Origin of the sequence: Blautia segnis (assembly GCF_014287535.1) — a bacterium.
GTDB classification, from domain to species: domain Bacteria; phylum Bacillota; class Clostridia; order Lachnospirales; family Lachnospiraceae; genus Blautia_A; species Blautia_A acetigignens.
Genome location: NZ_JACOOT010000024.1, coordinates 1 through 57,671 on the forward strand (window position 1 = coordinate 1; position 57,671 = coordinate 57,671).

Consider the following 57,671-nt stretch of genomic DNA (forward strand, 5'->3'; position numbering starts at 1 on the left):
TTTACCCCGAAAACGGCATTTGGTCACTGCGGTACCGGCTGTGGTATATGCCGTTAATTATCCTATTATAATACAGGTCATTTCAGAAATTCAAGAGAAATCGTGTGCTTTTGTGGAAACCCAAACAATTACATATTATACAATATGTTGTAAATATCATATTTCAATTTCACAATATATAGGATTTCAAAGTTTTCGTTTTACAATATGTGTTGTATGGTGTTGACTGTTATGTTTAATTCTTCATGCTTACCAGGGCAGATAAGTGCCTGCATCATTATCATAATAATACCATCCATTTCCTTTTCCAACTGGTTCACCAGCTCCTTCCGCCTGTTGGTAAGGGATATAAGACCCGGTCTCCACAGTTTTGCAGTAACATATGTTCGCTTATTGCTTGAAAGCCTTTTGTTTCCTTGCTTTCAGGCTTTTTTATTTTTAAAAATTAGTCATGTTTTACTAGCGTTTTATATCGTTTTGCGTTATAATAAATATTATACGAAACGGAATGCTTGCCATGTACCTCAAAAAAACACCTAACCTGAATGGTCGAATTCGTCTTTCCATTGTTGACACCTATTACGATAAAGCTAAGAAATGCTCCCGTCAGAAAACAATAGAATCTATTGGCTGGCTGGATGAATTGGAAAAAAAGTATAATGACCCTATTGCCCACTTTCAAAAAAGAGTAGAGCAGCTAAAAGCTGAAAAAGCAGCCAGACAGGCTCCCATCCACTTTACTTTTTATGATTCTGACCGGCTTTGCATAGGTGACGATCTGAGAAAAAAACTTCGGCTATGCCGCCCTGAGCCAGATCTATCATGAGCTTGACCTCCATACTTTCCTAACGAACCGGCAGCGCCACTCAAAAGAACAGTATGATGCCAATACCATCATGAAGATGCTGGTCTATTCCAGACTTCTTTTCCCTGCTTCAAAGAAATCTTCCTATGATGACCGGGAACATTTCTTTGAGAAAACAGACTACTCTTTAGACGATGTTTACCGCTGTCTGTCTTTCCTTGACAAACATAAGGAAAACTTGCAGATCTGGCTAAATGACCATATCAAAGAGAATTATGGCAGGGATACCAGCCTCATCTATTATGATGTTACAAACTACTATTTTGAGACAGATGAGCAAACCGATTTTCTCCGTAAAGGAGTTTCAAAAGAACATCGTCCAAATCCAATTGTGCAGATGGGACTTTTCATGGATAATCAGGGAATTCCTATTACTTATGAGCTTTTTCCCGGAAATACCAATGACTGTCTGACCTACAGACCTAACTTTGGACGCATCAAAAAACAGTTTGATCTTGGCAGAGTCATTTCCGTTGCTGACAAAGGAATGACAACAGGTGATAACATCTGGTACACGATCAACACGCCCACTGATGACGGATATGTTTTCAGTATGTCCATCCGGGGCGCAGAAAAAAGCATCAAGGACTATGTTCTGGAACAGGAAGGTTATGAATGGCTTGGTACAGAATACAAGCGGAAATCCCGCAAGTCTCCAAGAACGATCCAGGTATCCTCTGTTTCCGGCAAAAAGATAAAAAAGCAGGTAAATGAGAAACAGGTTGTCTTCTGGAGTGAAAAATATGCCAAACGAGCAAAAGCAGAGCGTGAAGCTGCACTGGCAAAAGCCAGAGACCTGGCAAAAAATCCAGGGAATTATACAAGAGCCATATCTTATGGTGCTGCAAAATACGTCAAAAAAGTTGACTATGATAAAGAAACCGGAAAAATCCTTACCGCCTCTTCTGTTCTGGACATTGATGAAGAAAAAATCCGAGGGGAGGAAGCACTGGATGGTTACTATATGCTCTTAACCAGCGAAATGGAGACATCTGACGACGAGATTATCGATATGTACCGAGGTTTATGGAAAATTGAAGAATCTTTTAAAGTAACCAAAAGTGAACTGGAAGCCAGACCCGTGTATGTCTGGCCAAAAGAACATATCGAAGCACATTTCCTTACCTGTTTTGTAGCTTTGACAATCGCAAGAATACTGGAAAATAAACTGGAGAGAAAATACAGCATCGGAACCATTTTGGAATCTCTGTCAAAAGCCGAATGTAGTTTAATCCAGCAAAACTACTATCTATTTGATTATTACGATGAAGTTCTAAAAGATATCGGAAGAGTTACAGATATTGATTTTGGGAAACGTATCCGTACTCTGGGAGAAATAAAAAAAGTTTTAGCAAAGACCAAAAAGTAGAAAAAACGCCATGAAAATCTGACAAAGCCGAAAAACCGCCAAGCCCTGTATTTACTGGGTTTGACGGGTGTTTTATATCCATTTAGCTGCAAAAGTCAGGATATATGCCTGGTTGTCAAGGGGAAATATCTGTAGTTAGTCCCTACTATACCAAAAACAAGACTGTTCAAAGTTATTCAACAAAATGAATCCTTGTTTCATCAAAACGATTCTGCTGTTCTCGTATTTCTGCCGGATACCCCAGTGCAAACAGAGAAAATACTTCCAGATTTTTCGGAAGATTCAGTATTTCATGAACCAGGTTCATTCTGTCCTGCATCGGTGCAATCCCAATCCACACACCGCCAAGTCCCAGTGCATCCGTTTCCAGCCAGATATTTTCCTGGGCAATAGCCATATCAATCTGAGCCATATCCTGTACAACCAGACCTTTCGTGCGATACACCGGTACAATGACAACCGGGGCTTCTGCTGCACATCCGGAATATGGGGTTGCCTTTGACAATTCCTGTATTTTCTCTTTGTCTGTCACTACATAAAATTCCCATGGCTGCTGATTACATGCACTCAGTGCCTGCATTCCCGCCTTCAATATCTGTATGATTTTTTCTTTCTCTACTGCCTTATCCTCATATTTTCTGATACGCACCCTGTGAAAAACATTCTCCATATTATTTTGCTCCTTCTGTATACATTTTTGAACTTCTAGTTGTATCATACGATATATTTTTTATAAAAACAATCCAGAAATTTGTGCAGTTAATAGACGCTTTATGTTTCCGCGCAATTTTGCGTTGATACTTTCCTTCCAATAACGTATAATTCGGAGACAGCTGGAAAAGCAACCGGCTATTATATTATAAAAACATACGATTGGAGGGCATTGATATATGGAAGAAAACCAAACTCTAAACAGACCATAATAGAACTGCATTGTATAAAGATTTCCTTCGTAAAACGAAACTTCTTTATACAACGCAGCCTTTCCTTTAACTTTGAATCGTATGTAATTTTTCAAACAGGCTCCAACACTTTTATTTAACCGGAACCAGGAATTCCTTCAACAAAGCATAATCCTCTGCATCATAGCATACGATCTCATAGGATTCTATGTCCGGGTTGCTGAATACTCTGGTAAGCCCAATATACTGTGTCAGCTTGGAGGCAAGATTTAACACGTCTTTCACGTCTGTAATCAGTTCCACTCTTCCATGGCATTTCTCAAGTGCTCTGAAAAAGCCGTCAATGTTCTGTATTGATTTTACACGCATGGTTTTCACTCTTTTGAATTTCTTTTTTTCTTCGACATTAGAGCATGTTTACAAAGTACTTCACTGCTTCTTTTCATGCATCTTGTCAATGATATTATTTTAACACTATTTAAAATATTTTTTGCAATTCTATTTTTGTCATCATAGTTTCTATTTGGGAAACTATAATGATCTCACCCCTTCACAGCACCAACCGTAATTCCTTTTACCAGGAATTTCTGGAAAAACGGATATGCAATCAGAATTGGCAAAACTCCCAGAAATGCAATTGCCATACGCACTGATGTAGAAGGAATCTGTGCCATTACGCTGACACCAGACGCGGAAGTCTGTTTGATCATATCAATATTTCTCATAATCTTTGTTAACAATACCTGAATGCTGTAAAGGCTGTCGTCTGACAGATAATACAGACCATTCATCCAGTCATTCCAATATCCGAGACCAACCAGAAGTGCAACAGTTGCAATAATTGGTTTCGCCATAGGAAGTACACATTTCACAAGAATTGTCCCTTCACGCGCCCCATCGATTTTTGCAGCTTCGATAATTTCCATAGGGATACTGGATGTAAAATATGTTCTCATCATAATTACATTGTAAGCATTCAGTAAAAGATTGGGAATCAGCAATGCCCATATTGTGTTCTGAATATGGAAATTTCTTGTCCACATAATATAGGAGGGAATCAGACCACCATTAAACAGCATTGTGAAAAAGAGATAAAAAGCAAATATATTTCTGCCCGGAAGATCTTTTCTGGATAACGGATATGACATCAAAATTGTCATGATCAGATTAAGAACCGTTCCCACAACCGTAACACCAATAGAAACGCTGTATGCTTTTAACAGTGCACCAGTGCTGGAAAATAAATATTTGTATGCAGAAAGATCAAACTCTTTCGGCCAAAAAGTATAACCATATACTGACAGTGCCGATTCAGAACTGAATGACGCGGAAATCATCAAAAGAAACGGAGCCACACAGCATATTGTCAGCAATGCAAGAATTAAATTGGCAAAAAACTGGAATATTTTTTCGTTTTTATACATAGGTGCCTCCTTTTAAAACAACGCGCTTTCCGGATCGACTTTCTTTACGATCAGATTCGCTGTAATAACAAGTATAAATCCGACTACAGATTGATATACTCCTGCTGCTGCAGACATTCCAATGTTATTTGTCTGCATCAAACCACGATATACATAAGTATCAATTGTATTTGTCACATCAAGAAGTGTTCCGGAATTCATCGGAATCTGGTAAAACAGACCAAAGTCAGAATACATGATTCTTCCCACACTCATCAGTGTCAGAATTACAATCGTCGGTTTAATCGCAGGCAAAGTGATATGTAGGATCTGCTGCCATCTTCCTGCCCCGTCAACTCTTGCTGCTTCATAGTAAGTCTTATCAATTGCAATAATCATTGCATAGTACATAATACTGTTGTACCCGATATTTTTCCATAAATTAACGATTACCAGTATCACAGGCCAGTATTTCGGCTCATTGTACCAGGAAATTTTGTTCATTCCCAATTTTGCAAGAATCTGTGTATTAATATAGCCGTTTCCTTCACTGAGGAATGCAAATACCAGATAACTGACAATTACCATCGAAACCAGATACGGAATCAGAATACAGGTCTGATATATTTTTTTCGAAATCTTTGATCTTATTTCGCAAAGAAGGATTGCTACCGCAATTGCACACACAGTTCCTAAGACAATAAAAATAAGATTATAGCCAATTGTATTTCTCATAATGATCCATGCGTCTTTGCTGGCAAAAAGAAATTTGAAGTTTTTCAGTCCGATAAATGGGCTTCCATAAATTCCTTTCTGGAAATTATACTGACGAAATGCCAGTGACACGCCAGGCAGCGGCACATAATTATTAATAAAAATATATATGCAAGCCGGAAGCATCATCAGATACAAAGGCCAATAGCGTCTGATTTTTCTCATTTTACTTTTCATGAACAAACCTCCTCGTTTTTCTATTCAAACACATGCACTGCTAAGTGCATTTAAAAAGGACAGGACGAAACCGGCCTGTCCTTTTTATTCCCTTTACTTATTTCTGTTTTGCCAGATATTCATCCAGCTGTCTCTGTGCCTCTTCATGAATGGTTCTAAGACCAGCAGCTTCCAGTTCTTCAATGAATTCCGGAATTGCTTCTTCAGGATCTAATGCGCCCCACTGTAAAGGAGTTTCATACTTCTGCTTTACGTTATTACATGCAGTAATTTCGTTCATAATTGTAGAAGTATCCAGAACAAAACCAAGAGAAGTTGCACGTGCTGCACTATCATTGAACTCTTCAAGTTCCTGACGGACAGCTGGATCTTTTCCTTCGAATACTGGAAGAATATTTAAGTTCGGCCATGCCCACTCATATGTAGTATAAGTGTCTTTCACACCATCCGGAATCTTTACAACAGATCCTTCTTCTACCCATTCATAATTAACGCCTTCAATACCATATGCAGCCATTGTAGCTACTTCCTTATCGGAATAAAGCAGGTTCCACAATTCCATTGCTTTTTCCGGATATTCACAGCCTGCAGGAATACACCAGATACCTTTATTACGCTCTGTATCTTTAAGAGGCTCTACAAACTGGGCTGAAACAAATTCATGTCCATTGCCTTTTGAGAAATCTGCTTCTTTACCAGGAATCAGGTTTTCATAATCAGCAAATCCAACTGTGCTCATCGGACTGTTATCTGTGGAAGTAGCAGCATCTGGCATCAGAAGTCCTTCCTGGTTCCACTGGTACATATAATTACAGAAATCCTTCCATTCCTGTGTCTCATACTGGCTTGTGATAGTGGTATCACTTGGATCAAATCCATTTTCAAGTACAACTAGTCCATTATAAATATCATCAATGTGGAAGGTTTTCTGCATTCCGCCACCAACCCATGATGGAACAAGCGGATATAAATCCGGATAATTCTCTTTTACTTTTACAAGTACATCATGAAAATCGTCCATTCCTTTGATATCATCTGCATTGATTCCCAACTCATCCAGAATATCTTTTCTCATCATGACACCTGAAGCTCTTGCTTTGTCTCCATTGCTTGGAAGGAAATACATCTGGTCATCGAAATACAATGCTTTGGTATCTTCTTCTTTTACCATGGCAGCTGCGTCTGGTGCATATTCTGTATACAGATCATCCAGCGGAAGAAGCATTCCAGAGGATACCAGTCCGCTACGGTCAAGATTATGTGCACACACCAGGTCAAGTTTTTCGCCACTTGTCATTGCAAGATTCAGTTTTTCCGTATCAATTGTCTGATAGATTTCTACTTCTGCTCCAATTTTCTCTCTGGTGATTTCGCTAAGAGCCTCAGATACTTTTTCGCACTCTTCTGTTGAGCCTTCGCCAAACACCCAGATTTTAAGTTTTACAACATCATCATCTGCTTTTACTGCTACTGCCGGTGTAAATGCAGAGCATGTCATTAGTGCTGCAAGAACTGCTGCCATCATCTTTTTTCTTTTCATTTTTTCCTCTCTTCTGCACAGAAATAGATTTTATGTTCGCAGGCTTCCATGCATTGTCTGTGCTCATATGCTTTTGCCTCTTTCTGTTCTTTATTTTATCGCCCTGCCATATTTAAATCTATCAAAGAAGCATCCAGTATTGTTCTGTTTACGTTTACTTATTTTTTATTGATTATTTTTTGTTCTTTTTCCGCACATTTTTGTTCTTTTTCCGTTCTACGCGTTCCGTTCCGAGGATGGTGTCGTACCCATAACCTTTTTATAAACTTTACTGAAATGAGAAAAATTGTCATAACCAACTTTAGCTGCGATCAGACTGACAGGCAAAGATGTGGTAATCAACAGATTTTTTGCAGCCTTCATTTTGGTTAATGTAATATACTCCTTCAAAGGCATTCCTTTTTCTTTGTGAAACAGTCTCGAAATATAGTCCGGGCTTAGATAGACAGCTTTTGCAATCTGTGCACACTGTAAAGGAGAGTCCAGATTTTCACGGATATATTTTTCGATTATAGCCAGGCTGTTATCGGATGTTTCAGTTTCTGAACATGCCGAAACAAAAAAAGAAGTAATTTTTTTCAAATAAGCGGCAGCTGATTCCAGTGTAACAGCACTGCTGATTCCAGCCACATCTTCAAAAGCCGGTAAGGAATGTGCCGGAAGTTCCAGTTTCCGCGCGGCACTGTAAGCGCAGTGATAATAATTTTTGCAAAATTCAACCAGAGTATCGTGATTCAGTTTATTATTTATGTTTAAGGATTGAAGATACAACAATGCTTCCTGCTCTGCTTTGCCCGCCTGATTGCCAGAAAGATACATTTCGAATTGCGACAATAACTCCGGTTCACAGTATGTAATAGTTTGTGGAACACTTGCCGAATCAGAAAAAAAGATACCAGAACTTTGACAGATATTATTTTTCCTTTCTTCCTGCAAAGCGGCAGCTGTCCTGGACAACTCGCTTACCTGGAAAGAGGGACGTGTATAAAACGCGCAGGAACAGGAAAATTGCCTGGTAATTCTGGAATAGATCATATTTAACCGAGCATAATACACGTCTGCATCCATTAACTTATTTTCCAGGCTGTAAATAAGTATTCCAATAGACGTTTTATCTGGAAAATAAGACAATATCTGATGTTGAAACGGAGAGAAAAAATCTCTGAATATTTCTTCTGTACTTTGGCGCCATTCTTCAAAAGCTACTGGAAAGGAATGCCATTGTTGTATCTGAACCCACAAGAGATAAACGTCTGAACCAGCTGAAACCGGAATCTTCATTTCCTGAAGAAAGTGAAGCACCTGGTCAAGATCCGTTTCCTTTCCCATAAACCAGTCATTTAAAAGACCTTTCAACAAAGCATTTTTCTGGGGTAAAGCTGCTTTTCCAAAATTCAGCCAGGTCTGCTGCTGTTCTTTTTCCTGAATTCTTTTTATGCTCCGTTTAATAGCAGATTCAATGTCTTCATATCTTGCCGGCTGAAGAATATAATCAAAGCTTTCTAATTGAATTGCTTCCTGCGCATAGAAAAAATCAGCATGGGAAGTCAGAAAAATACATTCAAACTGGTAATGATTCTCCCTGCACCAGCGAAGAAGGGATAATCCACTTTCCTTTGGCATCTCAATATCTGTTAACAGAATATCAATAGGGTGGGAAAGAATAATTTCCCTGGCTTCGGATGCATTTAACGCCGTATAAACATTATGTACCAAAAGAGCACTCCAATTCAGACCTGATTTTAATGAAGAGAGTACACTTGGCTGATCATCTACTAATAAAATATTCATGATTCTATCTTCCTTTCCCGAAAAGGTATCAGAAGTTCCACACATCCCTGGTTTTCTATGTTATAAAATGCCAGAGTGCTTTGATTTTCGTAAATCATCTTCATGCGATAATATATGTTATAAATTCCTACATTGTAGTCTTTATACAAAAAATCATGTTCTTCCAGATGGTTCAGTGTATTCAGAGCCTCTAAAGGAAAACCTCCGCAATTGTCTGAAATTGTAATATTCAGATAATCCTGCTGCTCTATAGATACATGAGCAGTCTTCAATTGTATCTTAATATGAGATCGATCCTGACAATGCTTGATACTATTTTCTACAAAAGTAAGAATTGACAGAGGAGGAACCAAAACATCTGTTGTATCTGCCGAGATATCAATTCCAAGCTCCGGCCAACAAGAAAAATATAGCTGTTGCAATTTAATATAGCTGGATACAGAGTGAATTTCTTCTTCCAGACTGACCAGTTCAATGTTATTTCGAAAGATATAACGGAAATATTCTGAAAGAGCCAGAATGCTTTCCTGGATCTCGCCGTATTGTTTCTTTTCTGCCATGCCATACAGGCTTTTCAGACAGTTGAGATAAAAATGAGGACGGATCTGCAACTGAAGATACTGCAGCTGTGCCTGCTTTAAATCCAGTTTCTTTTCATATGCTTCCAGTTTTAAATCATTGATTTTAGTCAACATTTCATTAAAGGTCTGACCAAAGCGCTGCAGTTCCAGCAGATCATAATTGTCATTTACACGCAGCGATAAGTTTCCGTTTCCAACTTTTTGCATAGTTTCCATAAGCGTATTAATTGGATAAATCAATTTTCTGTACAGATACATTCCAATCAGGGATATTGAAAAAAGCAATGCGATCATACAAGAAATCAATACTTTCTGGAATAAATTCATATGTGACCAGATTCCCTTGTATGGAAAAATGCAGCAAAGCTGTAGATTATATTCTCCCACTGGTGAACTGATAAACTGATATGTTTTTTTATCAAGGGTTATTTTTCTGACAGGATTATCTTCATATGGAAATAGCAGTTTCCTGGTGACAAATTCTGAGGTATAAGGTGTTCCTTCCAAAGATGCATAAAAAAGATGCATATCCGAATCAGACATACCCGCGAACAATGAGAAATTATCCAGAGACGGATCCACCATAACAGCACAAATAGTAGTGTCATACCCGATCATCCGGATCAGTACCACCCGGTCTGAAAGCATAAATGGAATCCAGCGATTGCGTTCTTCTGACAGATGAATCGGCTGCATAAAGTAATCCTTGAGCAGTTTCTGGTCTTCATAGGAATAATGTTGCTGGAAGGAAGGATAATAACAATTATCACTTTTTTCTTTGCTGTACAGAAAAAATCCTCCAAGGCAGGAATCCTGCGTCAGAATCGGACGCAGGATCTGTAAGATTGTATAGGCATTCTGGTACTTTTCCAGTTGCGTGTTACTATAATGGAACGAATGAAAAGGAGAGCCGGGTACAACAAGATTATTAAGCTGAGTTTCCGATCGTTTCAAAACTTCTTCCATATGAGTTGTAACCTGCGACAGCTGGATTTCCGTATCTGACTGATCCGCATGAATCTGCCTGCTGATAGTATAGCAGGTCAGCACAAGAAGCAGGATAAGAGCCGGGATAGATACAGAAAGAAAAGAAATATTGAGAATCTGTTTAATTGTCTTCGGATTTTGTTTCATAATAATCTCCTCCTTTCCGGTTCCCACTTTTTCTTTCGTGAGGATTCCAAATTATGGGGTTACCTTGCTGGTCATATCCAGAAGATGGCTGACTGCATTCTCAAGCTCTCTGCGAGTCACACGCTTTTCCTGTACCCCCTTTAATATCTGGGCAATTACAGGAGGGCCTCCTGGCATGACAATATCGTTTCCAGCAGCAACAGCATCTGCTCCGTCTGTTACAATATCCATATCCCCCCAGTCGGTTACCACAGCTCCCTCAAATCCCCATTCTTCACGAAGAATATGGGTGCACAGATCTTTATTTGCTCCTGCAAAAATACCATTTATCTTATTAAAAGATGTCATAATACACGCAACCTTAGCATCACGAACCAGCATCTCAAAGGGCTTTAAATAAATTTCCCGGGCTGTGCGCTCTGTCAGGATCGAATCTACTGCATCATAATTTTTTCTGCTGCTTCCCCTGCGGAATGTTTCCTGCTCATTTACTGCAAAATGCTTCGGACATACCAGCACCGGATGATTCTCCTGTACACCCTTGGTTATCTCACAGGCACATATTCCAGTTAAATAAGGATCTTCTGAAAAATATTCAAAATTTCTTCCGCAAAGAGGATTCCTGTGTAAGTTTACAGCTGGTGCAAGCCATATATCCACTTGCTTTCTCTCGCATTCTTCCCCTATAGCATTTCCAAATTCATACCAGAGTTTTTTGTCAAATGCGCAGGCGATCAGCATTTCCGTTGGCCATGCTGTCTCTCCGATTCCAGCTGGTCCGTCTTTATAAAAAACAGACTTGATACCCTTTTCCTCAATCGCAGGAGAAACATATCCGGCATATCCAACCGGATGGCTGTTCGTGGTCAGAGGTGTCCCGTTTTCATCTAAAATTGTAGAAGGTTTACTCAGATCTCCTGCTGCTGCAAAAGGAATTCCAGGTCCGTATCCCACACAAAGGGCAGCCAGTTCTTCTATGGAAAATCCAGAAAAATTTCTTGTTTGCACTTTACAGTTATGTACTTCTGCTGCTTTTTTCTGTTGATTTCCTTTTTTAACTGTATCTACTCTCTCTGTTCTCTCTATTACGTCCGCTATTTTCGTCGTTCCATCAGGTTTTTTATCCTTTGTTAAAAATTTAAGCTTTCCACAGTTACAGGATGCTAACATCAGGCAATTCTCACATTGCTCCAGAACATAATCCTGTTCTGTTTGCATAAATTTTCCACAGACCGTATTTCTGGAAGAGTTTCCCACACGCAGTGCATACTCCCCTTTTTCCAGCACCCATGCGGCTCGCTCTTCTTCATATACCGCCAGTTCTTTCCATGGAATTGTAATGCTAAGCACTTCCTCTTCACCAGGAGCCAGCTGAGAGGTTTTTTCAAAACCTCCCAGAGCCTGCATCGGATGCTCACATCCTTCCTGATCCATTTTTGACCAATAGACCTGGGCTACTTCTTTTCCCGGCACAGCTCCTGTATTTTTCACACGGACAACAACTTTTATACCGTCTTTTTTCTTTTGGGTACCTGTTTCTGTAATTTCAAATGTCGTGTATGATAATCCGTATCCAAATGGGAATAACACATTTTTCTGAAAAGTATCAAAATACCGGTAACCTGCATAAATGTTCTCCCAGTAAACCGTTACAGGACTTTTCTCAAATCCCCTGCTGCCATTTTCCTCTGCGGATAATCCATAATCCTCATACGTCATGATCTGATCCGGATGTTCCTTATCCCATGAAAAATGTGCAGATGAAGGATAGTCGTTATAATCTTCTGCAATAGTCACTGTCATTTTTCCAGATGGGTTCACTTTTCCAGAAAGAATTCTGCCCAGGGCAACCGCACCTCTTTCCCCGGGAATTCCAAGAAACAATACACTTTTGATGCTGTCATACTTTTTCAGCCATGCCAGATCGATCAGACCATTTACATTTAATATAACCACAACTTTGGTAAACTGACTGCATACTATGTCTACCAGTTTTTCTTCTTCCCTTGTCAGGTAATAGTCTTCTGTCAAATGCCGGTCACATTCCTCACCACCGGAATTTCTTCCCAGAACGATCACTGCGGTATCTGTTTTTTCCGCTGCCTGTTGAAGCAGATACTCTGGCACTTCATATTCTTTAAGCGGAGCACGGTACTTTCCAAATATTTCATACATGATTCCACAGTTCATAGCCTCATTTACTTTCGTCCAGTCAAAAGTATCCTCTTCAGAAACCTTTTCCTCTTTCAGCTTATATGTGTAGAATCCCTTTAATAAAGCTTCCGGAATAATACTGTTTTTTTCACACTCGTCAAGAATCGTAGGACAGCCGGCAATATGAGCCCCACCTGAACCGTTTCCGGAATACAGCATTCCAATCTGTGCTCTTCCGAAGAATGCCACATCTTTCTGTCCGACAAATGGAAGAAGATTATCTTCGTTTTTTAGCAGTACCACAGATTCTTCTACTATTTTTTCTGCAACTTTTTTTTGATTCATTCTCTCTATTGCTCCTTACTGGTTACTGCTGTGAAATTTTCACTTCGACCTCATGCATCTTTCCATCTCTGAAATCTGGCAATACAGATTCCAGGCACGGCTTTCCATCTACAAAAAGACTTCCTTTTCCGTTCTCCACATGCTGTGGATTTTGAATCACAATGTGATAATCGGCTCCTCTGAAATGTCTTGTCATCTCTGCATTTTCCCATTCTGCCGGAAAACAAGGAACAATTTTTAAGCCTTCATAATCCCTCTTCACACCCATGATTCCTTCGTATATTCCCATCAGGCACCAGACAGATGTTCCTGTAGTCCAGGACTGATAAGACTTTCCGTAATATCCTGGATGTGTAGAGTAGCAATTGGTAAAGACATAAGGTTCAGCACCGGAACGTGAAGAAGGATTTTTCTCACTGTCAGGCATTATTTTCTTTAATGTCTGCAATGCTTTTGATGCTCTTCCCACCTTACAATCCATCAGAATCTTAAATCCTGTTGCGTGACAATAAACACCGCCATTTTCAAACAATCCGGGAAGCATTCCTGACATTCTTCCTACATGGGCATCGTAAATCTGGTAAGGCGGATCGTTCAATGGAAATCCAAAATCCCGCTCCATTTCATCAACGGACCGAAGCAGTTCTGGCAGCTTTTCATCATCTGCTACATCTGCCAACACAGCCCAGGTCTGGGCATTCAAATAGATTTTACTGCCTTTACTGTCCTTGGTACCTATATCTCCTTTTCTACTCAAAGCTCTAGCATACCAGTTTCCATTCCATGCCGCCTGATTGATACTGCATTTCATTTTTTTGTACTCTTCTTCCAGGAACTGTGCATATGTATGATCACCTGCATATTCCATCAGATTTTTCAGTTCCCGAAGTGCCAGACAGAACTGATGGGAAAGCATCACAGATTCTGCCTCTTCATCATCTGTAACATTCAGTGCGTCGTTCCAGTCTGCGAAAAATATTTTAACCAGACCGTTTTCACCTTTATCTGCAATCAGTCGGTCAACAGCTGCTTTCACATGCTCCAGCACTGTAGCTTCCCCACCATCCTGCCAGGCTGTCTTTTTTTCCAGCAATGCCAGATTACCAGTTTCTTTGATCAGTTCACATACTGCCCAGATGATCCAGAATGGCTGATCTGAGTAACGGGTATCATCATAAGGATACCAGGTCAGTACCGCATGCCCATCACGGAACTGATGTCTCAGACACTCTATAATCTCTTCTTCTGCTTTTTCCTGTCTGTAGTTCAAAAGTCCGACTGCGATCTGCAGATTATCCCGGACTCCTTTTTTCCCGACAATACAAAAATCAGCCTGCTTTTTCACCCAGTTATTCATAATATGGTTTATTTTTTCATCCGGTGTCTTAATTGACAGAGAACTGATTTTTTCATAATTGTATGCTGCTGCTTTTTCAAATTCCTGCTGTACTTTTTCCGGGTTTGATCCGTACTGTTCTACTACTTCAATCGCCTTTTCACATGACTGGCTGATTCCGAACAGCACATGAATTTCTTTTTTCTCACCTGGCTGTAACTGAATTTTATGCTGAAGCACTCCTCCAAGGATAAAAAGTGCAGCTTCTGAATTCGTGCAGTCTCTTCCCTGTACCACTACATCTGGCCGCTGAAATAACGCACATGCAGATGCATCCGGCATTGTTAAGGTCGATAACGAGCCACAGAATTTCGTCAAATCTCCATCATAAGCATATACTGGTTCCGTAGAAGCCAGAAATCCGTGATAATACTCATGTGGGGCAAACGGATGTGCGGAATCACAGTAAATTCCATTTAATTCTGACTGAAAACCAGTATTCATACAACGGTACATTTCGTAGTATCTTGGATAAGAAAATCCTTCCAGCGAAAAGCTGACAGCCGAAAACATACTGAGATTACGTTCCTGTTCTCCCTTATTACAAAGCGTCACTGTCCACATTTCATAAAGTCCCTTTTGGGGAACAAAAATTCTCCAGGAGCCTTCTATTTCATCTTTTTCTGATCGTATTTCTGAGTAGCTGATGTTGTGTGTACAGCTGTAATTTTCAACTTCCGCATTTAATGGTCCTTTTCCAATGTTCCAGCAGCTTCCACTTTCATCATCTCTTAAATATACATATCTGGCATCATTTTGATTAATCATGCACATATCTGCTTTTTCGCTGAGGAAATAGCTCCGGCCATGACCGGTCTGGGAAATCTGGGCACAATACCGGTCTTCATTCCATAAATAATTATACCAGTGTCTTGGCGTTGCCGGATCTAGTATCTGACAGCTGTTTCCTTCATCCGTAAACTGATACAGATCAGTGTTTTCCAGCATTTCTACTGATGTCTTCATAGCAATTTCTCCTCGTATTTCTTATCTTTTTACAGTGAGATGATACTGAATTCCTGGAATCGTGCCATTTACCGCAAACTGTATCTCCCCATTTTCCTCTATTCCTTCAAGCTGTGCGATTACTTCTCCAACCGGACTTAGTACCTCAAGCTTGGCTTCTTTTGCCTGTACATAAATACAGCCTTCCAGTGTTTCTGCAAACAGCTTTCCTTTAAATTCTACAGCTGTAAATTCATATGGCATTCCGGGTATTTTCTGTCCAGGATAGTATCCGGTTTCATCCATCCCAGTCTCTCCCATTGCAGTAAGAATATATTCCTGCGCCTGATCAAGATTGTTTTCTTCTTTTGCGATAAAAGCCAACGTGATCCGTTTGTTTTCTGCTTTTACCTTTACCATATCAGATAACGAAATCAATTCTTTCGGTGCCCCGCTGTAATATCCACAATAAGGAGTCTGAACCGCATAGCAGGCATTTTCCGGATCAAATATAATTTCCCCGGTCTCAGATATTAATTTTCCATCAACATAGCCAGTTTCCTTTGGAATTACATCCCACTCCTTCATCGCCTGATCCATGATGCGCGCAAAATTTCTGTAATCTCCCTCTCCTGCAATCTTTGCAATATCATTAAACACAAGCGCCTGCTCCCCAAGATGAACGCCCTGCTCAATCAGCTTTGTTCCCTTAGCAGCTCTTTCCAGCCGGTTTTTATCTTCATATCTTCTTCCAATATCCCGGTACTTTGACCACGCATAATAAACACTGTGTTTTGCCTCAGATAATCTGGCTCCGTTTAAAAATCCTGCATTTACTGCAATATCTCCATTTCCCTGGTAGGTGTCACCAGAATCCAGAAATACGTTGCGCATTCCTGTTATATATGGGAAAAACATAGTCGGCATAGCATGAAACTCAGGCAGTGTTTTCAGATCATTCTGGGTATACACAATATCAACACAATGCTTAGCCTCAGATACCAGACCTTTCAGAAACATCGATGCCATAAATCCCCACTGACAGATCACCGCCGGGTCATTATACACATCAAAGATATTCCGGATTTCATCTGCCGGCTGATCATCCCAGTTCTCTGAGGTATGATGATTGTAAAGAATCAATCCATCCCAGTCATTCAGGCATGCATAGGCAACTGTCTGAACAAGTGCAGTGGAATGGAACATATGCTCACCATATTCGTTCCATTCGCTTAACATAAAAGGCTTTCCTTTTACGATTGCTACAGATGCCAGACTCAACAGGGTAGTTGCCATGGAACCAACGCCTCTCTGCCAGGTCAGAGGATTGGTGGATACATATTCTACCGGTCCATTTACCATATAAGTATTGTTCATATCAGGCAATAAAAGCGGATGATTGAAATAGCTGTTGTTTTCCATCAGATCTCCATCTGTATGTCCATACACATCAGCCGCCCCTGCGATCAGATTACTTGTAACGATCGGAACCTTAACTCCCAAAGAAATAAGATAATCCTTCATATCCCGGTAAAATTTCCGGTTCATATAAATACCAAACTCCATAAAATCTGCATATCTGGCCGGACTTTCTTCTGTATCCCAAGAACCATTAGGATCGTTAACCGGCTGATAAAAACCGCCTGCAATACCACGTACCGTTCCTGCTGCCGGATCTTCCTCTTCTCCTAGCGCACAGCAGCCTTCACAAGTCCATGCTTCTGCAAGTCTTTTTCTTGTATGATATTTCATTAACAGAAAATGGTTGAAACGAGACTGCACTTCATCCCTGTATGGCTTCATCTGCTCATCGGCATCAGCTCCCATGGCCCATTTGATTGCAGAATCCTCGTTGTTGATCTGAACTGTCACAACAGCCGGATCATCTGCAAGTGAGAGTCCTGTATAGGGATTTACATGACAAAGCAGCTCTTTTGCATATTCCTTCTGCAGCTCTATCATGCGCGCATTATAAATGGCATAACGTTTAATACAGGACGGTGCTCCCCCTGGATAATCCATTTCGTCACCTGGCTGAAATTCTCTTGCAACAATCAGGTCAACATGCAGATAAATTCCTTTTTCTTTTAATTTCGCAATAAAGTAATCAAAACGGTCCAGCCCTTCTGGATTGAATTTCCTGCTGTTTCCGTCTGCATAATCCAGAAGTGGGTTATTTACACAGCTGCTCCAGCTTCCAGGTTGCTCACCTACAGGCGCATCTGCTGCATGAAGACGAATCAGGTTTACTCCCATGCTTGCAAAACGCTCTGCCATTTTTTTCGCAGTTTCATGATCAGGCGTATTGGAACGTGCTGCCACATTAAAGCCAAGAAAACGGGCTCTTTTTCCATCTTCGAAATACAGATGTCCGTTTCTTGTCTCCACAAATCCGTGTTTTCCGGCAGGTGCGTCTAAAAGGTGAGAGTAATCCAGAATTCCCTTATTAGGTTCTGCTTTATGTATTCTTAAGTGTTGTCTCATGTTCTGTCTGCCTCCTTGTAAGCTTTTGCATAGAATCCCCTGTCTGTTCCTTCCAACCAGCCGTCTTCTGTAACCTTATACTCATCTTTCAAGCGAATATCCTGGGATGAACTTCCCACTTCCACAAGAAATGTTCCTTTTTCCACTTTCCACTGCATATTCATGTCCAAAAATGCCATCTGACTAGCCTTTACTTCGAATATAACTGTCTGCTTTTCTCCTGGCTCTAAAGTGATTCGCTTAAATCCTGCCAATTCTTTTACCGGTCTTGCCATACTTGCATAAAGATCTCTCAAATACAGCTGTACCACTTCATCGCCGACCCTGCTGCCCACGTTCTCTACATCCACTCTGATCTCAATTGTTTCAAAAGGGCCAATTTCCTTTTTGGAAAGTTTCAGGTCGGAATAGGAAAACTGTGTATAGGAAAGTCCGTGGCCGAAACAATATCTTGGTGTGTGTGGCAAATCCACATAATTGGCAAATCCGATGCTTCCAACCTGATCCCAGCAGGAATTGTACTGATGATTGTAATAAACAGGAATCTGTCCTGCATGATAAGCAGTTGTAACAGGCATTTTACCTCCTGGGTTATATTCTCCAAGCAATACGCTTACAACAGCCTCTGCTCCGGTTTCTGCCGGGCTCCATGCCTCCAGGATTCCATCCAGATACTTATCCGCAATATCACTTGAGATCGGTCTTCCGTCAAAATGTACTCCGACCATTGGCTTGCCAAATGCAGCTGCACGTTTTATAAATTCGTCCTGTCCTTTTGGCAGATTAATATTGCTTCCATCTACACCTTCTCCCATAGAAGACATGGAGCAGGTTCCGTGTTTGCCTCCTAATGTAAGGATTACCAGATCTGCCTCTTTTATCTTTTCCAAGGCTTCCTCAAAATGGGATTCATCTTCTCCTGCAATATAATAACCATAAGAATAGCTTACCTCTACATCTGGCAGCTTTTCCCGCAGTTCTTCTAAAAGGCTTCTGCAATCCGGCTTCTGCCTTCTCAGGATCTGATCAAACTCCTCTGTTTCATCTGACTGGATATTCGTTCCTGGAACTGTTTTGATTTCCTCTGGTTTTGCAACTTTTACCCCACTGACTCCTGCAATGGAATTCGCTATGGCATAAGTGGATTCCATCATGCACATATGGGTATATCCACCAAAAAACTTTCTTGCACAGTCTGCATGAGGACCGATTACTGCTATTTTTTTTACGTCGGAGCCAATTGGCAATACTCCGTTATTCTTCAGAAGGACCAGCGATTCTTTCGCGGACTGCAGGGATACTTCTCTGTCTGTCTTCTGGGAAAATACACCTTTTAACTCCTCTCCCTGCAAAGAAAACGGATGTTCAAATAAGCCCATACGGAACTTTGCAGTCAGCACACGCAATACAGCCCGGTTAAGTGCACTGATATCGGCTTTTCCAGTCCGGAACTTTTCCAGAAACTTCTCTCCAAATCCACTTGGATTCGGAAGTTCCATATCCATTCCGGCTTTCAGGCAAAGCAGTCCGGCATCTTCCAGCGTCTCTCCAACATGCTGGGAGCCATGGGTATTACCAACTGCACCATAGTCACTGATGCAAAGTCCCTGAAATCCCATTTCATCTCTAAGAAGCTTTGTCAGAAGTCCATAAGATGCAGATACCGGTTCCCCATTCACAGTGCAGTAACAAGGCATGATTCCCAGAAGGTCAGACTCCTGGATTGCAGCCTGAAATGGTTTTCCATAAATTTCTTCCAGAAGTCTTGGCGGTGTATCACTGACAGCTCCGTGGATTCCTCCATTGGAATTATGGAAGGCCAGAAAATGTTTGGCAACACTTTCTGTTTTTCTTCCTGCTGTTTCCTTTTTCTGTATTCCTTTTGTATATGCAGCTCCCATTGCAGAAGCAAGGGCCGGATCTTCCCCATAGGTTTCTCCCTGGCGTCCCATACGGGAATCTCTGGAGATATCCAGAACAGGCGCTAATATGTGGGTAATTCCGCAGGCAGCTTCCTGCCGGCTTACAATTTCTGCGATCTTTTCTTCCACTTCCGGATCAAATCCGGCACCACGTCCGATACCTGCCGGAAAGCTGGTGGAATCCTGAATAAATGGGCCGCATAAGCCTTCCATGTGAAAAATTGCAGGAATGTGATGTTCACTGTTTTCCATTACAATTTCCTGGACTTTTTTCTGCCACGCCGCAACTTCTTCCAATGTCTCCATCCGCCGCATTTCCAATGTGCTTACTTCTCCAATACCATGCGGTACTCTTTTTGAAATTCCGTCAAAATCTTTATATTCTTCGTCAAAAGGAAAAACACCGGTCAGCTGTGCTGCTTTTTCTTCCAGACTCATTTCTTCCAGCAGTGCCTTAGCTCTTTTCTCAGGTGCCAGTGATGCGTTTAAGTATTCTTTACTCATGCTTGTTCTCCATTATCACATATTCATATTTACCGTAGTCTGCTTCATGACAGCTGCCATCTGGCAGTAAAATTTCTGCATGGGCATTCGCCGGGATTTCTACTTTTATTCTGCAGTTTTCTCCCTCATACTCCCAGGAAGATTTAATTTTTCCAAAAGGTGAATCGTAAGATGCTTTCACATATCCAATCTGCCTGTCAGGATAGGGCTGAATCCTGATTTTTCCTTTTTCCACCCGTATTCCGGCAACACGATCCATCAGCCAGCCGGCAAAAGTTCCGAAAGAATAGTGATTCATGGAATCTTTCGGTTCTCTTCCTGCTTCCATACCTTTCCAGTTTTCCCAGACTGTAGTTGCATCATACTTCAGCTGATACAGCCACCCCGGATATGTGTCCTGAAGCATAAGCTTCCATGCCGTATCTCCATGACCATAATCAGTCAGCACATGAAGCAGTTCATATGTGCTTAAAAATCCGGTATTCAGATGAAATCCGTTTTTCACGATCATTTCATTCAGCTCATCACAGGCAATCTTTTTTTCTTCCTCTGAAAGCATGTCAAACATGATCGCGTGAACATAATCGCACTGTCTTTTCTGCTTCATATGTCCATTTTCCATACAAACTTCCCGGTAGGCCAGTTTGGTAAACTTTCTCATTTCACTATAGAATTCTGCTTCTTTCTGGTATCCAAGAGCTTTTGCCATTTCTGAGGCGATATAGCAGCCGTAAGATAAATGTGAAGTGCAGACTTCCGGTGCACCATGTTCATAAATATCTCTCAGGTAAGTTCCACCTGGATCTTCTGTGTTTATAAATCCGTTCCAGTCCGGTTCGATCCATTCTCCCCAATGCCAGCCTGTATCCAGCAGATAAGAACTATACTTTTCGTTTTTCCCTTTTTTTCTTCCAGGATTGTCCTTTTTTGCACGTTCCAGACAATAAGCCAACCATTCCTTTACTTTTTCATAATTTTCTGCAAGTATTTCTGGATTATTGTAACGAAGATACATTCTCCATGGAATCAGATCTATGGCATCACTCCATCCAGCCGCACCGTCAAACAAATGTCCCTGTGATGCCGGAGCTGTCTGGCTGATACAACCACCTTCCAGTTGTACTTCCCTTAATTCACTTAAAAATTTCCGATATACCGGATAGCATTCCATCAGGTACATTCCTGTGTTTACAAATACCTGGGCATCGCCTGTGAAGCCGGTTCTCTCCCTTGTAGGACAATCAGTAGGAATTTCAAGGAAATTCCCTTTCATGCTCCACACTGCATTTGAAAACAGCTGATTGATTCCCGGATGTCCACATTCAAATTTTCCTGTCTGTGGCATATCTGAATAAACAGCAATTGCGGTAAAATTCTTTTCTGTCACTTTTACATCTGTTATAGCCTTAATATAGCGGAAACCAAATATGGATTTTTCCGGCTTATACTCATTCCAGCCTTCTTTACAAATGTATTTTACACATTGCTCTACCCGGTGCTCTGGTGCCTGGAAATTTTCCTGCGTAAAATTGCCATTCTGATCCAGACACTCTCCATGATAAAGCGTAATGCACTGTCCTGCCTGTGCATAAAATCCAAACTTCACGTAACCAGCTATGTTCTGACCAAAATCAATAACAACTTCTCCATTAGGTGTATGAATCTGCTTGCCTGTATAGTTTTCTTTTTCAACTACATCAAAGCTATTGGAACAAACCAGGTTTTCATAGCCGAATTGTTTTTCTGTTACCGGATGCCATTCACAGATGTTTTCTTTTCTTGCATCATAACACTCGCCCTGCATCAGATCATTTAACCCAAGCGGTCCCTCCTGGGATGCACTCCAGCTTTTATCACTTATCAGAACTGTTTTTCTATCAATTTCCAGCTGACACAGAATTGCCAGATCTGTCCCAAAGCTATTTCGTACTCCACCGTATCCAGTATCGCCTCGCCACCAGCCATCTCCAACTGTAACAAGAATTTCATTTTTTCCGACGTTTAAAAGCCCACTCACATCGTATGTCTGATATTGAAGTCTGGCATTATACTGACTTGTACCAGGGGCAAGAATAAAATCACTGGCTTTTTTCCCATTTATATACGCATTATAAATACCATGGGCAGTTATATAGAGTCTGGCATTTCCGGAATTCTCTACCAGAAATTCTTTTTTCAGATAACTGGCAGGCTGTCTTTCCTCTGGTTCATGAAAAAGTTCCGGATCAATCCATTCTGCCACCCAGTCTTTTTCATCCAGAAGTCCTATTTCAAAGCTGCTTTTTTCGCTCCATTCTCCACAGATATCCTTTTCATCCCATAAACGGACTTTCCAGGTCACCTGACTGCGGCTTTTTAATTTTCCTTGATATTTATGATCCATTACAGAAGATCTGACTTTTCCAGTGTCATATATCTCCTGACCATCCACACTGGCTTTTACCTGATAGGCCGTCTGTGTCTTTGCTTCTTGTACTTTCCATAACAATTTTGGTGAAACAATATCTATAGTTGGATTACCTGTTAAGTATTCAATTTTCAAATCCGTTGCTTTTATCATTATGACTCCTCAGTGTAGGTATTGCTTTTTGCTATGATCCGTAAAATTCTTTCTGCACATCCACGTAATTCTTCCAGTGTAATCGGATATTTTACAGTTCCCTCTTCTGCATCAACAGATGCAAGTATTTCCTCTACGTCCTCTTTGCTTCCCGGCATAAGCAGGTCATTTCCTGCCTTGATGCAGGCTGCCGCGTTGGAAGGTCCATATAAAGGCATTCTGCCTTCCAGATCCGGTTTGGGCTCTGCGGTAGTACCCCAGTCAGTCATAATCAGCCCTTCAAAGCCCCACTCCTGACGTGCAGCTTTTGTTAAAAGATCTACCGAATTCGCAGTATGAATTCCATTCAACATATTGTAAGATGACATCAAGGCCAACGGCTGTGCTTTTCTGATTGCGATTTCAAATCCTTTCAAGTAAATTTCACGCAGAGTGCGTTCTGTCACGTGACTATTATTGTATGCCCTGTTATCTTCCAGATTGTTACATGCGAAATGTTTAATTGTAGTACCAGCTCCAGGGTGAGACTGAACGCCTTGGGTCTCAGCAGCTGCACAAATACCGGAAATAAGCGGATCTTCAGAATAATATTCGAAGTTTCTTCCACACAAAGGATTTCTCTGGATATTCATTCCCGGTGCCAGCCAAAGCATGATTCCAAATTCTTTCATTTCGGAACCGACAATATCTCCTGCTTCGTAAAGAGCCTCTTTATCCCAGGTCTGTGCCAGCAAAGTTGCTGTAGGAATTCCAGTGCAATACTGATAATAAGTAACTTCCTTCTCTTTCAAAGGCCGATTATCCTGTTTCATAAAAATATCCATAAAATCATTTCCAAGGGCTGGTTTCTGCCAAGTCACATTCTGACCGTCATCCACTGTAAAGATTGGTGACAACCGCAAACCAGCAGGTCCGTCAGCCAGAATAATATTATGTATATTTCTGCTTTTAATAAGACTTGAAGTCGTTTCTCCTGCAGCTCCAGGGCAGGCTCTGCTTGCCGCCCCTATTGTCGAAGTTTCTTCTTCACCGCCTCTTGCTGTTCCAACACATAATGCAGTCAGTTCTTCTTTTGTTAACTGCTGTACCAGATCGTACAGACTGCATTTTCCAGAGAGCACATCTTCCATTCTGTAGATTTGAGATGCTTGAATTTCCGTTTTCTTGTCAGGAACCTGTTCTGATTTTTTTATTTGTTTTTCCAGACAATTGTCATTTTTCTTTTTTGTCAGAAAACTTTCTACAAACAAATCTGGAGCATTCTTGATTTCTTTTTCTTCTTCCGGATATGAATAAAACAGCGTTTTATCCCCATGGATGCATTCCATTTCACAATCCAGCGGCAATAATTTTTCCAGTTTCTGATAGATACATTCTTTTTCCAGGTGAATAACTCCGGTCACCTTTGTTGCTCTGGAATGTTCTCCTACACGGATAATATAGCTGCCTTTCTCCCAGATCCACGCTTCCTGTTTCTCATCATAAGAAGCCATCCGGCTTACCGGAAAGGAAATCGTCATATTCTCACTCTCACCAGGCTGTAGGCATTTTGTTTTTGCATAAGCTGCCAGTTCCTGATAAGGCTTTTCCAGCCGTCCATCCGGTTCTGATATATAAATCTGCACTACTTCCCTTCCAGAATATTCTTTTCCTGCATTCGTAACCTGTACATTTAATACGATTTCAGAATTTTTAAGTAAAATATCCTTTGTTTCAACCAAAAATGTAGTATAAGATTTTCCATATCCAAATGGATATGCCGGAACTTTTCCAAAAGAATCAAACCAACGGTACCCCACATAAATTCCTTCTGTATAATATTCATCATCCCGGTTTCCGTTCCTATATCCAAATGTATCTGCATTGGGATAATCTTCATATTCTTTTGCCCAGGTCGCTGCCAGATGTCCACAGGGATTTACTTTTCCACTCAAAACATCTGCAAGTGCATCTCCCCCTGAGCTGCCAGCCTGTCCCATCAGAACAACAGCTGAAATATTGGACAGCTCATGGAAAAAGGAAGTATCAATCACGCCGCCAATGTTCAGTACAACAATAACGTGACTGTAATGGCTGCACAGAGTAGTCAAAAACTCTTTCTCTTCCTGATGCAGCTGATAGTCACCAGGCTCATTTCTTCTGTCTGCACCTTCACCGGAATTTCTTGCAAGTACATAAATTGCAATATCCTGGTCTGCCTTGGAAAAATCATTTTCTTCTGTAGGAATCGTCAAAGGGTTCCGATGGGCAAACATCGCCCAGAATGCCAGTTCCGGAGAATCGGCATATTTTTGCTGCATTTTTTCCTTATAAGCTTCTTTCTTCTGCACTGCCGCAGCATCGTATCTGTCCAGCCACGCTTTCGTGGTAATGACAGCACCTGCGTGCTCCAGCCCTTGTTCTACAGAACTGACTTCTCTTGCATTCACTTCTCCTGAGCCAGTTCCACCTGAGACGGTATGTCTGGCACCATTTCCAAACAAAGCGATTTTTGCTTCTTTTAACTTGAGCGGCAGAATACCGTTATTCTCCAGCAAAACCATTCCTTCTGCTGCAATCAGGCGACTTCTGTTTCTGTTTTCGATTTCGCGTCGGCTTACATCCGGCGAAACTGCTGCGTAAATTTTTTTCATGCCCAACACTCCAGATTCTAATTGTAAATTATGGATTTATACTTTACGACTGATGCTATGCTAATTGGTGTTTGTTACCAGTGAACAGTAACTGCTGTTTTACTGCTCAGTGCTTTTCTGGCTGCGTCTTCTCGCCAGTTCTTCATGAATCGCCGGAAGCTTTTCTTCCAGATCAAAGAACCGGAACAATACAAATAATCCAAGATTGATAATCAGTGGAAGATAGTTTGAAAATGCATAAATTGCATATCTCATAGAAGTAGTTGCCACTTCCAGATCCGGATTGTAAGCGCCCAATGCCAGACAAGCTGTAAGGATTACAGAACCTACACCGGAACCGATCTTGGTTCCAATTCCAATTGCACCTGATGAAACACCTACCATTTTGTTGTAGTATGTATATTCGTTGTAATCGATAACCATAGCCAGAAGAACTCCGTACAGACACATCAGCGGAATCTGAACAAAGCTTCCGATTACACTGACTGCAATATATACCTTAAAATTAGTCGGGATAATACAACGAATTAAAGCAGTAAATGCAGCTCCCAGTACACCGAAATCAATTGTTTTACGAACTCCCAGTTTTGCAATAATCGGTTTCGACACGACAAAACCAACAAGAGTGGCAAAAAATCCCAGGGCTCCAGCAAGTGCTACCAGATTATCATTTCCGAAAATCCATTTACAGTAATAAGTACCAGATGTAGCAGCAATTGAATTTGTGATCTGTGTGATCAGATTAAAAAGTATTAAAATAACCCAATATTTATTTTTAAACAACATTGGAATAGATTTCTTTAACGGAATTGCTTCTTCCTCATCCTGACTATCATTTTCACTAACTTCATCTACAAGTTTCGCTTTGCGACCGTTCATATAACAGATAGAAAGCATTAACAGAACCAGAAGCGCCATAATAAAACCATATTTTATCCATGCATTCTGATTGCCGCCCAGGGCATTTGTAATCGGAATTGTAAGAATCGCGATTACCATTCCAGAGCCATATGCACCAACAGCCCTGCATACACCCATACTTTCACGTTCGCTCTGGCTGTTTGTTCTGACAACCATAACAGCAGACATTGGAGTTCCCATCAGGGTTCCGCATACTGCTGACAAAAGAATGTTTGTCACACATGCATATATCAGTGCAGGAATCTGTCCTGCCTTAATTGGTACGCAGAACAGTAATGCTGCCAGAATGGAATATGGAACCATCATTCTTAAAATCCAACGATAGTATTTTCTATTTCCACCTTTGGAGTGATCGATTATATTTCCAAACCACAGATCCGTCACTGCATCTACAATCTTTGCGATCAGCATTACAATACCAATGCCGCCAACAGCCAAACCCACCTTATCCGTATAGAAATAAGTAAGCTGGCCAATCAGATTGGCTACCAGATTCATGCCAAACTGCCCTGACATATCTGCAAGATAATCACGTTTGCGCATCATTTTCTGCACACCATTTCGGTCAACTCCCAGACCGCGTTTTTCTTTTCTCATGTTTTCTTCTCCTTTTTGTATCTAATACTTTTATAGCTACCAGGGATCAGTAACTTTTTATACCTCAACTTTATCATTCTTAGTTTTTTCTGTATTGTAATTTAAGGTTTTATATTGTAAAATTCAACATATAATTTCAGATTTTTAACATTAACAAGCCCCCAAAAATACTGTCAAATATAGATTTAGAAAAACTTGAGGAGATGCTTTCATATGAATTATGTATCTTTTTGCAGAATGTATTTTTCTGTTACCCATATTCCAGTCAGTCTTATGAAAAAGAACGAAGCCATTTATTCTTCTATTGGTGAAGTATGTTCCGTAAAGGCTGCGCGTTATTGGGAAATGGCACCGATTGATGACACCCCTAATTTTTACCGATATTCACCAGATATTGAATATGGAGTTGTCCATATCCTTGGAACCGATTACGCAATTGTTCTCGGACCAGCTTTTAGTGTTCCGGTTACTTCTGAAATTATCAGAACTTATATGCATGAAAATGCCATTGCATTGGAATACCAAGAGGCAGTCGCAGAATTTCTCTGTACTATCCCGCGAATTACTTACCAGCAATTTTCCAGACATCTCGCATTAATTCACCTATGTCTGAATCAAAAAGAAATAAGTGTCCAGGATCTTTTTCAACAGGACAATGAGCACGTGAGAAAACGTGAAGAACAGAACGTCAACGAAATTGCCAATAATATCGAGAATAATAATTTACACGACTCCTACTATTTTGAGCAGGAATTATATCAAGCAGTAAAAGAAGGAAACCCTGTCAAACTAGATCATTTTTTGAACACAAACAAGTTTCAATCCATAGAGGGAAAAATGGCCAACACGCCTTTGCGCCATGCAAAAAATCTATTTATCGCGACAACAACAAAAGTGGGAATGCTTGGTGCCATTCCAGGCGGTCTGGATATTGAAAAGACCTATCAGCTTATGGATCTATATATTCAGGAATGTGAACGACTGCAGACGATCAGTGATGTAAAATCCCTCCAGTATTCCATGATACAGGATTTCTGCCACCATACAGCTAATACTCATATTCCAGAAGGAATTTCCTCTGAAATATACAACTGTATGAGCTACATCCGCTGCCACACCAACGAAAATCTAAGTATTGAAGATATCGCAAAACAGATTCATCGCAGCAGTTCCTACACCATGAAGCATTTTAAAGAAGAACTTGGAATTAATATAGGGGCATACATTGTCCGCTGTAAGCTGGAAGATGCCAAGGGACTGTTGACTTATAGTGATAAAAGCCTGACTGAGATTTCGAACTATCTTTGTTTTTCCAGCCAGTCTTATTTTCAGAATGTTTTTAAGAAAAAATATGGGCTGACACCTTTACAGTATAGAAAAAAGACACAACATATATAAAAAATTTTTCACCATCTTAGAAATTAATGATAATTTTTTTCAGCTAGTTTATCATTTTCGTAACGTCACGAAAATGTCTCAAACTACATAATAACCTATAAAATATAAAAAGGCTGCTTCTTATAAAGATATCCCTTAGTCAAATTGGATTTCTTTATTTTCAAACAGCCTTTTAATAAATTGTGAACTTCCAGAAATTTTACAACTAAATCCAGCCTATATCCATTCATCGGCATTCCGAATCAAGTCAATGATTTCATCCAATGAACGCTCACTTTCCACGTATACATCATACAACGCCTGTTTTGCCCTCTCGATTTTCCGTTCCGGGTGTCGTTCATCCAGCAGTGTGGAAAGCTCCTCAGCAAGAACACTATATTCCTTATGTTTTTTAATTACTTTTTCCTGAAGTCTTTCTATTTTTCTGTCCAGAGCTTCTATGTGTTTCCTTTCTTCCTGCTCCTGTTTTTCCATGTCATTCTTCCTCTCTACTGTCGGTATCCGTTTTTCCTTGTATAAAACTGAGGATCTCCTCATAGCTTTTTTCGCTTCCTGCAATAGCTTTTAAAATTTCTTCATTCAAAATCGCTTTTTTCTTTTTATGCAGGTCTTCCAGTTCCGCTGTCAGGCGGTCATTCTGTTCACGGTTCCGGCTGATTGCCCTCTCTGTTTTTGCTATTTTCTGTTCAAGTGTTTCCCTGTTCATGTTTCTTGCCATCACTGTACTCCCTTCAAGATTCTGCTGATATTTTCTGCACGGTATTTCACATAATTCCAATCCATGTCAAAAGCACTTAAGATCACTTTCTGGGTTTTGGTTACTGCATGATCAAGCCGGTACACCTTATCCAGCTGGCGTGTCATCTCGATCTTTTCCAGTTCCACGATTTCATAGGCACCTGTTGCTGCCAGGTAAAAGACATATCCGGCATATCCAAATCCACATAGCACCAGATAAATGGTCCATAGTACAAACCCGGTGGATTTTTCCGCCATTCCAAATGTACATCCGCAATATAAAATAACCAGGCAGATCAAAACAGTGTTCACAATCCGTTTCTGAAAAAGCCAGGAATCCTTTCATACCCGATCTGGATTTTTTCCAGGTTCTCATACAACTGCTGCCATCCTTTCTTTTGCTTCAAGTCCGCCTTCCTCTCTGATACAGCTAATCACAAGCTGTTTCTTTTTGTACAGGGAAACTAAAATGCGTAAATACTCCTGGCTGACCTGTTCTAAAATCTCCTCTTTTTGTTTTTCTGCTACCGGAACCTTTTGAGTTTCTTTTTGTAGGCTGCATAAATGATCGGAAATGGTTCCATTTTTCACGATCTGGGTAAAGACCTTGTGTTCTTCATAAGAAAATGTAGGCTTTTGAAATGCACGAAGGGCAAACTTTATTCCTTTTCCCATGGCCAGGCTGTCGGTAAAGTTTCGCATCCGGTCAGAAAAAGAATAACAGATTGGCTTCAGTACTGCCCTTTGAAAAAGGAAAAACAGTGCTTCTTCTTTTGTCTCTCCCTCGCATCTGGCTACCAAGCCGCGCCGTACCAGACGGTTTAAGCAAAAACGAAAATCCTCTTCATCCGCCCATTCCATCGCCTTTTCTTTTCCAAGGGCAATACATAAAAGCCGGTACATCTGGGAGTGTACATTTGCCTCTTCGCATACCGACCAGGTAAGGGCGGCCCAAATCATGGTCTCCATCTCAGAGAGTACCTTTTCCTGCTCCCCAACCCGTACCACAAACCTTCCGGAGTCTTCTTCCACCCGGTTTCCCACTGCTGTATAAAAAATCATTTAAAGTTCCTCCTTAAAACAGCTTCATCACTTCCAGAAGTTTTGGAACCACATAGCCAAGAAAAAGGGCTGCCAGCAGACACATTCCCGTATTTGGCTTTCGAAGGTTCCTGACCTCCTGGTTTTTGGTTCCGATAATCCGCACCCTGCCAGGAACATTCCACCGGAGCTTTCGGTAAAAATGGATAAAATCCTCATGGTCAAACCCAAAAGATCGGACACAGAAGATATTTCGCTTTTGCTCTTCATCATCCAATAGAAAAAAGCTCTCCCGTTCCTGATCCGTTTCTCTTAACACAACATAAAACTCCGGGATTCCACGACGGCTCCCTTCCACGATCTTGTCTATTTCCGGATAAAAAATACGGCAGGACTCATATCTTCCATTTTTCTCCGGCTGGCAGACGGCAAGGCTATCTGGTTCCAGTTCCATATAACAGTATTCCGATTCCATGATTCGTCTGCTGATGCCGGCAGTCTGCCGCAAAAGAAATATGATACTAAGAGCCAGTGCCACACACAAATAGGCAAGATCCCAGGCCCTTATTCGAAAGATGAAAAAATAAAGCGCGATTCCCTCCAAAAAGCTGCCAAGTCCAATCAGAACTGAAAACCACTCTTTTAGATCCATTAAATGGTAAACTTCATCTTCTTTTGCCTGCAAACGCACCTGATACCTCCTTTCTTTCATGCAGCAAACTTATTTTCCTCATAGGAAACCGTTTCGATTTTTATTTTGTTTTGTTCCATAAGTTTTTTGCATTCCCGAATGGTTTCTTCACATCGAAAATAAGAAAATTTTCCGATATGCATTTCTGTTTCTGAAAGGCAGAGCCGGTTCTGCAGCCAGATATAAAGCCCATGTTTGGTCATAACCCCTGCGTTTATCACTTCGTTTAACGCCCGGTGTGCTTCGATCCGCTTGTGGCGAAGATTCCCATCTGCCAAGGTTCCCATAGGACTCAGGCTCTTTTTGTGAACTCCTATGTAGGAATCACATGCTGGATACCCGCCACAGACATACAGATAATTTTCCGGATCCAGGTTCCTCTCCCCATACACGTACATTGCAGGGCGGAGTACTGCCTGCCGTCCACAATAAGGACAATACAGTCTGTTGTCCTGTTTTTTCTTTTTTCTCATGTTGCACCAGCTCCTTTCCTGTTTGAGCCGATTGTAGAAAAATCGCTTTTTCTGTGTCAATAGGATTTCATTACTTTTTTAAACTTTTTCAGACACAGCGTTTGATTAGTCGTGTAATAATTCCCTCTGCCACCTCATAATTGTCATTGATACGCGTCACCACCAGCCCGATCTTGTCTCCTTTGGATGGAAGGGTGGTCATGTTGCAACTATGTGCCACTGCATTAACTCCGATATCCAGGCGCATAAAAAAAATAGGTTCCTTTATAAACTTCTGTAATGATACCTGTATACTTGCCCTGACGGTGGCATTTCCGCAAATTGTCCTTGTTGGTATTGGCCGTCGGGCTTTTGGCATCCACTTCCACGCGAATCTGGTCTACCGAATCCACTTCCACCTTGTTTACCATAACAAGGACCAGATCTTCCACCTGGAATTTTTCTCCGGCATCCCCCATCCATTCCCAGGCCATATCCCTTGCGCGGACGGAAACTTCCACGCCAAACACTTCCAGGCGGACTGCCTTTGGTGCAACCGCAATGACTCTTGCCTCTACGATCCTGCCCGGATACAAAAGAGGCTTTTCCCCTGTTTCCCCAAAGTAGAATGTTTGTCTTTTCCGGAGCATGGCATCTTTTCTGGAAGCCACCACGCTGCGGCTTTTGGCATCCAGATCCTTGATGATAAAATCAATGTCACAGCCAAGCATGTTGTTGGCAATCCGGACCTGGCGGTTTAAGGTATCTGCGTTTTCCCGACCATCCCCGCTTAAGTTAATCATCATTTCATTCATGGGGATGATGATACGGAAACCGTTGTAATAGGTAACCGCAACCATCCAACCGCTTTCCAGCTTTTCAATGCCGCCAAGCTGCCCGGTCAGAACCTTTCTGGTACGATGTGCATTTAACAGTTGGTGCCATCTGGCATCTTCCTGCTCTTCCATGCTTTCCACCTGTGCATCCACATCAATGGTAAGCACCCCTTCGTAAGCGGCCCGGGGTATTTCTTTTTCTGTGGCTTCCTCTGCAAGTGCTCTTTTTGTGTTATCCATGTAAACCCTCCTATTAGTAATACGATTAAAAAGGCACAAAAATAGCAGCCTGTGCGTAACAAGCTGCTAATTGTGCCTTCTTTTTACAAATACCATTCTATAATGGATGGAATCGGAAGTCAATGTTATAGAGGTTGCAATAAAGTCGCATTTTGGTCGTAAATTGCATTCTCCTTCATTATTTAACACGCGTCGGTTTCATTTCCAGATTTCTTCACTTCTGTAGAATTGTATCCTGTCTGTTTTTTGATGTCCGAATCTTTTATTCCTCTTCTTCCATCACAAATTTAAACACCAGCTGCTCCTTATTTTTATTTTCTTTCAGAAGTGATTTCCGAATTCCGGTTGTATCTGCGAAGGTTCCCCCATAAGCATCCACCTTAATCCATTTTCCATTTGCCTTTATTTCATTCCACTGATGCGTCCAGCTTCCTGCATTCACATGTCTTACCGGAATACCTGCTGCCTCACAGAGTAATTTGTATGCCCTTGCATAGCCGGAACAGGCCGCCTTTTTCAAAATTAATGCCGCATAAGCTTCATTTCCGTAATTCTTTTTATAAGCTTCTGTAGACTGATTAAGTTGCCAGCAACAATGCTCAGTCAGATACTGAAATAGAACAAAGGCACGTTCTTTCGTATTCAGATTGGAAATTACATATTTCTTTACAATTTTCCTTGCTTCCTTTTTCGCTAGATTTAATCTCTGAGCATTACTTGGTTCCTTCACTGTAACTTTGCATTTCAAAGTTTGTTTTCCAACCTTTGCATAAATCACTGTCGTTCCTTTCTTTTTCCCTTTTATCTTCCCAGAAGAAGAAACAGACGCGACCGCCTTTTTGGAACTACTCCATTTTACTTTCTTTTTGCTGCCAGTTACTTTTAATGTTTCCGTACAACCTTTATATACGGTAACTTTTGTTTTGTTAAGTTTTAGCTTTGCCGCCTGAACATTGACGGTTCCCATACTGATGCTAAGTAACAATACTGCCAGGATCCATCCCCATAAGATTCTTCTTTTCTTTTGCTGTAACTGTTTTTCTTTCATTGGTAACCCTCCATTTTTTGATTATCCTCTGGTTTCTACTGCGAGTGTAGCAAGTTGGTTCTTTTAGTTTCAATAGGATTTTGGAAAAAAATAAACTTTTTAATAGAAAAAGAGTACGAAAAGGAATTTCCAAAAGGGAACTCACTTTTTGTACTCTTTCTGCAAATTTTATTTTATAATATTTCAAATTTTGAAGCAATTTCTTTTTTGTAGAAATAAGAATGCAATTTTAACACATATCACTTCCAGAATAATCTCTATTTATTCCAGAAATTTTATGATTCCTTGGATACAGTTTGTATTCCAAATAGCTTCCATACAAGCTTTACTCGTTTCTTAACAAGCTTTCGAAATATATGCCACGCTCATGATGGCAAGCAGTATCGATAAAAGAAAATTTCGCAAAATATCTCCAGCGTGGTACTGATACGGCGATACAATCTGGAAGCAAATACAATCCCTTGCATTAGATAATTCTGTTTCTTTGACACCCAGCACCCTTTTTTCTTTATAAAATTCATCTTCAACTCCTCTTTAAATGAATTTAACATTAAATATTCGTGCAAAGTATTGTTTTCTTCGTGCAAATGACATATACTATAATTGCCAGCAGAAAGGAGCTGATCGTATGGCTGGAAATACTACAAACATCAGTATCCGCATGGACGCAGATTTGAAAGCGCAGGCGGACGCACTGTTTACTGAACTTGGCATGAACCTGACTACGGCATTTAACATCTTTGTGCGCCAGTCGCTTCGTGAAGGCGGCATTCCCTTTGAGGTAAGGCTAGAACAGCCGAACAAAGAAACGGTTGCTGCCATGCTGGAAGCGGAAAGGATTGCAAAAGACCCGTCTGTAAAGGGCTACAATGACCTTGACGAGTTGTTTGCTGATTTAAAAAGATGAAAGAAACAAAATATACCGTCAAGTACACCACATGTTTCAAAAAAGACTATAAACGAGCCATAAAGCGTGGCTTGAAGATCGAGCTGCTGGAGCAGGTCGTGACATTGCTGGCGATGGGCGAACAGTTGCCGGATAAGAACCGTGACCATGACCTGTCAGGCGATTGGGCAGGTCATCGGGAATGTCATATTCTTCCGGACTGGTTGCTTGTCTACCGCATTGAGGATGATGTTCTGGTGCTGACGCTGGCTCGCACCGGCACACACAGCGACTTGTTCGGGAAATAAACAGTCTGCCGCTGTATGGGGAGACCTGTACAGCGGTTTTTATGTATGCAAAGGAAGTCATCTTTGAGGTTGATACCATCACTTGCATTGTTATCACAGTTGATGTTGGGGTCTGCATCATAGAGAATATGAATAATTTTCCCATCATATATCCAGTTATCAGAGATTTTGTCATAGGAAATTCCAAATGTTGTATAGGAATCAAGGCTATTATCACAATAACTTGGATCACCCAATTCAAAGCTTCGTGATCAGCACCCACGTTGACAAAAATCATATTCACAATCATATCATCTTTAACGCCGCAAGCTTTGTTGATCATCACAAGTATGTTTCCAATAAGCGGAGTTACCATAAACTCTGCAGAATCAGTAATCGTATCTGCCATGAAAATGGACTTGCCACCAGTATGCCAACTGGAGAAAAAAGTAAAAGCTATAAACTCTTGTTGATGTTCCTTTGGATATGGAAGAGCCTCCTCAATGGTCATGCCATCAATTCCTGGCGCTCCCTTGTTTGCCTTAACTCTCTTATACGCTCTGTTAAAGTTGTCTTTATACAGTATCGCTTCCAAAAGTCTCGGCTGTGCACTGTCTCTTTCTTTCCATATCCGATTGAATGACCTAGACGCTTTCACATACCCTTCATGTTCCGCATTATCTCTTTGCAAACAGCCATTGTTTTCAATGTTTTCTGCCATAGACGGTCATTCCTCCTTTCTCGTTCATACTCAAGACTCCTACTGATTCGGTCCTTCACCTCTCGGCTACTATGACCTCTGCTGACTTCTGTGCGTTCAGCATTGCTTTATGCAATGGTTACCTCTTTCAAGGCGTACCGCACAGACCTCCCTAGGTACCACACGTTTCTTCCTCTCCATCCGTCTGCCTCATTTATCATGCATGATTCCGTGTAGTTATTGGGCTTCGATTTGATATGCAACCTTACCCTCATGCATAACCTCATATAAGGTTTCTGTCCGTCAGACCAGAGATTTGCCCATGAGTTAGTATGTTCCTCACATCCAGCTTCCTTCAGATTCCATCTCACGATGGACACCCTTGCTTTCGGCTATATCCTTCCCACTACCGGGCGGATTCGGGACTTTAACCCGTTAGAAACGTGCGCCGCTAGGCGCACATATGAAAAGAAGCTCGTATCAGCTATTGACCGATACGAGCTTCTCCGTTTATTCTCTGTTTCCGGTAATAAAGTAGTCGCAATACTCTCCGCCATTCGCCAGCGTCTGTTTTCTGTGCAGCACGCCGTGCTGAAGCGTGATCATCACTTCATCAAGTTCGCAGAACAACGGCATGAGTTCGGAAACACTGAGTTTCTCCGTGTAAATGCAAATCGGGCAGCGGGTAATGCGGTAGTAACAGGCACCCTCATACGGCTGCCCGACAAAATCCACCTTGAAGGAGGTCGGGTATTTCGCTTCCTTTTCGGGCGTGTACCATTTGGCGTATTTGACAACGCTCTTTTTGTTCTCCGCCTTGCCCTTGTCGGTATTCAAGTCGGTCTTTGCAAAATACCACTTGATATGATAGAGTGAGCGGCGCATCATTTCCTGCACGACCGTTGGCGGAATTTTCTTTTCGCTTGCCACATAGGGCGCAACGAAGGCAAGGGCGAACAACTCGTTGTATGCCATAGGGTTATCGTCACCGATGTCGTCTGCTTTCTCGACAAGCTCACGATAGACCTTTTTGCTCTTTTTCATAATGTCGGCGGCATATTCCCTGCCGTACTTCTCTGCCAGAACCTTTTTCATCGGGCTTTTGAACATCCAGAAATAAAAGCCGTTGTATTTCATATCACTTTTCCTCCCGTGATTTATTTACAGGCTTAAGAAACGTAGCCTAGCCGCCGAAGTGATAGACCATCGTCGCGTCCATATATAGCCCGGCAGTCTTGCGGTCGGTACATTCCGCCATGCTCCGGCGGTAGCTGTCAAACTGTGCGGAGATCAGCTTTCCATGATGCCGCGCCGATTACTTTCTTCCCACCAGCAATGTTCAGCCGCAAAGCATCAGGCGTCCGGCTTCCTTCGGCGTCATAAAGCTGCCGTCGGTCGTGTCGATCAGCTCTACGCGCTCATAGCCCATATCCCTGAGCTTTTGGACAAACTCCTGCATATCGCCGTATCTGCGAGGCGACATCAGGTCATGGATGGCAAACGTTCCGCCCTTTTTCAGCACGCGCAGCGTTTCCAGCAGAAGCGCCTGCTTGTCCTTCCCCGTGATATTGTGATAGACATAGTTGCTGGTCACTGCGTCGAAGCTCTCGTCGGGGAAATCCAGCTTCACGGCGTTTCCACGCCGGAACGAAGCGTTTTTCACGCCCTCCGCAGCGGCGTTTTTTTCGCACAGCGGCAGGCTGAAGGAGGCATATTCCTTGCCCCAGCGGTCAATGCCGACCATTTTCCCCTGGGGATTGCGCTTTGCGCAGGCAATGGTCAGCGCACCGCTGGGTGTACTTTGCACAAACGACAAAGGCAATGCCGAACACCACTCCCAGCACGACGCGCAGCTTTCCTCTCACACCGATGCCGAATACGCCGAAAACGAGCAGCAGCGCAAGGGACAGCACCGTTCCCGCGATGAGCGAAACCAGCATTCCCTTGGGGATCCAGTTTTTGTAATCAGGTTTCATGTTCAAGACTCCTTTTTTATTGAGTGTGACTTCTCTCATAAACCGCAGCCGCAATGCACCAGATCATGATAGCACTGTTCGTGCTGCTCTGGCTCATCACGGACATCCATGTAGACACCGGCATCTGCATTGCCTGCGCAATATCCGGTACTGCAGCCAGCAGAAGGTTCCATGTGACCGGATGGAAAGCAAGCATCCACTTTGGATAGCGCGTTTTTCCGGCAAGCAGCATCACAAAATGGATACCAAAAACCAATAGCATCGGAACATACATGGGGAGGATCGCGGGGAGCATATCGTCCTGATAGGCCGTAACCGCCGCAAGCGCGGCCTCCGCTCTGATACGCGGCCCCAGATAGGTGGTAAACCATGCCATGGTGGCCACCCATGTATGGATGGTCAGAGCGATCGCAACGGTGAATATCCCGCACAGAAACTGGATGGTTCTGGTCTTTCTATATTTTTCGTCGATGTCCGCATTCAGTGCTTTTACCACAAAGTAATAGAGAAAGCCCCCAATCGCTCCCAGTCCAACGGTAAGCACGGGCCTCCACAGCCCATAAGAGCCAGACAGATAACAGGCTCTGTTGAAAAGGCCGGTGTCGGTTTTCTGAAGCGGAACGCACCCCAGCAGCCAGTCCCCGGCAGCCATCAATCCACATCCGATCGCGCCAAGAATGCACCAGTGGATGAACTGTTTTGTTTCTTTCGTCTTCATTTTCTTCATTCCTGCGTCCCTATTTTATGATCTTCATGCAAAAGTCGCAGCGGTCATCGCCGCGCCCCAACGTCATGCTTCTCTCCCAGATCAGCTTCGGATGCAGCCCGACGTAGCTGATGTCGTCACTGTCGCAAAAGCAGCGGCACAGCTCCGGGTAGCCGTATTCTGCGCAGGTGTCGTGATAGGGACATTTCACCATATCCACACGCCATATACCGTTGCCGACCTGCAACTCCTTTGGGTCAAAGCCCGCCGCCGGGCCGAAGACGCTCCGCGTGGATTTGACGAAAACGCTGGGAACAAGGCGGTAAAGCCCCGGTATGAGCAGCAGGGTGGCAAGCTGTTTGTGACTCGTTCTCGCCAGCCGCTCCACATAGCCATGAACGATTTGCAGCGCCTCCTCTTTCGGCATGACCCGCTGCAAGGTTTCGTAGGCCGCAATGCCCGGTAAGATCTGCCGCTTGAGGTGGTATTGCTTCTCCTTGCTTGCATCTGCATTTTCAGCCAGCAGCGCATTCAACCGTGTATCAAAAAAGGCCTTCAGCTCCTTGGCGTGCGAGGAAAAGCGCTGTGCCGCAGTCTCCCGAAAATCACGGGAGAGATAGGTTTCCTTCATCGTCCGGCCTCCGTCTCAGGCTTCACGAAGCCCTTCTTTTTATACCCGCAGTCGCAGTATGGGCCGCCGGAGGCGAGAGTGTACTGCCGCACGAAGTCGGTCACGCCGCCCGCTTCGCTCATGGTGTAGTCCAGGCGGCACAGCGCCGGAGTGAGGTCATATAGCCCCAGCTTTTTCATCAGCACACAGATGCCGCATTTGGTGAAGCGTCCCTCGTATCCGCTGCCGTCGGGGTATTCGTAAAACTCCATATTCCATGAATACGGGTTGCGGTCGGCGGCTTTCAAGGCTGCGGTCGCCTTCATGCCGGAAATGTCCTTTTCGGCAAATTTGCTCTTTCCGCTCTTGCGGCAGAACCATTTCATCGGCTTTGTCATCATGGATTTTGCGTAATACTCCGTCAGCCACTCCACATCCGGACGCTCCGGCATGGAGAGAACGAACGCGCCGATCATTGCGCAGTTGACGATGTTCATCTTGAAGCGATCCGCTTTTTCAAACTCCGGCAGGTCTGCGATGATTGCTTTGTATTTCGGCTTTGCATTTTTCGTGATCGCTTTTGCCGTATCGGTATCGTAGCCGAGCACCTCTGTCAGCTGCTTTTGGAATGAGCCTGCAAACAGCGCCCACATTCCCATGGGCATACCTATGTATTTCATTGCACTGTCTCCTTACATTCTCCGCATTTTGCCTTCTCCCGCAGCAAAACCAGCCCCAATACCAAAACCAGCAGGTGTCCGGCGGATTCCGTGCCGTGATCGATCTGATCCAGCGGCCACGGCAGAAGCGTGAAGAGATTTCCCACAATCCCCGTAAAAACGATGGGGTTGCAGAAGGATGCCAATATCCGCTGTGCTGTGTTTTTCAGCGGGAGCATCCTTTTCCAGATTATAACGAGCATCACGACGGAAAGAAGTACATCACACAGGATATATGCTGCCAGCAGCGGCGCGGCGTTGCAGTAAAAAACCTTATTGGCGATCTCTGCTGCCGCCTGCATATCGCCGTATTTCTCAAAGGTAAACTTGAAGAACAGCGCCATGTTCGTAAACATAGCATGGACATAGCCCCAGCAGACCGTGCCGGTGAGATAGGCGATCTGAAACAGCTTGACCCACTTCTGCTGCTTTGGTTGGGTGAGGTGCCGCTTCAGGAGCTTCCACATCTGGTGAAAACCGATGTAATAGAGTGCCGTTCCGAGAACACCGCAGATAATGCTGACCACCATGCGCCATGTGGCCATATCGAGATAGGCGACTTTGACCATCAGTCCGATGGATTCCGTGCTTTGGGTTTTCCCGGTCGCCGCAAACAAAAAGTCGCCGATCACATAGAGCAAGCACCCGATCATTCCCGCAATAAGCGCTCGTTTTTCTTTACTCGATTTCATTTCCTGCCTCCAAATCCGATCTTCACGATCTGCATTTTCATCATGCCGTTGCCGACCTTTGCGAGAAAACGGAAAAAGCCGCTGACGGATGGGTCGCGGAGATCGTTGTAGCCCAGCATATAGCCCCGACTCGTGACCTGCAAACGGCTGTCCCACAGGGAAAGCTCGCTTTTTGCGTTCGAAACCGCAAAATACGCGCCCACATCCTGGATCTTCGCGCTCTTGAGCCATGTCTTGGCAATCATCTTTACCGCCGTCCGGTTCGCTGCGTCAAATACCAGCACGCCGCCGGGAAAAGCGTCTGCCATTTTTTGAACCAAAGCCTTGACCTGTTCGGTCAAAAAGTAGTAAAACACGCCGGAGGCAAAGAACAACGCGCCGCCGGAGGCATCAATTTCCTTAAACCACTCGGTATTGTTCAAATCACAAGAAATGCTTTCCTCCCGCTTTCCGGCGGGCAGCAGTTCATTGCGCAGGGCGATCACATCGGGAAAGTCCAGATTATAAATCTTGCAACTGCCGTTGTCGCAGCTTCTCCCTGTGCTGTCCAGTCCGCAGCCCAGATTGACCACCGCCGCATTGGGGTGAGATTTCAGATAATCCCGCACCTCAAAAGCAAGGTCATTCTGCCGCATGGCCACCTCCAGTGAACCGAAACGCTGCATCAGGCTGCGGGATTTTTTCTCCGCCTCTGAAAAGTCGTAGTCGATCTCGTCAATCAGGCGAACCGCTGTTTCGTCCCGGTAAAGATTCGGGTATAGTTCTGAGCAGACCTTCCGCGCATACAGCGGAATGATCAACGTCTCCTGTACGGTGTTTTTCTCGATTTTATATTTCATATAGGTATCTCCTTCAGTGAATAAATACCGACATAATCGCCGCCAGTGCTGCCGAAATGACCGCCATACCAACTGTGCCGAACAGCCACTTTTTGCCCTTATCCTTGGCTGTAATGTAGGGTTTCAGGTCTTCCGTTCCCGGAACTTCCCATGCGTTCGTATGTCCTACCCAATAGCCGTCAACCCAAAATCGGTCTATGAGATTCATAACGGACAGTATGACCAGCAGCTGCCAAAAGCCCTGAACGAAGCCCTTTGCGCCGTTGAGCGCATAGACACACACCAGCACATAGGCGATGTAACCGGGAACGCAGACAGCTTTGAAAATCAAAGCATTTCGCTTAATTTTCGCGTGTGTTGTAAGTCCCAGCGTTACGCACCGCTCCTGCACCTCCGGGCTGTAAAGATGCACCATGCCCACCGCGCCCTTGCGGATACCCACGGCACAGATGATAATCAGCAGAACCCCCAGCCCCAGACCTTCCAAAACCGTTTGTAAAAGCATTACTTGTTCCTCCTGTATCCTTTTTCGTCCCGGTATTCGGGATGCTCCTTTAAATATGGATCCTTGTTGCCGCAGATGGTATAATCGCATCGGCAGCCGTCCACGCAAGTAGTCGTCCGCACCAGTCTTGCATGGAGCAGCTCCATAGACGCAAAGTCCACATTACACAGGGCGGGCATAATATCCGTAAGACCGTGCTTGATAGCAAACTCCGCTGCCGGGCACGCCGTAAATTCATAATAAATAGGCTTGTCGGTTTCATAAGGCGCAACCGCCATCTCGTAATCGTGCCATTTATCGCAGCCGCTTTTCGCACGAACAAACGCCTTGTACATCAGCTTCCGCCAGAACGGCTTGTTGCAGTCCACAAATTTCAGCTTGCGGAAAGTCGGAAGAATCAGATTTTCCTCCATCTCTTCGATTTCACGGAACGAAGTAACTGCTTTGCAGACCAAATAATAGCTCATGATGGCGATGCAGTCGTAGGTGCCTCCTACGTCGTTGTGGAAGTTCTTTTTGCCGCCCAAGTCGGTGCGCCAGTCGGAGAGAAAGACCACGTACTGCCGCTGTACCTGTTCCCATATCGCCTCCCGCTCTGCTTCCGGGTAGTGCAGGGCGATCTTCGCCCGTATCTCTTTCTTGCAAGGCTTTGAATACAGCACATGGCTTTTGCGGTCGAATAGAAGCTCGTTGTCCTTCATCTGATTGCCTCCCTCCTTGTTCTTTCTTGCGTGCATGAGACCATCTCAGATTTAACCCGCTTTTCGGCAGACAAACCATGCCATGCTTTTCAGGTTTCCCATGTCCACATCCGTATACATTCCATCCAGCCGTGCTTTCAGACTGGAAACCGTTTCATAGGGCGGTGTGAAAAACCCTGCCTTTTCATAAGCATGCCGGACAAACCAATCCGTCCGCTTGTGCTCGCTCTTCACATAGAAGCAGCCGCAGAATGTCCCGCCGGGTCTCAAAACCCGGAAAACCTCCCGATAGGCGGCTTCCTTGTCCGGAAAAGCATGAAAGCCGTTCAGCGACAAAACGATGTCGAAAGTATCGTCTTCATAGGGAAGCGCCCCCACATCTCCCTGCCGGAAGGTTACATTTTTCAGGTGCAGGCAGTCAGCCTTTTCCCGTGCCTGCCTCATCATATCGGGCGAATAATTGAGACAGGTAATGTCCGCCTCCGGCATAGTCCGATAAACCGGCATGGTCAGAATCCCTGTTCCCACCGGCACTTCCAACAGCTTGCCGGAGAAATGCTCCGGAATACCGGACATTGCCTTTTCCAGATAGGCATCGTTTTCCGCCTTGTTCATTGCCCACACCAAGCAGCACACCGCTTTCCCGCTCAGGGTAGAGCAGGTGATCATGATGCCATCATAAAAATTATTGCCGCCCGTCATTCGGTATGCACTGCGAATGGCTTCTTTTCGTTCCATGGTTCTTCCTCCGTGTTTCAATCATCACACGACCGTTTCCGATTTCATTTTTTCAAAATGTCCACGATTTTCGCAAAGTCCTCTTTTGCCTCCTTGAAGATCGGCAGCATACAGTAGCAATGCACCATCTTCGGGCGGGCGGACACCGTATAGGGGACATTTGCTCGTTTGCAGGCTTCCTCAAAGTCCGGCAAAGCACCGTAGAGCACCTCGTCGGCAGAATAGAAGAAGTGAATATCGCCTACGCCGGTAAAATCTCCCCGGGAGCCGGAGAGCATATAGTCCGGCACATTCTCGCAGCCATGCCGCATGATTTTTTCCACTGTCACCATAAAGGCATAGTCGATGGAAACGTCCCGTTTATTGAGCGCCTGCATCCGCGCCTTTTCCGCATCGTTCCACGGCACTTCACCGGGGGATACAACGACGATGTGTCTCGGCTGCGGCAGCGGCTCGGGCTGCGCGTTGTTGTGCGCCGCGATCCCCAAAGCCAGCGCACCGCCAGAGGAAAAACCACAGGTGCTGACATTTCCGCCGCCGTACAGTGTAATTATTTTTCGATAACATTCGTACACCATCGCGTATGTTTCAGTAATGCAGTGTTCCATGCAGAGCGGGTAAAACGGAAACCACACATCACAGCCGGTCTCGCGGCAGAGCTTGCGCATCACAGGCAGGTCGCCCTTATCGGGGCCGATCACCATGCCGCCGCCAAAGAAATAGAGAATCGCGCGCTCGGACGGCTTCGGATGCTCTCGCACGATCAGGCAGGGAAAGCCGTTTACCGCGATCGTTTCATAATATACCTTGCGGTCGGTGGGCGTAAAAACGCCACGATGCCGGTTCTGCTTTTCAATTTCCTTTCGCAGTGCATCCTCCGGCAAGGCGAACGCCTTTTTCGCACCGGAGAGCTTGTATACGCTGCGTAAGATAGATGCAAAGATACTCATGATTTAGCCCCCCTCATTTCCGTGCCGTGATGCACAGCCAGCTTTTCTTTTTGTGTATCTGCACATCGTGAAAGCCCGCCTGCTCCAGATACGCCTTCAGCTCGGCGTCCTTGTAGATGGTCATGCCGCCGATGATCTCCGTCCACTTCTTGTCCTTGTCCGTATCGCCGTTGCTTTCGTTGCAGATGAGTAATTTCCCGTCGGGCTTCAGCACCCGGTAAACCTCCCGGAAGCACTGCGGCAGATCGGGCCAGAAATAGACGGTTTCAAAGGCCGTTACCGCATCGAACCAGTCGCCTGCAAAGATCATATCCGCCACGCTGCCTTGCAGAACGGTGCAGCGGCCCTCCGCTATGGCGGCCTCGTTGACCTTTTTGGATTTCTCCACACTGACAGGGGAATAGTCAATGCCCTTGACAATACCCTCCGGGCATTTTTTCAGAAGTCTCTTGATGTTCGCCCCTCCGCCGCAGCCGCAGTCCAGCACCTTGGCGTCCAGAGTAAGCTCCAAAAAGCGAAGTCCCCACCGTGCCACAGGACTGTGCCCCAGATTCATCATGGCGACCATGATTTTCCCGCCAAGCCCCACAGGCTTTCTGGTGTTCTCAAAAAATGACATCTTATCACACCTCCGATTTCACACATTCCGCATAGGTCAGCGGGAAGGATGCCTTCAAAACAGCGCTTTTCCGCACCGTCCAGCCGTTCTGCCGCAGAAAAGTCAGATATTCCTCGCTCGTCCACTTGCTGCGGAGAGGAAAGCCTGCCATCCTCATAAAAAATGTCCTGACCATGCCGGAAAAAGAGTTTCCGGCATGGGTGAAGGTCGGCGCAATCAACACGCCGTCATCCTTCAGAACCCGCTTGATTTCTTGCAGGGCTTTCTCCGGCTGCGGCACGATGTGCAGTGCGTTTGACACGATCACCACATCAAAAGATTCATCCGCGTAGGGCAGGCGGAACATATCCTGCACGGAAAAGTGCAGCTTCGCCGAGTGATTGTCCCGCTTGGCTTCCGCAATCATTTCCGCAGAAGCGTCCGTCGCCTCGATGTGTGCCGCTGCGTTTACGATATGTTTTGCGATTAGCCCCGTGCCGGTCGCCAGATCCAACACCGTTTTTGCTTTCACCACCGGCCGGATGTGCGCACACATCTCCTCATACGCTGCCCGATCCTTTCGCATAAAGCGGTCGTACCGACCGGCATTTTTGTCCCAGAAGTTCTTGTGTTCCGGCATCGCTATCATTCCTTTCGATATTAGATTCGCCTAACCGATACGCACAGTCGCGTAGTTAGAGAGTGCTAACCGCCGTATTTCGGAAAAGCCGCATCTCTGCGGCCTTCCGTTTATTTAAATAACTCCCTGCAAGCGCCGTACACCAGCGTTTCCAGCACCTGCGGGTACAGTTCTCCAATCTGCTCCTTGTGGGAAACAGTCAAGATCAGTCCCCGTACCGTGGCGGCAGCCAAAGAGATGCCGCGATTCGGCGCAAGGTCATATTTCTCCAAAAGTAGACGAATGTGCGTCTCGTCATCGTGGTAATGGACATTTTTGATGTCCTCCGGCAGTCTCTGCAAAAGCAGCTTCGCATCGTTTTCAATGAAAACCATGTCGCCGGTATCGGACAGCCGCCGGCAGACGGCAAGAACCGCCTTTGCCGCACGCTCCGACGGCGGCAAGCCGTTTGCTTCGCTCAGTGCATGGTCAGCCACTCCGTAAAGATCGGAGTGAACGTTCTCCAAAACCGCGAAGAAAAGCATTTCCTTGGATTCGTAGAATTTATAGAACGAGCCCTTTGAAATGCCGACCGCCTTCGTCAGCTGCTCTACGGAGGTTTTCTTCATCCCCAGCGTGACAGCACAATGTCTCGTTTCCTTCAGCAACGCCTTGCGGAGCTGCTCAGTTTCGTAATCGGTAAAAGCCAAGGTCGCACCCTCCCTGAAATATGACCATTTCGGTTCTTCTGGTCATATTATACCGCGCTTCTTTCTGGTTTGCAAGAGGTGCGGAGAAAAAAACGCTAATCAAAAGGGGGTGCAGTGTTGCAGAAAGAGACGCTGGAATTCTGGTAACCGGTAATCGCTGTTGCCGCGGTAAAAGAAACTATATCGTAAATAGGGTAGAGGGAAAATAAATATTTTCGCCCCTCCCATTGAACCGTACGTACGGGTCTCGTATACGGCTCTACAATTTATATTCCAACTTTAACTAAGTAATAGGATAAGGGATTGAGCAGACCAGCTCCATCTTTTATCCTGTTTTCAAGTAAATCCTTGCTGATAATGAAATTCACCACGTTCATTCCGCTTCTTTTGTACCAACCCAGTCTCGAATTTGCAGCTTTAAATATTTCTTTATTGCTAAATCTGTTCTTATGTTTCCAGTTCAGATAGCTTAGATTCCGATAAATGGTTTTGGGTCTCTTCCATTGCTTCATGACAATTACTCTGATTTTATGTCTCAGCCATTCCCCGAGTTCTTTCACAAACTGTTTCATCTTTCCAATTCTGAAATAATTTATCCACCCTCGTACAATCTCGTTTACCCTTTTAATTGTAACTGCAAGTGGTCTCGCTACTGCTTTTCCTCTTTTCAGATATTCGCTCAGCTTCTTTTTCAGTTTCTTTTTCTTTTCATTGGTCGGTCTGACTTTCCATTCTGAACCATTCTATAGTATCGTAAAAATTTGTCTTTTAATACATACTTATCATTCCGAAATACAACCGTGACAGGCTTATCAAAATGTCCACGTTCTTTATAATATTCAATCATAGAATCAATTTTCTTTTCTGCTGGCCTATTCTTTTTAAAACATGGTGGAACTTCAATTTGATTTATAGGAATGCTTCTTATCCCATCAAAGTATTCTGGTTGTGTCGTTGTGATTTTTCTGTGCTTTTCATTTTCACTATTTCTAAGATAAATCTCTGCATTCTTTATATCCATTTCAATTTCATGCTTTTCTGATTCAGATAATTTCTCTGTAGCCGCAATATAAAAAGCACATTTTTCATCTTGCACACACCTTTTTCCTACATTTTCAACACAGTTAATATTATAGCACTTATTTTTCTTCTCTTTGTATATACAGGATATCTGAAGTAATAGATTGCTTGATTGTTGTCCTGTTCAAGTTCATTCAACACTTGCCAAAATGTCGTAGCAAATGCTGAAGAAAGCTGTCGAATCAAAAAGGGGCGTGGACAGTGCTTTGACTATCCACGCCCCTTTATCGGGCAAGAGTATTCGATTATGTAGACCTCCTTCTTGGGGAGGATGCTAAAAAGGATAATTTCCTCATAGGCGGCCATCTTTTACTCTTTTATTAGCTGTCTGTAACTGTTCTGTTCAAACATTGGAGAGATTTTCAGCAAGCATCATAAGGGCCAAAAAACTCTTTTTACTAACAGCATGTTCCATACGGCAGGCATCATCCATAGCGGTTTTTTCATCCACACCGAGGCTCGTCAATAAATCGCAAAAGATATTGTTACGAGTACACTCATCTGATTCATTTTCATTGACTCCCTTTGTCATACCTGTCTGCATTGTTTTCTGATTCCCGAAGCTCTATCGATGTACCGTCTGTGCTTCAGCCAAACGATAGAACAATCCCTTTTGATTCAGAAGTTCCTCCGGCGTTCCCGTCTCTGCGACGCGGCCCTGTTCCAGGACAACAACCTTATCGACGTTTGCAATCGTCCGCATACGGTGCGCAATAACCAGTACAGTTTTCCCCCGCAGCAACACGGACAGTGCCTGCTGAACCAAGTTCTCATTCTCCGCATCCATGGAAGCTGTGGCTTCGTCCAAAATAACTACCGGCGCATCCTTCAGGATCGCCCGGGCGATAGAGATACGCTGCCGCTCGCCTCCTGAAAGGGCGCAGCCATTCTCACCGATATTGCTGTAATAGCCGCCAGGCAGACGGGAAACAAACTCCTCGCACTGAGCTGCCCTGGCTGCCGCCAGCACTTCCTCATCTGTCGCCCCCGCCCGACCAAGGCGGATGTTCTCCATAACGGAATCGTCAAAAAGGGTCACATCCTGAAAGACGATGGCATAATTCTTAAACAGCGTTTCCGGCTCCACAGTCGTCACGTCCACGCCACCCAGCAGTACCTGACCGGCATCTGCATCCCAGAACCGGGCTGCCAGACGGGAAACAGTAGATTTTCCGCTGCCGGAAGGGCCTACAAGCGCAGTGATCTGCTCCTGTTTCGCTACAAAGGAAATCCCATTGAGTACAAGCTCATCATTGTACGAAAAAGAAACATCCTTAAACTCAATGTCGTACCCATTGTTCTTACAAACAGGCTGACCAGTCTGCTCCACTGTCGCTTCCATCTTCTTCGTCCGCTCAATGCTGACAAATGCAGAAAACAGTTCCGCCATCAGCATAAAGCAGGAACCAAAGGGTTCATAAACACGGCCTGCTACCAACAGATAAAGAATAAACATATTGACGGACAGCATATTTTGAGCTACCAACAGACCTCCAACCAGCAGAACTGCCACCAGCCCAAAGCGTACTGTCAGCTGCGCCAACGTCACAGCAGTACCTGGAGCCAGCTCATTACGAAACGCACACTTTACCACATAATCCAGTTTTTTCTCAACTCCATCCAGGTATTCCTGTTCCAGACCGGCGGAGCGAAGCTCCTGTATGGTATCCAGATATTCCTGCACCCCATCATAAGCGGCACGGTGAGCGTCATAATTGCGGCTTTCCGCTTTTGTCTGGGCCTTTCTGGCCGCTATCAAAATAAGCGTAGCTACCGGTACCGGCAGAACAATGCACAGCCCCATGCGCCAATCCATGATCAAAAGCCCCACGGACACAATCACAAACATAATGACTGTTCCAAAGAGACTGGGAACCGCATTGGAAAAAATTCTTTCCAGTTTAGAGCAGTCACCCATCATGGTTGTTGTCAGATCAGACAGATCACGCTGACCGAAAAATGCCAGTGGAAGTCGCCGCAGCTTTTCCGCCAGGGTAATTCTCCGGTTAGCGCTTTCTTCGTAAGCCACTTTATAAGTCAGGTTATACTGAACCCATTGGGTTATGAAGATCAAAAGTAAGAGAACCGCCGCCATCAGAACTATCACTCCTGGCTGCATTGTCAGTTCAGTCTCCCCGCAGAGCCTGTTCAGAAGTCCCATGGTCACCAGCATCAAGAGGGAAATGGGAGCCATGATGCACAAATGTCCTATCGTAGTTGCCACAATCCCGTGCTTTAATTCCCGTTCCCCCTGATCGCTTAATGCGAATAATTTCTTCAGCATGGTTTCACCTCCTCTTTCCGGTCAATCTTCCAGGCGATTGCCTGATTGTAATCTGCCCACATATGGGCATACTCGCCATTCTTACCAAGCAGTTCCTGATGCGTTCCCTGTTCTACCAGACTCCCTGCTTTCATTACCAGGATCTGATCCGCATCCTGAATGGTGGACAGCCGGTGCGCAATCATAATGACTGTTTTTCCCTTTGTCAGTTCCTTCAGGGCTGCCTGAATCTGTATCTCATTTTCCGGGTCGGCAAATGCCGTGACTTCATCCAGAATGATGACCGGTGCGTCCTTCAGAATTGCTCTGGCAATAGCCACCCGCTGTACTTCTCCTCCAGAAAGATAGACGCCTTTCCCGCCCACGATGCTGTCAATGCCCTCCGGCAGCTTTGCCAGAATATCATCACACTGTGCCAGACGGGCTGCCCGCAGGATATCTTCCCGGCTGGCATTTTTGCAGCCGCCGCGGATATTTTCCTCCAGTGTTGTTTTCAGTAATTTGGGATTCTGGAAGACAAAAGCAATCTTTCCCATGACTTCCTGTCGGGAAATCTCAGAAAGTTCCACGCCGCCCAGCGTAATACGCCCCTCCTGCACATCATAAAAGCGGGGGACCAGGGTCCCGATGGTGGTCTTGCCGGAGCCGGAATGTCCCACCAGTGCCGTAACGGTTCCGGCTTTTGCTGTAAAACTGACATCTGAAACCGCAGGCTGTTCTCCTGTGGGATAGGTAAAGGTCACATGCTCAAAGCAAATGTCGCTGCCCTGTGCCATTTGCGGCTCCTGTGCCTCTGACTGCTCTCTGGCAAGCAGAATTGTGTCAATCCGCCGCATAGATTCCATAGCCTGCATCTTATAGTTGCTCATGTACATGATCTTGTTGAGAACAGATGCGCATGCAGGTGCAAAAATCAGATAAAACAGGAAATTCTCTATAAAGGCAGTCAAATCTCCCGCCGAAGTCATGCCGATGAGTGCGGCAGGGATCAGCACAAGAAAAGCGGCATTGACCACAGTATTGAAGCCCACATATCCGGGCTTGCAGGCCATAGTAAAGGCCAGTGCGTCATCCCGATAAGCATTGATCGCTTCCTTGAAGCGCCGTATCGAATGTACCGACTGTCCAAATACCTTTATCACGGAGATTCCCCGGACATACTCTACCGCCTCGTGGTTCATTTCCTCCTGAGCGTCCTGATAGCGCTTCATGAAATTCATGGTTTTTTCGCCCATCATTGTCATCTGGCAGGCAAAGCTTGCAAGCATCAGAACGATCAGTGGAAGGCCAATGCGCCAGTCCATAGCCAGCATCAGCACAAGGCTGGCAACCGTCGTGACCTGAGCGCTCACCAGATCCGGCAGCTGATGGGCAAGGTAAGTCTCCATTTGGGCGCTGTTTTCATCAATGATTTTTCTTAGCTTTCCGCTGGGATTTTCCTCAAAATACCCCATTGGCATCCTGGACAAATGACGGAGCGCTGCCATTTTTAAATTCTTTTCTGTATGAAAAGCTGCGGTATGGGAGCATATAAGTGCCGCAAAATTAATGATCAGCCCGGCCAGTTCCAGCGCCAATGCCCACACGCCCCACTGCACCAGGGACGAGATAGAAAAACCTCCTCCGGTCAGTCCTGTTAAAAGCACACGGGCCGCAAAATAAACACACACAAACGGTCCCAGAAGGAACAAGGCGCTGATGCCGGACAACAACTGCGCAGCGCCCAGTAGGGGACGATGCCGTCCTGTAAACTCTAACAGGCGCGGAATACCGGTTTTCTGCGGCTTCTTTGTCTGCGCATCCTCTCCAAATACCTTCTTCATATAAATCACTCCTCTCTCATCAAGCGGTATAAATTTCTTTACTTCCCCTGCGTGGATATGCAGAATATGGGTCGCACAGCGCAAGATCAGCTCCGGATCATGTGTCACGATCAGGGTACTGGCTGCCTGTTTATTGGCTGCACGGATCAGTTCCGCTGTCCGCAGCAGATTTTCTCCATCCTGACCGCTGGTCGGCTCATCATAGAGCATCAGTTTTCGCTTCATGCAAAGAGCTGTTCCCAGAGAAAGCCTTTGTTGCTGACCTCCGGAGAGGGAGCCAGGGTGACGGTTCTCCATACCATTTAAGCCCAGCGTTGTCAAAACCTCTTTGCCCTTTTCTTCTGACAGTGCCGGATTATTCAAGGTCAATTCACCCAATACCGTATCGCTGAACAGTTGATGTCCTGCCTCCTGCATGACCAGGTAGACCTGCTCCGGCAGCTTTTTATGCGCGATCTTCTTGCCGTCGATCCGTACTGTACCCGTATGCTTCAAAAGACCTGCCAGGCAAAGACTGAAAGTGGATTTCCCGGCACCGTTTTCTCCGATCACCGCTACGATTGCCCCTGACGGTATTTCTAAATGCGGCACATTCAGTACCTGGCGCATCTGGCGGCTAAACTGAAGCCAATCTATTTCCAGCCCGGTACTCTTTTGTTTTATCAGCCCCATATCGGGCCTCAGCTCATAAAGCTGCTCCTGCTTTACTGCCCTGAGTCCCAACGCTTTGCGCTTCTCCAGCGAAAGACCTGCCGCTGCTTCCGGCGTAAATTCCTGCCTGATCCGGCCCTCCTCCAGCAGCACATAACGGTCAGCGATTCCCTCCAGATACCACAGCCGATGCTCTGAAATCAGCACAGTTCTTCCTTCATCCTTCATCATGCGGATCAACTTCTGCAGTTTTCGGATGCTCTCCATATCCAGATTAGAAGAAGGCTCATCCATAACGATGACCGACGGTAAAGCCGCATAAACGGAGCCACAGGCGATCTGCTGTTTCTCGCCGCCTGACAGTTCAAAAATATTCCGGTCCATCAGCTCCTGCAGGTTCAGACGATAGGACACCTCCTCCAGACGCTTCTTCATCTGCGGGCGGGGGAGATTCTGATTTTCCAGATTAAAAGCCATCTCTCCGGTCGTATCCAGATGGAAAAACTGGGTACGGGGATTCTGGAAGACACTTCCCACAATCCGGGACGTTTGGGGCAACGGTGTCTGCTGCATTTCCTGTCCGCCTACAAGGACATTCCCCTCCAGTTTCCCGGCATAAAAATGTGGGATAAGACCGTTTACCAGGCGAAGCATGGTCGTCTTCCCACATCCGCTTTTCCCACAAAGTACCACACATTCTCCGCGTGATGCCTGAAAGCTTACATCAGACAGCACCTGCATTTCATTTGCTTCCCCGTTCTGGTAAGAAAAGGAAACATGATTCAGTTTGATCAAAACATCTCCTCCCTTCCTCAGAAACAAAGATTCCAGAACAGCAGTCCGGCAGAGACAGCTATTATACACCAATCCAGAGCCTTCATCTGAACCTCCGCATAACTGGTTCGCGGCATATTTTTGTCAAACCCCCGCGCCATAACAGCAGCTGACATCTCATCCACGATAACCGAGCATTGCAGCAAAAAGGGAACCAGCATATATTCCATCATCTGCATCGGACGACGAAGAACATTTTTCCATGTCAGCGCCATCCCTCTTAACCGGAGTGCCTGATTCACCATCTGCCATTCTTCCTGGATAGTCGGGACAAAACGGAGCATCACCGCCAGAGGAATGATGACCTCGTTTGGCAGATGCATCTGAGTAAATGCACTGATATATTCCCCAATCCTGGAAGTCTGTGTCACAATATAAAAGGCTGCAAACATCGGTAAAATAAACCGGCAGAAATGACATGCCAGCATGATGATATTCTGCAGTATCCCTGACAATCGCGGTGCTAGAAACAGATCGCAAAAAAACATAACTGCAAAGATAAGACCGGTATAAAAAGCCCTCTTCCATTTCTGGCACAGAAGCGTTATCCCCACACACAGGGCAAGAAGGACAAATTCCTGCGGATGTGTCAACCCGGAAAATGCCGAAAGGCAGGCGGCAATAAATACCGCCAGCTTACTTCTCGGATCCAAAAGACCACTGGAAATCTTTTCGCGGTTCACGCTGTAATACCGGCTTTCACAAAATGTTTTTTCAGGATCTTTCTTCCAAACAGACCGCCAAGCAATCCGCCCACCAAAGCCAAAGCAATCAGCACAAGAACAATCCAGCTAGGCGTCAGCTTATCCAGCGTTGCGATATATTCTTCTCCATAGTACCCTGCACAACTTTCTAAGAAGGCATCCTTTGCCAGAATAAGGGCAAAGAAGGGACCCATAGAAGTCAGGTTGAACACACAGTAGCTGACTGCCAGAGCACCTGCAGATTTGCGTCTTTTTGCGGTAATGAGTTCAGCGATTAATCCCCATACAACTGCAAAAATCAGCGGATAAATGGTTGCCATGGACGTAATCAGCCCCACCAGGAGCGCCAGCACCAGGATTGCACCGGTGCGCGGCACCTTGGTGGCATACAGCATATACACAGTTCCCAGTATGATGCCGGCAATCAACGGCGTTGCCAGAAAGAGGATTGGAACAATGGTCAGGACTGAAGACAACACCGTGAGCAGCACTAAATAAATTGCACCAAAGGCGCCTGCGGTAATTAAATCCTTTGTTGTAAGTTTTGTTTTCATATGTATTTCTTTCCTTTCTGCATCTTTTGTTAGTCTTTACTAACTCGTACATATTACCATGTGAAAGATTCTTTTGCCACTCCGAAAAGCCATGCCTTCTGCAAAATGCTCCAAAAAGCCAAAAAATGACACCTCCATTCGGAAGGTGTCACTATGATTTTCTTCTACTTTTTTTCCTTTCGATAGGCACTTGGTCTGCAGCCTATCACCGCATGGAATGCCTCTGAAAATTTGCTTGGATTCTGATAACCCATTTCCAGCGCAATTTCGCTGATTTTTTTATCTGACTGGCGCAAAAGCTGTGCCGCCCGATGCATTTTGTAACTACGCAAATATGCATAAGGTGATTCGCCATAAATTTGCCTGAATCCATCTTTTAACTGTGTCAGACTTAAATTGTGCTCCAATGCCAGTTCCTTCAGATTGGTCCGGTGTTCCATATCCTGTACCAGATGCTCCCTGACATGCTTGATCCGCTTCACGGTCACTCCCGAAATATAGTGCTGGTTCTCCTCAAAAAGAGTTTGTCTGAATTGGAAATGATAAAGGAGCTCCAAAATCTTCAGCCGCAAAAAGGGCAGAGACGGACGATCCAGATGTGTATACAGTTCCTGATATACATGCTCTATTTCCGCATTGCGGCGAAATACCGGGGATCTTGATTCAAGAGAATATTTCTCTGTGATTGCCTCCGCACTGATTTGAAAGGCCTGAAGCTCCGGTACATCCTTCATGACCTCCGGAAACAAAATAATAGTGGACCCATAAAAGTAGTTCAAGGGGAAGGAAGACGCGATTGGCGGGTGCATCTGGCTGTTCAGGGTAATATCGCCTTCTCCCAAATAGAGATAATTCCGGCTGTCAAACGCACATTCAAACCGCCCCTTCCGGCAATGATTGATCCCGATTACATTCTGCTTTTCACCGCTTCGGAAACAGCTCTCAGAAGAAAAATCTACAACCATGAGCTGTACTCCCGGAAAAATGTCATACAGCCACATATCGGCGGTGCCATCCTTTACCTGAAAATCCACATAGGTCACAAAGGATTCCTTCCCCGGTATTTTTTTGTCCTGTCTTAAATAATTCAATTTCTCCATGGCTGACGCATCTCCTATGACAAAGCTGAATGGCAGTTTATATCTATCCTATTTTCTCAGTATTACCAGCTTGTTAGAAAGGTTTTTAACAGGCTGTATCCATCCAAGCAACTTATAGACAGGATACAGTTCCTTCATCCCTTCGACCAAACTCACATCCTCGGCCCATGTAAGCCCCGACACCATGTTCTCCAGTTCCTTCCCGCTTTTCAGACCCCAGGTAAAACGAGCCTTACTGGCCTCAATCGATTTCTCCTTCATGTGCCGCATGATAAAAGGATTCATAATCTCCATAATGATCTCCGTATGTTCGAACCGGCTACAGATAATGAATAGAATTTTCTTTATATCCGCCTCGGTTAAGTACATGACTAGCCCTTCGATCACAACAAGCACTTCGCCCGTCGGATCTTCGATTTCCGCTGCCCAGCTCTCATCCATAGCGGACTTGGCGATCATGGAGATACGCCCATGTTCGTTCAGAAAACGCCGCCGGATGTCGATCACCTCCGGCAGGTCCAGATTGTACCAGCGAACCTGTCCATTATCCAGCCGGTAGACCCGTGTATCCAGGCCACAGGCGATATTAACAACAGTTGCATCCGGATGTTCCTCTAAAAAGGCACCCACCATCTGATCCAACAGAATGGTGCGGGCAATCACACCGCTGCTCATGGCAGCATCCTTCTCCGCCTTGGAAAAGTCATAGTCCAGCTGCTTCACGATCTCTATAGCCTTCGCATCATAAAATTTATGTTCCTTCTTCTGAGAATGGGCCGCCCGGGCAAACAGAGTCTGCATCATGGTTTCCGGGACGCCATGAATCTTTACTTTTTCCATATCTGTCATGTATGAGCGCCCTCCTTATAGTATAGTTAGTCAAAACTAATCATAGTTTACAACACCAACCCGGAAAAGTCAATTTGTATTCCTTGTGTAGCCAGGGCCATGATGGATCACACCATGAATGGAGGTTCAGCCGTGGCCTTTTTCTGTTTTTCTTTGCGGATACAGCCATTTTTCCACCTTCTAATTGTAGTATTAGTAGAGGGAGAAATAGAAGGTAGGGTTTCGATAGCAAGCGAGTACCCGCTTGCGATTTTTCGGATTTTCAGGTCCATTGCCCGAAAATGAAAAATTCTTCATCCATTGTTAAAAAGCCGCCTTCCCGCAAAACCTTCACTGCGTGGCTAATACTCGGTTTGGAGAACCCCATATGTCGGGCAAGATCAACGGAGCGCACCATACCTTTGTTTTTTGGAGCATGAGAATAGCCTCCAGATAATCCTCGCCCGACGCACGAAGTTTTATTTTGTTTCTCCTGTGTAGGTGCTATGCAATACTCCAACCCTCGGCCTGTTCACGGATGTCAATGAACCGACGATACAAGCCGTTTTGCTGAATCAGTTCAGTGTGTGTTCCTTGCTGTACGATTTGCCCTGCATCTACGACTAAAATCTGATCTGCGTGTTCTATCGTTGCCAGCCGATGTGCAATTACAATAACAGTTTTACCGACTGTAAGTTCACTGATAGCCTGCTGAATTAGATGCTCATTTTCCGGGTCGATACTTGCCGTAGCCTCGTCCAAGATAACAATAGACGCATTTTTTAAGATAGCCCTGGCAATGGAAATACGCTGCTTCTCGCCGCCAGAAAGGGTTGAACCGCCTTCGCCAATGACCGTGTTATATCCATCCGGAAGCTGTTCAATGAAATCATGGCATCTGGCTTTTTTTGCAGCTTCTACAATTTCCTCATGAGTGGCCGCAGGATTACCAAATCGGATATTATTTTCAACTGTATCATAGAACAAATAAACCTTTTGAAATACCATAGAGATATTTGACAACAAGCTATCACAGGTCATTCTACGGACATCCACGGTTCCAACAGATACAGTTCCTGCGTTTACATCATAAAATCTTGCAATCAAATTGCAGATTGTAGTCTTGCCGCTGCCCGACGGCCCGACAATCGCGGTTGTACTCCCTTGTGGAATTTGAAAGCTGACATTTTTCAGTACGGGCTTTTCGTCATACGCAAAGGACACATTATCAAATTGAATATCAGCATTTTTCAGCTTAATATCCTGCCCATCTTTATCAATGACATTGGCATTTTCAATTCTTTTCAGTTTTGACAGTGTTGCGTCAATAATCTCCAACACATGAGCAGCATTGTTCATGGCCTCTACGCTACTGAAAATCATAAAAGAAAACATATCCATCATCAACATGACCGGCAAATCCATACTGCCACAATAGGTCAGCCATGCAGATACTGCAACAACGGCAATGGAAACGGCTTTCAGAGAAAAGAGGTGCAGACAGTTATATGGCATATATTCCTTTTCGATTTTTATATTGATTTTTTTGCTGTCGCTATAAGCCTTGCGAATACCCTCGATGGCAACGCCATCCTGCTTAAATGCCTTTACTACCTGCATACCACGCAAATACTCAATCGAGCTTTCCACCATATCATCTTGTGCCTTTTGATGAACAGGTGCGTTTTTGTGGCTGTGTTTTTCCAGAAGATTTAGAAAGAGCGCAGACAGCAGCACACCGATCAGCGAAATGAAGCCCGCAAGGGGGCAGTAAAACGCCAGACACAAAATCAGAACAATCACCGTTATATAGCCATTGACAACTGTATTTATCATGTTCGTGGCAAACATCTCCATAAATGACAGATCGGTAGTCACGGCAGAGGATAATTTGCCCATATTATTCTGACTGAAAAAGCCGAGGGACACACGTTTCAGAATATCCCCCAATCGGATTCGTTCTGCTGCGGTTGCTTCATATCCTACGCTGTCTTGTGTAATGGCCCGTAAGTAGGAAAACAGAAACCGCCCAAGTACGGAAACAATCATAGCAATGAGCAGGAGCCATATTGTAGCGGGATTTAATTCTGACTTCCCATTAAAATCATCCAAAACAGCACTTAAACCATAGGTCGC

General features: G+C 44.3%; 51 protein-coding genes and 5 pseudogenes (1 of these 56 running past the window's edge). 5 read left to right on the top strand and 51 right to left on the bottom strand.

Annotated features, from left to right (window positions below; translation table 11 throughout):
* Positions 1–517 precede the first annotated feature (517 nt).
* Positions 518–2,234 (top strand): annotated as a pseudogene (locus tag H8S54_RS10485) (IS1634 family transposase).
* A gap of 172 nt (positions 2,235–2,406) precedes the next feature.
* On the opposite strand, the gene H8S54_RS10490 reads toward H8S54_RS10485, so the two are convergent.
* The 15 genes and pseudogenes from H8S54_RS10490 to H8S54_RS10555 form a co-directional block, all read right to left on the bottom strand.
* Positions 2,407–2,904: a nitroreductase family protein gene (locus H8S54_RS10490; RefSeq protein WP_117854227.1), complete on the bottom strand. Its 498-nt coding sequence runs from the start codon at positions 2,902–2,904 to the stop codon at positions 2,407–2,409.
* Positions 2,905–3,268: 364 nt separating this feature from the next.
* Positions 3,269–3,505 (bottom strand): polya polymerase, encoded by a 237-nt coding sequence (locus H8S54_RS10495; protein WP_117854228.1) that lies wholly within the window; start codon positions 3,503–3,505, stop codon positions 3,269–3,271.
* A 173-nt stretch (positions 3,506–3,678) separates the two neighbouring features.
* Positions 3,679–4,560 (bottom strand): carbohydrate ABC transporter permease, encoded by an 882-nt coding sequence (locus H8S54_RS10500; protein ID WP_117854229.1) that lies wholly within the window; start codon positions 4,558–4,560, stop codon positions 3,679–3,681.
* A 12-nt stretch (positions 4,561–4,572) separates the two neighbouring features.
* Complete coding sequence (locus tag H8S54_RS10505; protein WP_118582788.1) at positions 4,573–5,490, bottom strand: ABC transporter permease; 918 nt, start codon at positions 5,488–5,490, stop codon at positions 4,573–4,575.
* Positions 5,491–5,587: 97 nt separating this feature from the next.
* Positions 5,588–7,030, bottom strand: coding sequence for an ABC transporter substrate-binding protein (locus H8S54_RS10510; protein WP_117854231.1), 1,443 nt, complete (start codon positions 7,028–7,030; stop codon positions 5,588–5,590).
* A gap of 216 nt (positions 7,031–7,246) precedes the next feature.
* Positions 7,247–8,359 carry a helix-turn-helix transcriptional regulator gene (locus H8S54_RS10515; RefSeq protein WP_243176782.1) on the bottom strand — a complete coding sequence of 371 codons (1,113 nt, stop codon included), beginning with the start codon at positions 8,357–8,359 and terminating at the stop codon, positions 7,247–7,249.
* 129 nt (positions 8,360–8,488) lie between these two features.
* Positions 8,489–8,866: pseudogene (locus H8S54_RS19365) on the bottom strand (response regulator); the annotation flags it as partial.
* Positions 8,818–10,536: a sensor histidine kinase gene (locus tag H8S54_RS10520; protein ID WP_117854233.1), complete on the bottom strand. Its 1,719-nt coding sequence runs from the start codon at positions 10,534–10,536 to the stop codon at positions 8,818–8,820. The pseudogene H8S54_RS19365 and the gene H8S54_RS10520, both read right to left, overlap by 49 nt.
* Before the next feature lie 51 nt (positions 10,537–10,587).
* The gene (locus H8S54_RS10525; RefSeq protein WP_117854234.1) at positions 10,588–13,035 is read right to left on the bottom strand and encodes a glycoside hydrolase family 3 protein; all 2,448 of its coding nucleotides are present in this window, start codon (positions 13,033–13,035) and stop codon (positions 10,588–10,590) included.
* A gap of 22 nt (positions 13,036–13,057) precedes the next feature.
* On the bottom strand, positions 13,058–15,397 hold the full coding sequence (locus tag H8S54_RS10530; RefSeq protein WP_117854235.1) for a GH36-type glycosyl hydrolase domain-containing protein: 2,340 nt from the start codon (positions 15,395–15,397) through the stop codon (positions 13,058–13,060).
* A 21-nt stretch (positions 15,398–15,418) separates the two neighbouring features.
* A complete protein-coding gene (locus H8S54_RS10535) occupies positions 15,419–17,860 on the bottom strand; it encodes a hypothetical protein (protein ID WP_117854236.1) in 2,442 nt (813 codons plus the stop codon).
* Positions 17,857–20,286 carry a glycoside hydrolase family 3 N-terminal domain-containing protein gene (locus H8S54_RS10540; RefSeq protein WP_117854237.1) on the bottom strand — a complete coding sequence of 810 codons (2,430 nt, stop codon included), beginning with the start codon at positions 20,284–20,286 and terminating at the stop codon, positions 17,857–17,859. Before H8S54_RS10540 ends, H8S54_RS10535 begins: the two co-directional genes overlap by 4 nt.
* Positions 20,279–22,846 carry a family 78 glycoside hydrolase catalytic domain gene (locus H8S54_RS10545; protein ID WP_117854238.1) on the bottom strand — a complete coding sequence of 856 codons (2,568 nt, stop codon included), beginning with the start codon at positions 22,844–22,846 and terminating at the stop codon, positions 20,279–20,281. Before H8S54_RS10545 ends, H8S54_RS10540 begins: the two co-directional genes overlap by 8 nt.
* Entirely contained in the window at positions 22,846–25,479 is a 2,634-nt protein-coding gene (locus H8S54_RS10550) for a glycoside hydrolase family 3 protein (protein WP_117854239.1), read from the bottom strand. The genes H8S54_RS10545 and H8S54_RS10550 overlap by 1 nt, the downstream gene beginning before the upstream one ends.
* Before the next feature lie 99 nt (positions 25,480–25,578).
* Complete coding sequence (locus H8S54_RS10555) at positions 25,579–26,997, bottom strand: MFS transporter (protein WP_226838046.1); 1,419 nt, start codon at positions 26,995–26,997, stop codon at positions 25,579–25,581.
* Between the two features lie 213 nt (positions 26,998–27,210).
* Here H8S54_RS10555 and H8S54_RS10560 point away from each other — a divergent pair, with 213 nt between their 5' ends.
* Positions 27,211–28,395, top strand: a complete 1,185-nt coding sequence (locus tag H8S54_RS10560) for a helix-turn-helix domain-containing protein (RefSeq protein WP_117854240.1) — start codon at positions 27,211–27,213, stop codon at positions 28,393–28,395.
* A gap of 216 nt (positions 28,396–28,611) precedes the next feature.
* Here H8S54_RS10560 and H8S54_RS10565 read toward each other — a convergent pair whose 3' ends face one another.
* From H8S54_RS10565 to H8S54_RS10600, 9 genes are all read right to left on the bottom strand, one after another.
* On the bottom strand, positions 28,612–28,869 hold the full coding sequence (locus H8S54_RS10565; protein WP_117854241.1) for a hypothetical protein: 258 nt from the start codon (positions 28,867–28,869) through the stop codon (positions 28,612–28,614).
* 1 nt (position 28,870) lies between these two features.
* Positions 28,871–29,113: a hypothetical protein gene (locus tag H8S54_RS10570; RefSeq protein ID WP_117854242.1), complete on the bottom strand. Its 243-nt coding sequence runs from the start codon at positions 29,111–29,113 to the stop codon at positions 28,871–28,873.
* Positions 29,113–29,346 (bottom strand): hypothetical protein, encoded by a 234-nt coding sequence (locus tag H8S54_RS10575; protein WP_420360641.1) that lies wholly within the window; start codon positions 29,344–29,346, stop codon positions 29,113–29,115. The genes H8S54_RS10570 and H8S54_RS10575 overlap by 1 nt, the downstream gene beginning before the upstream one ends.
* A 159-nt stretch (positions 29,347–29,505) precedes the next feature.
* Positions 29,506–30,195 carry a hypothetical protein gene (locus tag H8S54_RS10580; protein ID WP_117854244.1) on the bottom strand — a complete coding sequence of 230 codons (690 nt, stop codon included), beginning with the start codon at positions 30,193–30,195 and terminating at the stop codon, positions 29,506–29,508.
* A 13-nt stretch (positions 30,196–30,208) separates the two neighbouring features.
* Entirely contained in the window at positions 30,209–30,859 is a 651-nt protein-coding gene (locus H8S54_RS10585) for a hypothetical protein (protein WP_147343029.1), read from the bottom strand.
* Positions 30,860–30,882: 23 nt separating this feature from the next.
* The gene (locus H8S54_RS10590) at positions 30,883–31,338 is read right to left on the bottom strand and encodes a zinc-finger-containing protein (protein ID WP_117854246.1); all 456 of its coding nucleotides are present in this window, start codon (positions 31,336–31,338) and stop codon (positions 30,883–30,885) included.
* 88 nt (positions 31,339–31,426) lie between these two features.
* A complete protein-coding gene (locus H8S54_RS18495; protein ID WP_301331857.1) occupies positions 31,427–31,558 on the bottom strand; it encodes a hypothetical protein in 132 nt (43 codons plus the stop codon).
* A 4-nt stretch (positions 31,559–31,562) separates the two neighbouring features.
* Entirely contained in the window at positions 31,563–32,393 is an 831-nt protein-coding gene (locus H8S54_RS10595; RefSeq protein ID WP_301331858.1) for a S1 RNA-binding domain-containing protein, read from the bottom strand.
* A gap of 262 nt (positions 32,394–32,655) precedes the next feature.
* On the bottom strand, positions 32,656–33,441 hold the full coding sequence (locus tag H8S54_RS10600) for a transglutaminase-like domain-containing protein (protein WP_117854247.1): 786 nt from the start codon (positions 33,439–33,441) through the stop codon (positions 32,656–32,658).
* A 628-nt stretch (positions 33,442–34,069) separates the two neighbouring features.
* Between H8S54_RS10600 and H8S54_RS10605 the strand changes: the two genes are divergently transcribed.
* The 3 genes and pseudogenes from H8S54_RS10605 to H8S54_RS19565 form a co-directional block, all read left to right on the top strand.
* Positions 34,070–34,348, top strand: coding sequence for a type II toxin-antitoxin system RelB/DinJ family antitoxin (locus tag H8S54_RS10605; RefSeq protein ID WP_005924829.1), 279 nt, complete (start codon positions 34,070–34,072; stop codon positions 34,346–34,348).
* Positions 34,345–34,635 carry a type II toxin-antitoxin system YafQ family toxin gene (locus H8S54_RS10610; RefSeq protein ID WP_117854248.1) on the top strand — a complete coding sequence of 97 codons (291 nt, stop codon included), beginning with the start codon at positions 34,345–34,347 and terminating at the stop codon, positions 34,633–34,635. Before H8S54_RS10605 ends, H8S54_RS10610 begins: the two co-directional genes overlap by 4 nt.
* A gap of 187 nt (positions 34,636–34,822) precedes the next feature.
* Positions 34,823–34,975 (top strand): annotated as a pseudogene (locus H8S54_RS19565) (relaxase/mobilization nuclease domain-containing protein); the annotation flags it as partial.
* A 102-nt stretch (positions 34,976–35,077) separates the two neighbouring features.
* Here H8S54_RS19565 and H8S54_RS18990 read toward each other — a convergent pair.
* From H8S54_RS18990 to H8S54_RS10740, 27 genes and pseudogenes are all read right to left on the bottom strand, one after another.
* Positions 35,078–35,335, bottom strand: a pseudogene (locus H8S54_RS18990) (group II intron reverse transcriptase/maturase); the annotation flags it as partial.
* 489 nt (positions 35,336–35,824) lie between these two features.
* Complete coding sequence (locus H8S54_RS10625) at positions 35,825–36,451, bottom strand: L-2-amino-thiazoline-4-carboxylic acid hydrolase (protein ID WP_117854249.1); 627 nt, start codon at positions 36,449–36,451, stop codon at positions 35,825–35,827.
* Positions 36,452–36,653: 202 nt separating this feature from the next.
* Complete coding sequence (locus tag H8S54_RS10630) at positions 36,654–37,058, bottom strand: class I SAM-dependent methyltransferase (RefSeq protein ID WP_243000316.1); 405 nt, start codon at positions 37,056–37,058, stop codon at positions 36,654–36,656.
* Positions 37,045–37,290, bottom strand: a complete 246-nt coding sequence (locus H8S54_RS17995; protein ID WP_202031095.1) for a hypothetical protein — start codon at positions 37,288–37,290, stop codon at positions 37,045–37,047. Before H8S54_RS17995 ends, H8S54_RS10630 begins: the two co-directional genes overlap by 14 nt.
* A 16-nt stretch (positions 37,291–37,306) precedes the next feature.
* Positions 37,307–38,017, bottom strand: a complete 711-nt coding sequence (locus H8S54_RS10635) for a DUF6796 family protein (protein ID WP_243000318.1) — start codon at positions 38,015–38,017, stop codon at positions 37,307–37,309.
* 10 nt (positions 38,018–38,027) lie between these two features.
* The gene (locus H8S54_RS10640; RefSeq protein ID WP_117854251.1) at positions 38,028–38,627 is read right to left on the bottom strand and encodes an L-2-amino-thiazoline-4-carboxylic acid hydrolase; all 600 of its coding nucleotides are present in this window, start codon (positions 38,625–38,627) and stop codon (positions 38,028–38,030) included.
* Entirely contained in the window at positions 38,624–39,286 is a 663-nt protein-coding gene (locus H8S54_RS10645) for an L-2-amino-thiazoline-4-carboxylic acid hydrolase (RefSeq protein WP_117854252.1), read from the bottom strand. Before H8S54_RS10645 ends, H8S54_RS10640 begins: the two co-directional genes overlap by 4 nt.
* Positions 39,283–40,017, bottom strand: coding sequence for a DUF6796 family protein (locus tag H8S54_RS10650; RefSeq protein ID WP_186901467.1), 735 nt, complete (start codon positions 40,015–40,017; stop codon positions 39,283–39,285). Before H8S54_RS10650 ends, H8S54_RS10645 begins: the two co-directional genes overlap by 4 nt.
* Complete coding sequence (locus H8S54_RS10655) at positions 40,014–40,856, bottom strand: class I SAM-dependent methyltransferase (RefSeq protein WP_117854254.1); 843 nt, start codon at positions 40,854–40,856, stop codon at positions 40,014–40,016. Before H8S54_RS10655 ends, H8S54_RS10650 begins: the two co-directional genes overlap by 4 nt.
* Positions 40,857–40,869: 13 nt before the next feature.
* Complete coding sequence (locus H8S54_RS10660; RefSeq protein ID WP_118582749.1) at positions 40,870–41,361, bottom strand: hypothetical protein; 492 nt, start codon at positions 41,359–41,361, stop codon at positions 40,870–40,872.
* Positions 41,361–42,062 carry an L-2-amino-thiazoline-4-carboxylic acid hydrolase gene (locus H8S54_RS10665; protein ID WP_173767630.1) on the bottom strand — a complete coding sequence of 234 codons (702 nt, stop codon included), beginning with the start codon at positions 42,060–42,062 and terminating at the stop codon, positions 41,361–41,363. The genes H8S54_RS10660 and H8S54_RS10665 overlap by 1 nt, the downstream gene beginning before the upstream one ends.
* Positions 42,063–42,113: 51 nt before the next feature.
* A complete protein-coding gene (locus H8S54_RS10670; protein ID WP_173767628.1) occupies positions 42,114–42,800 on the bottom strand; it encodes a class I SAM-dependent methyltransferase in 687 nt (228 codons plus the stop codon).
* A 44-nt stretch (positions 42,801–42,844) separates the two neighbouring features.
* Complete coding sequence (locus H8S54_RS10675; RefSeq protein WP_117854258.1) at positions 42,845–43,750, bottom strand: alpha/beta hydrolase; 906 nt, start codon at positions 43,748–43,750, stop codon at positions 42,845–42,847.
* Between the two features lie 13 nt (positions 43,751–43,763).
* Positions 43,764–44,369, bottom strand: a complete 606-nt coding sequence (locus H8S54_RS10680) for a class I SAM-dependent methyltransferase (protein ID WP_117854259.1) — start codon at positions 44,367–44,369, stop codon at positions 43,764–43,766.
* 4 nt (positions 44,370–44,373) lie between these two features.
* Positions 44,374–44,988: a class I SAM-dependent methyltransferase gene (locus H8S54_RS10685; RefSeq protein WP_186901468.1), complete on the bottom strand. Its 615-nt coding sequence runs from the start codon at positions 44,986–44,988 to the stop codon at positions 44,374–44,376.
* A 110-nt stretch (positions 44,989–45,098) separates the two neighbouring features.
* Positions 45,099–45,677, bottom strand: coding sequence for a TetR/AcrR family transcriptional regulator (locus H8S54_RS10690; RefSeq protein ID WP_118582767.1), 579 nt, complete (start codon positions 45,675–45,677; stop codon positions 45,099–45,101).
* A 266-nt stretch (positions 45,678–45,943) separates the two neighbouring features.
* A complete protein-coding gene (locus H8S54_RS10695; RefSeq protein WP_330600165.1) occupies positions 45,944–46,372 on the bottom strand; it encodes a group II intron maturase-specific domain-containing protein in 429 nt (142 codons plus the stop codon).
* Positions 46,369–46,773 carry a hypothetical protein gene (locus tag H8S54_RS10700; protein ID WP_021926392.1) on the bottom strand — a complete coding sequence of 135 codons (405 nt, stop codon included), beginning with the start codon at positions 46,771–46,773 and terminating at the stop codon, positions 46,369–46,371. The genes H8S54_RS10695 and H8S54_RS10700 overlap by 4 nt, the downstream gene beginning before the upstream one ends.
* Before the next feature lie 327 nt (positions 46,774–47,100).
* Complete coding sequence (locus H8S54_RS10705) at positions 47,101–47,301, bottom strand: iron dependent repressor, metal binding and dimerization domain protein (protein WP_021926391.1); 201 nt, start codon at positions 47,299–47,301, stop codon at positions 47,101–47,103.
* A 21-nt stretch (positions 47,302–47,322) separates the two neighbouring features.
* Positions 47,323–49,041: an ABC transporter ATP-binding protein gene (locus H8S54_RS10710; protein ID WP_021926390.1), complete on the bottom strand. Its 1,719-nt coding sequence runs from the start codon at positions 49,039–49,041 to the stop codon at positions 47,323–47,325.
* Positions 49,035–52,310, bottom strand: a complete 3,276-nt coding sequence (locus tag H8S54_RS10715) for an energy-coupling factor transporter ATPase (protein WP_173767626.1) — start codon at positions 52,308–52,310, stop codon at positions 49,035–49,037. The genes H8S54_RS10710 and H8S54_RS10715 overlap by 7 nt, the downstream gene beginning before the upstream one ends.
* Positions 52,311–52,327: 17 nt before the next feature.
* A complete protein-coding gene (locus tag H8S54_RS10720; protein WP_186901469.1) occupies positions 52,328–53,032 on the bottom strand; it encodes an energy-coupling factor transporter transmembrane component T in 705 nt (234 codons plus the stop codon).
* The gene (locus H8S54_RS10725; protein ID WP_117854266.1) at positions 53,029–53,607 is read right to left on the bottom strand and encodes an MptD family putative ECF transporter S component; all 579 of its coding nucleotides are present in this window, start codon (positions 53,605–53,607) and stop codon (positions 53,029–53,031) included. The genes H8S54_RS10720 and H8S54_RS10725 overlap by 4 nt, the downstream gene beginning before the upstream one ends.
* A gap of 164 nt (positions 53,608–53,771) precedes the next feature.
* Positions 53,772–54,707: a helix-turn-helix domain-containing protein gene (locus H8S54_RS10730; protein WP_021926386.1), complete on the bottom strand. Its 936-nt coding sequence runs from the start codon at positions 54,705–54,707 to the stop codon at positions 53,772–53,774.
* Between the two features lie 48 nt (positions 54,708–54,755).
* Positions 54,756–55,556 (bottom strand): class I SAM-dependent methyltransferase, encoded by an 801-nt coding sequence (locus tag H8S54_RS10735; RefSeq protein ID WP_021926385.1) that lies wholly within the window; start codon positions 55,554–55,556, stop codon positions 54,756–54,758.
* Positions 55,557–55,836: 280 nt separating this feature from the next.
* A pseudogene (locus H8S54_RS18245) lies at positions 55,837–56,018 on the bottom strand (metal-dependent transcriptional regulator); the annotation flags it as partial.
* A 21-nt stretch (positions 56,019–56,039) separates the two neighbouring features.
* Positions 56,040–57,671, bottom strand: the 3' portion of a protein-coding gene (locus tag H8S54_RS10740) for an ABC transporter ATP-binding protein (RefSeq protein ID WP_173767624.1). Its footprint extends 117 nt past the window's final position; the window shows 1,632 of its 1,749 coding nt (coding positions 118–1,749); its start codon lies off the right edge, out of view — the gene reads right to left on this strand; the stop codon is at positions 56,040–56,042.

Coding starts and splice junctions, on each gene's coding strand:
- H8S54_RS10490 (WP_117854227.1), bottom strand. CDS start 2,904: ATGGAGAATGTTTTTCACAGGGTGCGTATCAGAAAATATGAGGATAAG.
- H8S54_RS10495 (WP_117854228.1), bottom strand. CDS start 3,505: ATGCGTGTAAAATCAATACAGAACATTGACGGCTTTTTCAGAGCACTT.
- H8S54_RS10500 (WP_117854229.1), bottom strand. CDS start 4,560: ATGTATAAAAACGAAAAAATATTCCAGTTTTTTGCCAATTTAATTCTT.
- H8S54_RS10505 (WP_118582788.1), bottom strand. CDS start 5,490: ATGAAAAGTAAAATGAGAAAAATCAGACGCTATTGGCCTTTGTATCTG.
- H8S54_RS10510 (WP_117854231.1), bottom strand. CDS start 7,030: ATGAAAAGAAAAAAGATGATGGCAGCAGTTCTTGCAGCACTAATGACA.
- H8S54_RS10515 (WP_243176782.1), bottom strand. CDS start 8,359: ATGGGAAAGGAAACGGATCTTGACCAGGTGCTTCACTTTCTTCAGGAA.
- H8S54_RS10520 (WP_117854233.1), bottom strand. CDS start 10,536: ATGAAACAAAATCCGAAGACAATTAAACAGATTCTCAATATTTCTTTT.
- H8S54_RS10525 (WP_117854234.1), bottom strand. CDS start 13,035: ATGAATCAAAAAAAAGTTGCAGAAAAAATAGTAGAAGAATCTGTGGTA.
- H8S54_RS10530 (WP_117854235.1), bottom strand. CDS start 15,397: ATGAAGACATCAGTAGAAATGCTGGAAAACACTGATCTGTATCAGTTT.
- H8S54_RS10535 (WP_117854236.1), bottom strand. CDS start 17,860: ATGAGACAACACTTAAGAATACATAAAGCAGAACCTAATAAGGGAATT.
- H8S54_RS10540 (WP_117854237.1), bottom strand. CDS start 20,286: ATGAGTAAAGAATACTTAAACGCATCACTGGCACCTGAGAAAAGAGCT.
- H8S54_RS10545 (WP_117854238.1), bottom strand. CDS start 22,846: ATGATAAAAGCAACGGATTTGAAAATTGAATACTTAACAGGTAATCCA.
- H8S54_RS10550 (WP_117854239.1), bottom strand. CDS start 25,479: ATGAAAAAAATTTACGCAGCAGTTTCGCCGGATGTAAGCCGACGCGAA.
- H8S54_RS10555 (WP_226838046.1), bottom strand. CDS start 26,997: ATGAGAAAAGAAAAACGCGGTCTGGGAGTTGACCGAAATGGTGTGCAG.
- H8S54_RS10560 (WP_117854240.1), top strand. CDS start 27,211: ATGAATTATGTATCTTTTTGCAGAATGTATTTTTCTGTTACCCATATT.
- H8S54_RS10565 (WP_117854241.1), bottom strand. CDS start 28,869: ATGGAAAAACAGGAGCAGGAAGAAAGGAAACACATAGAAGCTCTGGAC.
- H8S54_RS10570 (WP_117854242.1), bottom strand. CDS start 29,113: ATGGCAAGAAACATGAACAGGGAAACACTTGAACAGAAAATAGCAAAA.
- H8S54_RS10580 (WP_117854244.1), bottom strand. CDS start 30,195: ATGATTTTTTATACAGCAGTGGGAAACCGGGTGGAAGAAGACTCCGGA.
- H8S54_RS10590 (WP_117854246.1), bottom strand. CDS start 31,338: ATGAGAAAAAAGAAAAAACAGGACAACAGACTGTATTGTCCTTATTGT.
- H8S54_RS10595 (WP_301331858.1), bottom strand. CDS start 32,393: ATGGATAACACAAAAAGAGCACTTGCAGAGGAAGCCACAGAAAAAGAA.
- H8S54_RS10600 (WP_117854247.1), bottom strand. CDS start 33,441: ATGAAAGAAAAACAGTTACAGCAAAAGAAAAGAAGAATCTTATGGGGA.
- H8S54_RS10605 (WP_005924829.1), top strand. CDS start 34,070: ATGGCTGGAAATACTACAAACATCAGTATCCGCATGGACGCAGATTTG.
- H8S54_RS10610 (WP_117854248.1), top strand. CDS start 34,345: ATGAAAGAAACAAAATATACCGTCAAGTACACCACATGTTTCAAAAAA.
- H8S54_RS10625 (WP_117854249.1), bottom strand. CDS start 36,451: ATGAAATACAACGGCTTTTATTTCTGGATGTTCAAAAGCCCGATGAAA.
- H8S54_RS10630 (WP_243000316.1), bottom strand. CDS start 37,058: ATGGTCGGCATTGACCGCTGGGGCAAGGAATATGCCTCCTTCAGCCTG.
- H8S54_RS17995 (WP_202031095.1), bottom strand. CDS start 37,290: ATGAAACCTGATTACAAAAACTGGATCCCCAAGGGAATGCTGGTTTCG.
- H8S54_RS10635 (WP_243000318.1), bottom strand. CDS start 38,017: ATGAAGAAAATGAAGACGAAAGAAACAAAACAGTTCATCCACTGGTGC.
- H8S54_RS10640 (WP_117854251.1), bottom strand. CDS start 38,627: ATGAAGGAAACCTATCTCTCCCGTGATTTTCGGGAGACTGCGGCACAG.
- H8S54_RS10645 (WP_117854252.1), bottom strand. CDS start 39,286: ATGAAATACATAGGTATGCCCATGGGAATGTGGGCGCTGTTTGCAGGC.
- H8S54_RS10650 (WP_186901467.1), bottom strand. CDS start 40,017: ATGAAATCGAGTAAAGAAAAACGAGCGCTTATTGCGGGAATGATCGGG.
- H8S54_RS10655 (WP_117854254.1), bottom strand. CDS start 40,856: ATGAAATATAAAATCGAGAAAAACACCGTACAGGAGACGTTGATCATT.
- H8S54_RS10660 (WP_118582749.1), bottom strand. CDS start 41,361: ATGCTTTTACAAACGGTTTTGGAAGGTCTGGGGCTGGGGGTTCTGCTG.
- H8S54_RS10665 (WP_173767630.1), bottom strand. CDS start 42,062: ATGAAGGACAACGAGCTTCTATTCGACCGCAAAAGCCATGTGCTGTAT.
- H8S54_RS10670 (WP_173767628.1), bottom strand. CDS start 42,800: ATGGAACGAAAAGAAGCCATTCGCAGTGCATACCGAATGACGGGCGGC.
- H8S54_RS10675 (WP_117854258.1), bottom strand. CDS start 43,750: ATGAGTATCTTTGCATCTATCTTACGCAGCGTATACAAGCTCTCCGGT.
- H8S54_RS10680 (WP_117854259.1), bottom strand. CDS start 44,369: ATGTCATTTTTTGAGAACACCAGAAAGCCTGTGGGGCTTGGCGGGAAA.
- H8S54_RS10685 (WP_186901468.1), bottom strand. CDS start 44,988: ATGCCGGAACACAAGAACTTCTGGGACAAAAATGCCGGTCGGTACGAC.
- H8S54_RS10705 (WP_021926391.1), bottom strand. CDS start 47,301: ATGCAGACAGGTATGACAAAGGGAGTCAATGAAAATGAATCAGATGAG.
- H8S54_RS10710 (WP_021926390.1), bottom strand. CDS start 49,041: ATGCTGAAGAAATTATTCGCATTAAGCGATCAGGGGGAACGGGAATTA.
- H8S54_RS10725 (WP_117854266.1), bottom strand. CDS start 53,607: ATGAAAACAAAACTTACAACAAAGGATTTAATTACCGCAGGCGCCTTT.
- H8S54_RS10730 (WP_021926386.1), bottom strand. CDS start 54,707: ATGGAGAAATTGAATTATTTAAGACAGGACAAAAAAATACCGGGGAAG.
- H8S54_RS10735 (WP_021926385.1), bottom strand. CDS start 55,556: ATGACAGATATGGAAAAAGTAAAGATTCATGGCGTCCCGGAAACCATG.